Origin of the sequence: Bacillus sp. SM2101, assembly GCF_018588585.1 — a bacterium.
Lineage (GTDB): Bacteria > Bacillota > Bacilli > Bacillales > SM2101 > Nanhaiella > Nanhaiella sioensis.
Map to the genome: position 1 here is coordinate 1 of NZ_JAEUFG010000019.1, position 57,671 is coordinate 57,671.

At 35.4% G+C, this 57,671-nt stretch carries 52 protein-coding genes, 2 pseudogenes and 1 riboswitch (1 of these 55 running past the window's edge); of the genes and pseudogenes, 19 read left to right on the forward strand and 35 right to left on the reverse strand.

Features of this window, described 5'->3' with window-relative positions:
• Positions 1 to 106: 106 nt before the first annotated feature.
• The 3 genes from JM172_RS16840 to JM172_RS16850 form a co-directional block, all read right to left on the reverse strand.
• Positions 107 to 2,653: a bifunctional 2',3'-cyclic-nucleotide 2'-phosphodiesterase/3'-nucleotidase gene (locus tag JM172_RS16840; protein WP_214483544.1), complete on the reverse strand. Its 2,547-nt coding sequence runs from the start codon at positions 2,651 to 2,653 to the stop codon at positions 107 to 109.
• Between the two features lie 346 nt (positions 2,654 to 2,999).
• The gene (locus JM172_RS16845) at positions 3,000 to 3,284 is read right to left on the reverse strand and encodes a hypothetical protein (protein ID WP_214483545.1); all 285 of its coding nucleotides are present in this window, start codon (positions 3,282 to 3,284) and stop codon (positions 3,000 to 3,002) included.
• 55 nt (positions 3,285 to 3,339) lie between these two features.
• On the reverse strand, positions 3,340 to 3,666 hold the full coding sequence (locus JM172_RS16850; RefSeq protein WP_214483546.1) for a hypothetical protein: 327 nt from the start codon (positions 3,664 to 3,666) through the stop codon (positions 3,340 to 3,342).
• A gap of 220 nt (positions 3,667 to 3,886) precedes the next feature.
• Between JM172_RS16850 and JM172_RS16855 the strand changes: the two genes are divergently transcribed.
• Complete coding sequence (locus tag JM172_RS16855; protein WP_214483547.1) at positions 3,887 to 4,045, forward strand: hypothetical protein; 159 nt, start codon at positions 3,887 to 3,889, stop codon at positions 4,043 to 4,045.
• A 123-nt stretch (positions 4,046 to 4,168) separates the two neighbouring features.
• Here JM172_RS16855 and JM172_RS16860 read toward each other — a convergent pair whose 3' ends face one another.
• A complete protein-coding gene (locus JM172_RS16860; RefSeq protein WP_214483548.1) occupies positions 4,169 to 4,399 on the reverse strand; it encodes a hypothetical protein in 231 nt (76 codons plus the stop codon).
• 40 nt (positions 4,400 to 4,439) lie between these two features.
• Entirely contained in the window at positions 4,440 to 4,676 is a 237-nt protein-coding gene (locus tag JM172_RS16865; RefSeq protein WP_214483549.1) for a hypothetical protein, read from the reverse strand.
• A 223-nt stretch (positions 4,677 to 4,899) separates the two neighbouring features.
• Between JM172_RS16865 and JM172_RS16870 the strand changes: the two genes are divergently transcribed.
• Positions 4,900 to 7,554, forward strand: a complete 2,655-nt coding sequence (locus JM172_RS16870) for a calcium-translocating P-type ATPase, PMCA-type (RefSeq protein ID WP_214483550.1) — start codon at positions 4,900 to 4,902, stop codon at positions 7,552 to 7,554.
• Positions 7,555 to 7,628: 74 nt separating this feature from the next.
• On the opposite strand, the gene JM172_RS16875 is transcribed toward JM172_RS16870, so the two are convergent.
• The 5 genes from JM172_RS16875 to JM172_RS16895 all read right to left on the reverse strand — a co-directional run bounded on the left by JM172_RS16875 (position 7,629) and on the right by JM172_RS16895 (position 14,860).
• The gene (locus tag JM172_RS16875) at positions 7,629 to 8,060 is read right to left on the reverse strand and encodes a hypothetical protein (protein ID WP_214483551.1); all 432 of its coding nucleotides are present in this window, start codon (positions 8,058 to 8,060) and stop codon (positions 7,629 to 7,631) included.
• Positions 8,061 to 8,391: 331 nt separating this feature from the next.
• Entirely contained in the window at positions 8,392 to 9,081 is a 690-nt protein-coding gene (narI, locus tag JM172_RS16880) for a respiratory nitrate reductase subunit gamma (RefSeq protein WP_214483552.1), read from the reverse strand.
• Positions 9,082 to 9,125: 44 nt separating this feature from the next.
• On the reverse strand, positions 9,126 to 9,656 hold the full coding sequence (gene narJ / locus JM172_RS16885) for a nitrate reductase molybdenum cofactor assembly chaperone (RefSeq protein WP_214483553.1): 531 nt from the start codon (positions 9,654 to 9,656) through the stop codon (positions 9,126 to 9,128).
• Positions 9,643 to 11,187, reverse strand: coding sequence for a nitrate reductase subunit beta (narH, locus tag JM172_RS16890; protein WP_214483554.1), 1,545 nt, complete (start codon positions 11,185 to 11,187; stop codon positions 9,643 to 9,645). Before narH ends, narJ begins: the two co-directional genes overlap by 14 nt.
• Positions 11,177 to 14,860 carry a nitrate reductase subunit alpha gene (locus JM172_RS16895; protein WP_214483555.1) on the reverse strand — a complete coding sequence of 1,228 codons (3,684 nt, stop codon included), beginning with the start codon at positions 14,858 to 14,860 and terminating at the stop codon, positions 11,177 to 11,179. Before JM172_RS16895 ends, narH begins: the two co-directional genes overlap by 11 nt.
• Before the next feature lie 151 nt (positions 14,861 to 15,011).
• Between JM172_RS16895 and JM172_RS16900 the strand changes: the two genes are divergently transcribed.
• The 3 genes from JM172_RS16900 (at position 15,012) to JM172_RS16910 (ending at position 18,607) form a co-directional block, all read left to right on the forward strand.
• Positions 15,012 to 15,422: a hemerythrin domain-containing protein gene (locus JM172_RS16900; RefSeq protein ID WP_214483556.1), complete on the forward strand. Its 411-nt coding sequence runs from the start codon at positions 15,012 to 15,014 to the stop codon at positions 15,420 to 15,422.
• A 402-nt stretch (positions 15,423 to 15,824) separates the two neighbouring features.
• The gene (locus JM172_RS16905; protein WP_214483557.1) at positions 15,825 to 17,120 is read left to right on the forward strand and encodes an MFS transporter; all 1,296 of its coding nucleotides are present in this window, start codon (positions 15,825 to 15,827) and stop codon (positions 17,118 to 17,120) included.
• A gap of 38 nt (positions 17,121 to 17,158) precedes the next feature.
• Positions 17,159 to 18,607: an MFS transporter gene (locus JM172_RS16910; RefSeq protein WP_214483558.1), complete on the forward strand. Its 1,449-nt coding sequence runs from the start codon at positions 17,159 to 17,161 to the stop codon at positions 18,605 to 18,607.
• A 293-nt stretch (positions 18,608 to 18,900) separates the two neighbouring features.
• On the opposite strand, the gene JM172_RS16915 is transcribed toward JM172_RS16910, so the two are convergent.
• On the reverse strand, positions 18,901 to 19,137 hold the full coding sequence (locus JM172_RS16915) for a hypothetical protein (RefSeq protein WP_214483559.1): 237 nt from the start codon (positions 19,135 to 19,137) through the stop codon (positions 18,901 to 18,903).
• A 250-nt stretch (positions 19,138 to 19,387) separates the two neighbouring features.
• A complete protein-coding gene (gene msrA, locus JM172_RS16920) occupies positions 19,388 to 20,494 on the reverse strand; it encodes a peptide-methionine (S)-S-oxide reductase MsrA (RefSeq protein ID WP_483297262.1) in 1,107 nt (368 codons plus the stop codon).
• A gap of 424 nt (positions 20,495 to 20,918) precedes the next feature.
• On the opposite strand from msrA, the gene JM172_RS16925 reads away from it, so the two are divergent.
• A complete protein-coding gene (locus JM172_RS16925) occupies positions 20,919 to 21,374 on the forward strand; it encodes a GNAT family N-acetyltransferase (protein WP_320258796.1) in 456 nt (151 codons plus the stop codon).
• A 59-nt stretch (positions 21,375 to 21,433) separates the two neighbouring features.
• On the opposite strand, the gene JM172_RS16930 is transcribed toward JM172_RS16925, so the two are convergent.
• A complete protein-coding gene (locus JM172_RS16930; RefSeq protein WP_214483560.1) occupies positions 21,434 to 22,132 on the reverse strand; it encodes an ABC transporter ATP-binding protein in 699 nt (232 codons plus the stop codon).
• Between the two features lie 16 nt (positions 22,133 to 22,148).
• Entirely contained in the window at positions 22,149 to 23,588 is a 1,440-nt protein-coding gene (locus JM172_RS16935) for an ABC transporter permease (RefSeq protein WP_214483561.1), read from the reverse strand.
• A 372-nt stretch (positions 23,589 to 23,960) separates the two neighbouring features.
• Between JM172_RS16935 and JM172_RS16940 the strand changes: the two genes are divergently transcribed.
• On the forward strand, positions 23,961 to 24,665 hold the full coding sequence (locus JM172_RS16940; protein WP_214483562.1) for a response regulator transcription factor: 705 nt from the start codon (positions 23,961 to 23,963) through the stop codon (positions 24,663 to 24,665).
• Complete coding sequence (locus tag JM172_RS16945; protein ID WP_214483563.1) at positions 24,655 to 26,100, forward strand: sensor histidine kinase; 1,446 nt, start codon at positions 24,655 to 24,657, stop codon at positions 26,098 to 26,100. The genes JM172_RS16940 and JM172_RS16945 overlap by 11 nt, the downstream gene beginning before the upstream one ends.
• Positions 26,101 to 26,200: 100 nt before the next feature.
• On the opposite strand, the gene JM172_RS16950 is transcribed toward JM172_RS16945, so the two are convergent.
• Positions 26,201 to 26,674: a DinB family protein gene (locus JM172_RS16950; protein WP_214483564.1), complete on the reverse strand. Its 474-nt coding sequence runs from the start codon at positions 26,672 to 26,674 to the stop codon at positions 26,201 to 26,203.
• Between the two features lie 702 nt (positions 26,675 to 27,376).
• On the opposite strand from JM172_RS16950, the gene JM172_RS16955 reads away from it, so the two are divergent.
• The 3 genes from JM172_RS16955 (at position 27,377) to JM172_RS16965 (ending at position 30,438) form a co-directional block, all read left to right on the forward strand.
• Entirely contained in the window at positions 27,377 to 29,527 is a 2,151-nt protein-coding gene (locus JM172_RS16955) for an RCC1 domain-containing protein (protein ID WP_214483565.1), read from the forward strand.
• Positions 29,528 to 29,746: 219 nt separating this feature from the next.
• A complete protein-coding gene (locus tag JM172_RS16960) occupies positions 29,747 to 29,968 on the forward strand; it encodes a MazG nucleotide pyrophosphohydrolase domain-containing protein (RefSeq protein ID WP_352223728.1) in 222 nt (73 codons plus the stop codon).
• A 281-nt stretch (positions 29,969 to 30,249) separates the two neighbouring features.
• Positions 30,250 to 30,438 (forward strand): hypothetical protein, encoded by a 189-nt coding sequence (locus tag JM172_RS16965; RefSeq protein WP_214483566.1) that lies wholly within the window; start codon positions 30,250 to 30,252, stop codon positions 30,436 to 30,438.
• A gap of 350 nt (positions 30,439 to 30,788) precedes the next feature.
• On the opposite strand, the gene JM172_RS16970 is transcribed toward JM172_RS16965, so the two are convergent.
• The gene (locus JM172_RS16970) at positions 30,789 to 31,574 is read right to left on the reverse strand and encodes an ABC transporter permease (RefSeq protein WP_352223730.1); all 786 of its coding nucleotides are present in this window, start codon (positions 31,572 to 31,574) and stop codon (positions 30,789 to 30,791) included.
• A gap of 1 nt (position 31,575) precedes the next feature.
• The gene (locus JM172_RS16975) at positions 31,576 to 32,496 is read right to left on the reverse strand and encodes an ABC transporter ATP-binding protein (protein WP_214483568.1); all 921 of its coding nucleotides are present in this window, start codon (positions 32,494 to 32,496) and stop codon (positions 31,576 to 31,578) included.
• Positions 32,497 to 32,628: 132 nt separating this feature from the next.
• Between JM172_RS16975 and JM172_RS16980 the strand changes: the two genes are divergently transcribed.
• Complete coding sequence (locus tag JM172_RS16980) at positions 32,629 to 33,834, forward strand: DUF418 domain-containing protein (RefSeq protein WP_214483569.1); 1,206 nt, start codon at positions 32,629 to 32,631, stop codon at positions 33,832 to 33,834.
• 222 nt (positions 33,835 to 34,056) lie between these two features.
• On the opposite strand, the pseudogene JM172_RS16985 reads toward JM172_RS16980, so the two are convergent.
• Together JM172_RS16985 and JM172_RS16990 are read right to left on the reverse strand one after the other, a co-directional pair.
• Positions 34,057 to 34,290: pseudogene (locus JM172_RS16985) on the reverse strand (ASCH domain-containing protein); the annotation flags it as partial.
• 157 nt (positions 34,291 to 34,447) lie between these two features.
• Positions 34,448 to 34,669: pseudogene (locus JM172_RS16990) on the reverse strand (ASCH domain-containing protein); the annotation flags it as partial.
• A 344-nt stretch (positions 34,670 to 35,013) separates the two neighbouring features.
• On the opposite strand from JM172_RS16990, the gene JM172_RS16995 reads away from it, so the two are divergent.
• The 4 genes from JM172_RS16995 to JM172_RS17010 all read left to right on the forward strand — a co-directional run bounded on the left by JM172_RS16995 (position 35,014) and on the right by JM172_RS17010 (position 39,952).
• Positions 35,014 to 36,270, forward strand: coding sequence for a hypothetical protein (locus tag JM172_RS16995; protein WP_214483572.1), 1,257 nt, complete (start codon positions 35,014 to 35,016; stop codon positions 36,268 to 36,270).
• Positions 36,271 to 36,571: 301 nt separating this feature from the next.
• Positions 36,572 to 37,828 carry a hypothetical protein gene (locus tag JM172_RS17000; protein WP_214483573.1) on the forward strand — a complete coding sequence of 419 codons (1,257 nt, stop codon included), beginning with the start codon at positions 36,572 to 36,574 and terminating at the stop codon, positions 37,826 to 37,828.
• A 28-nt stretch (positions 37,829 to 37,856) separates the two neighbouring features.
• Positions 37,857 to 38,561, forward strand: a complete 705-nt coding sequence (locus tag JM172_RS17005; protein ID WP_214483574.1) for a response regulator transcription factor — start codon at positions 37,857 to 37,859, stop codon at positions 38,559 to 38,561.
• Positions 38,558 to 39,952, forward strand: coding sequence for a sensor histidine kinase (locus JM172_RS17010; protein ID WP_214483575.1), 1,395 nt, complete (start codon positions 38,558 to 38,560; stop codon positions 39,950 to 39,952). The genes JM172_RS17005 and JM172_RS17010 overlap by 4 nt, the downstream gene beginning before the upstream one ends.
• A 76-nt stretch (positions 39,953 to 40,028) precedes the next feature.
• Here JM172_RS17010 and napH read toward each other — a convergent pair whose 3' ends face one another.
• The 7 genes from napH to JM172_RS17045 all read right to left on the reverse strand — a co-directional run bounded on the left by napH (position 40,029) and on the right by JM172_RS17045 (position 45,978).
• On the reverse strand, positions 40,029 to 40,883 hold the full coding sequence (gene napH / locus JM172_RS17015) for a quinol dehydrogenase ferredoxin subunit NapH (RefSeq protein ID WP_250886730.1): 855 nt from the start codon (positions 40,881 to 40,883) through the stop codon (positions 40,029 to 40,031).
• A 180-nt stretch (positions 40,884 to 41,063) separates the two neighbouring features.
• On the reverse strand, positions 41,064 to 41,279 hold the full coding sequence (locus tag JM172_RS17020; RefSeq protein WP_214483577.1) for a twin-arginine translocase TatA/TatE family subunit: 216 nt from the start codon (positions 41,277 to 41,279) through the stop codon (positions 41,064 to 41,066).
• Between the two features lie 22 nt (positions 41,280 to 41,301).
• Positions 41,302 to 41,856 carry a 4Fe-4S dicluster domain-containing protein gene (locus JM172_RS17025; protein WP_214483578.1) on the reverse strand — a complete coding sequence of 185 codons (555 nt, stop codon included), beginning with the start codon at positions 41,854 to 41,856 and terminating at the stop codon, positions 41,302 to 41,304.
• Complete coding sequence (locus JM172_RS17030) at positions 41,853 to 42,113, reverse strand: chaperone NapD (protein ID WP_214483579.1); 261 nt, start codon at positions 42,111 to 42,113, stop codon at positions 41,853 to 41,855. The genes JM172_RS17025 and JM172_RS17030 overlap by 4 nt, the downstream gene beginning before the upstream one ends.
• A gap of 250 nt (positions 42,114 to 42,363) precedes the next feature.
• Complete coding sequence (locus JM172_RS17035) at positions 42,364 to 42,777, reverse strand: nitrate reductase cytochrome c-type subunit (protein WP_214483580.1); 414 nt, start codon at positions 42,775 to 42,777, stop codon at positions 42,364 to 42,366.
• Between the two features lie 11 nt (positions 42,778 to 42,788).
• Positions 42,789 to 45,344, reverse strand: coding sequence for a nitrate reductase catalytic subunit NapA (napA, locus tag JM172_RS17040; RefSeq protein WP_214483581.1), 2,556 nt, complete (start codon positions 45,342 to 45,344; stop codon positions 42,789 to 42,791).
• A gap of 46 nt (positions 45,345 to 45,390) precedes the next feature.
• The gene (locus JM172_RS17045; protein WP_214483582.1) at positions 45,391 to 45,978 is read right to left on the reverse strand and encodes a 4Fe-4S dicluster domain-containing protein; all 588 of its coding nucleotides are present in this window, start codon (positions 45,976 to 45,978) and stop codon (positions 45,391 to 45,393) included.
• A 385-nt stretch (positions 45,979 to 46,363) separates the two neighbouring features.
• Here JM172_RS17045 and JM172_RS17050 point away from each other — a divergent pair, with 385 nt between their 5' ends.
• Both JM172_RS17050 and JM172_RS17055 read left to right on the forward strand, forming a co-directional pair.
• Complete coding sequence (locus JM172_RS17050) at positions 46,364 to 46,603, forward strand: YueH family protein (protein WP_214483583.1); 240 nt, start codon at positions 46,364 to 46,366, stop codon at positions 46,601 to 46,603.
• A gap of 251 nt (positions 46,604 to 46,854) precedes the next feature.
• Positions 46,855 to 46,938: riboswitch (ZMP/ZTP riboswitch) on the forward strand.
• Between the two features lie 178 nt (positions 46,939 to 47,116).
• Complete coding sequence (locus JM172_RS17055) at positions 47,117 to 47,956, forward strand: bifunctional 5,10-methylenetetrahydrofolate dehydrogenase/5,10-methenyltetrahydrofolate cyclohydrolase (protein WP_214483584.1); 840 nt, start codon at positions 47,117 to 47,119, stop codon at positions 47,954 to 47,956.
• A gap of 225 nt (positions 47,957 to 48,181) precedes the next feature.
• On the opposite strand, the gene adhP is transcribed toward JM172_RS17055, so the two are convergent.
• Positions 48,182 to 49,192, reverse strand: coding sequence for an alcohol dehydrogenase AdhP (gene adhP / locus JM172_RS17060; RefSeq protein WP_214483611.1), 1,011 nt, complete (start codon positions 49,190 to 49,192; stop codon positions 48,182 to 48,184).
• Between the two features lie 309 nt (positions 49,193 to 49,501).
• On the reverse strand, positions 49,502 to 50,917 hold the full coding sequence (locus JM172_RS17065) for a SpoVR family protein (RefSeq protein ID WP_214483612.1): 1,416 nt from the start codon (positions 50,915 to 50,917) through the stop codon (positions 49,502 to 49,504).
• Positions 50,918 to 51,309: 392 nt separating this feature from the next.
• On the opposite strand from JM172_RS17065, the gene JM172_RS17070 reads away from it, so the two are divergent.
• Entirely contained in the window at positions 51,310 to 51,549 is a 240-nt protein-coding gene (locus tag JM172_RS17070; RefSeq protein ID WP_214483585.1) for a YhdB family protein, read from the forward strand.
• Positions 51,550 to 51,610: 61 nt separating this feature from the next.
• Here JM172_RS17070 and JM172_RS17075 read toward each other — a convergent pair whose 3' ends face one another.
• The 7 genes from JM172_RS17075 to gntK all read right to left on the reverse strand — a co-directional run.
• Positions 51,611 to 52,849: an MFS transporter gene (locus JM172_RS17075; protein WP_214483586.1), complete on the reverse strand. Its 1,239-nt coding sequence runs from the start codon at positions 52,847 to 52,849 to the stop codon at positions 51,611 to 51,613.
• A 69-nt stretch (positions 52,850 to 52,918) separates the two neighbouring features.
• On the reverse strand, positions 52,919 to 53,449 hold the full coding sequence (locus JM172_RS17080; protein ID WP_214483587.1) for an NADPH-dependent FMN reductase: 531 nt from the start codon (positions 53,447 to 53,449) through the stop codon (positions 52,919 to 52,921).
• 369 nt (positions 53,450 to 53,818) lie between these two features.
• Positions 53,819 to 54,454, reverse strand: coding sequence for a response regulator (locus JM172_RS17085; protein WP_250886731.1), 636 nt, complete (start codon positions 54,452 to 54,454; stop codon positions 53,819 to 53,821).
• 87 nt (positions 54,455 to 54,541) lie between these two features.
• Positions 54,542 to 55,660, reverse strand: a complete 1,119-nt coding sequence (locus JM172_RS17090) for a GAF domain-containing sensor histidine kinase (RefSeq protein ID WP_250886732.1) — start codon at positions 55,658 to 55,660, stop codon at positions 54,542 to 54,544.
• 163 nt (positions 55,661 to 55,823) lie between these two features.
• A complete protein-coding gene (locus JM172_RS17095; protein WP_214483588.1) occupies positions 55,824 to 56,201 on the reverse strand; it encodes a PH domain-containing protein in 378 nt (125 codons plus the stop codon).
• 49 nt (positions 56,202 to 56,250) lie between these two features.
• Complete coding sequence (locus JM172_RS17100; protein ID WP_214483589.1) at positions 56,251 to 57,153, reverse strand: aldo/keto reductase; 903 nt, start codon at positions 57,151 to 57,153, stop codon at positions 56,251 to 56,253.
• 42 nt (positions 57,154 to 57,195) lie between these two features.
• Positions 57,196 to 57,671: the 3' end of a gluconokinase gene (gntK, locus tag JM172_RS17105; protein WP_214483590.1), read on the reverse strand. The gene runs 1,069 nt beyond the window's last position; only the last 476 of its 1,545 coding nucleotides appear in the window; its start codon lies off the right edge, out of view; its stop codon occupies positions 57,196 to 57,198.

Below are 57,671 nucleotides of genomic sequence, written 5' to 3' on the forward strand. Positions count from 1 at the left end.
TTATTGGACATAAAAAAGCCCCCTTAAGGTAATCAGATTTTATTTTTTAATCTGTCTACCTTAAGGGGAGCATATCAGAAAAGGTCATCCTTTTTTCTATCATTTGTTATTGTTGTAATAACATATAAATAACTTTTGCTGCTTGTGCACGTGATGCAGTATTGTTTGGACCAAAAGAACCATCTAGGTAACCCGTCATCATGCCTAGCTCATTTGCTGAGGCAACATAATCTTTTGCCCAATCCCCAATGCTGCTTGCATCACTATATGATAATTCTGTAGATGGCATGTGTGTTGTATCCATCTTCACATTATAAGCACGTATTAACATAGCTGCAGCTTGTTCACGAGTAATTGATGAACTTGGGTCAAATATTGTTGCTGTTTTACCTGTTACAATGCCTGCTTCAAACGCTGCAGTAATTTCTGCTGCTTGTTCAGCTGAAACATCTGTAAATGGTGATTCATTTGTAGCAGTTAAACCAAGAGAGCGTACAATTAATGATGCAAATTGAGCACGAGTGACATTTGCATTCGGGTCAAATATTGTAGCAGATTTTCCCTTGATAATTTCCATAGCTGTCAATTCATCAATGTACTGTTTCGCCCAATGATTTTCAGGTACATCAGTAAATTGTTTGCTTTCAGTATCACTGTCGTTATTGTCGTTGTTACCTTCTTGATCTCCAACTAAATCAATTGAGAATTTCGCAAAACCACTTTCAAGCGTTTCAATATGAGCGATTTTTTCTCCCTCTATATATTTTGTAGCTTCAGGAGAAGTTTCAAATGTTACATTTACTTCAGAATTAATTGGTGCAAATGACCAATTCATATCAGCTGAAGGGTTAATTGTTTGTTTATCTAAAATGTAATTGATTATCGCTTGGCGGTTTTCATCCGGTGATTCAATGATAACTTTGTCAGCACTAATCCCAGGGAAATTACCACCACCAGTAGCTCGATAGTTATTTGTTACAACAATAAATTTCTGTTCACTTGAAACTTCTTTGCCTTCAAATTGTAAATTTACGATACGGCTTGCATCTGGATTAACGATATTTCCTTTATCATCATACTTTGCAGGTTGTGTTACATCGACTTGATAAGAAACACCATCAATTACGTCAAAGTTATAAGTCGGGAATGCAACATTAATTAACTCTTGCTCTTCAGTAGAAGATGCATCAATTTGATTAAATTGTCCAGCTGACATTTCTAGCCATTCTTTCACATCCGCACCATTAATAAGAAGGGCTTGTAGCGTATTAGGATATAAATACATATCTGCTACATTTTTAATCGCAATTTCTCCTGCTGGAACATCAGTGTAATAAGTCGCTCCTCCACGTCCACCAGCTTTGAAAGGTGCACCTGCTGAAAGAATTGGTAAACCCTCATATTCAGTACCTTGAACATAGTTTTCGACATACCATTTTTGTGCATTCGTTACGATTTGAATTGAAGGATCATCTTGAACGAGTGCAAAGTAGCTATTAATTGGTGCTGTTGTCGTTCCTACTGGGCTGTTAACCCAATCAATAGTTCCTTCGTGTTCCTCGTGCACTGCGTCAACAATTGATTGATCTGCATCAACTAATGGCGTATTTGATTCTTTATCATAGATAGCTTGGACAGAAGATTGTGAATCTACAACAGTCCAACTACCATCTTTCTTTTCAAGTGTGAAATCGATCAATCCCAAATGATTTCCCCAGTAACCAGGCATAACAGATGCTACACCGTTAATTTTACCAGTTTCAGCATCAACACCCTCTATGTCAGCATATGTTTCACTCGGGAAGACGGAATGAGAATGTCCAAATAGAATTGCATCAATACCTTCTACTTTACTTAATTCAAATGTTGCGTTTTCTTGCATTCCTTCATCGGTTGCTTTCCCTATGCCTGAGTGAGGGATGGCAACAATGATATCAGCACCCTTTTCTTTCATTTCTGGGACAAACTTTTCAGCAGTTTCTATGATATCCTTTGCGATGACTTTTCCTTCAAGATTTTTCTTATCCCAGTTCATAATTTGAGGAGGTGTAAATCCAATGACACCTACTTTAAGCGTATGTGTTTCGCCATCTTCATCGACTACTTCACGGTCTAAAATAAGGTATGGTGTGAAATAATTCTCATCATTTGTTGCATCACCATCTTGATCGTCAATGTATACGTTCGCATTTACATACGGAAAATTTGAACCTTTTAAGCTTGTCTCTAAAAAGTCTAAACCGTAATTAAATTCATGATTTCCAATATTACCAACATCATAATCTAATAAGTTCATCGCTTTATATACAGGATGTGTTTCACCATCTTCAAGCACATCGACTTTTGCGACATAATCACCTAAAGGATTTCCTTGAATGAGATCCCCATTATCGAATAATAAACTGTTTTTCGCTTCCTCACGTGCTTGCTTAATCAGTGTTGCTGTTTTTGCAAGCCCAAAGTCTTGAACCTCTGCATCTTTATAATAATCGTAGTTTACTAGATTTACGTGTATATCTGTTGTTTCCATTACTCTTAGCTTAACGATATCTTCATTTTCAGCTGCATGAGTTACAGCTGGTGCCATTTGTGGCAAAGTCATACTAAGTGCTAAAGCGGTACTAAGTGCCAGTTTTTTCTTAGATTTTTTCATCTAACGTACCTTCCCTTCTCATAATACAAATTAAATGCATATGTATTATAACAAAAAAAATAAAAAACTTGATAATAATTTTTCTTTTTACGAAAAATTAACAAGTTAGACGCAATTCACCATATGTAAAGGAGTATTAAATAACGTACTTAAATCACTCCTCATATATTTTTACTAAAAGCTGTTTTCGTATTCATTGTTGCTTTTCGTAATAAGAGCTAAAAGCTGCGGCATCTTTTCACCTTTAAGGACTAATAATCATCTAAAATACACATCAGATGCTCTAATTTAAGTAAAAAAAGCAACATAGAAAAAGAAAGACCCTTATAACAAAATCAGTACAAAATTAATATTTAATAATGGAATTTCCATTTTCCGACCTTATGCTAATTCGCTTTGGAAAAGTATGAGTTGGTTGCTCATAAGATTTTGTTATCGGTAAATGTGTTTCATAACTTTCAGCAGTATAGGGTGTAAGAGTATTGTTAGAGCTGGTTGGTATCATTAATTGATTTTCAGTCTCGCTTACACATAGCTCAACTTCTGTACTATCCATAGGTTGAGCTTGTTCGACAACTCGTATTTTCCCATCATTATTAAGCTTTAATGAGGAAAGATTTCTTTTATTCATGTAAACTCTCTTTTTCATCATTTTATCACCTCTATTCCTGCTTCTACATGTAAACCTACTCTTCTTTAAATGACTGTACTAAATTTTCAAGCTCTTCACGATTATGTGTAATCATGCCTTCTAAGCGGTCTACTAAACCCTGGATATCTTTATTATTAGTCGTTCCGTTAGATGAAACATGCTGGAATAATAGCACAATTGCATATGCCACAGCTGAATTATCAACATATACAAATGAATTTCCACTCTTTATAATTTTTGAGTTTCCATTTTCATTTCTAAGGTCTGCTGTTAAAAGACTTTCAATTTGCTTCGAAAATTCACTCATATATTTTGCTACAGTTTTATCAATAAGCTGCTCAACTTCTCTTTGGTTTATCACCCTTAAATCCCCCCTTTGTTTATATGTATACGAAAAGGTTTGGCTTCTTGTATAGACAGCCTCCTATTTTGCCACGAAAATATTCATGTTTTTACATATTCAATAGAATTTCATTATTTATTTTTTTCACACACTTGTTAGCAATAACCATTAAATATATTAACTATGGCTTGAATCGTAACTTTATTGATTTTAACTAAATTGATACAGCTAGCTGGAAATGTTAGTTAATGGAGATTGGTTTAAGAAGAAAAGTATCACGATCTCGCTGAATTCGAGTTTATGTCGAATACGAAAAATATCAATTGCTGTGCAGGAAGTCTTAACTGTTAATGAATCAGGTGGTGACGATCCTCTACCTGATTCATTAACTTTCTAATAGAAATGAGGTCTTTCAACTATTTCAATTCAGTTTGATGAGATGAGACTTTAGCATTTAAGCTAGTTTAAATGACCAAAGTAATATAATTACAACTATCAAACTGATCCATACATTTTCAGCTTAATCCTTGTCATCTTTTTTACCTTTTTTGCAAAACTCGATACTAGAAGCTCCGTTTTTAATCTCAATTTCATCTTTATCTAGCTGTGCTTGTGCCTGAGCTTGTAATTGCGCCTGAGCCTGAAGTTGTGCTTGTAATTGCGCTTGAAACTGTGCTTGTGCTTCTAATTGAGCTTGGAGTTGTGCCTGTAACTCAATAATCTTATTAAACACATCATCTCTACTTCCCATGCCTTCTCCCCTCCTTTATTTCTATATAAAGAACTATCAATTAAGCGTCTCCTTTGTCGCACCACCAGTCAGGTAATTCAATAGATGCAGTTCCATTTTTAACCCAAATTTTGTCTTTATCGACTTGCGCTTGTGCCTGCGCCTGAGCTTGAGCTTGGAGCTGCGCTTGAAGTTGTGCTTGAATCTCTGCTTGTAATTGTAATTGTGCCTGGAATTGCGCTTGGAGCTGAGCTAAAATCGCAAGCAACTTGTCGTAATCTTTATCTGTATATTCCATTTCTTTCCCTCCTTCTATAGCGGATTTACTTACACTACCAAGGTATGTCTATATTGAAATATAGCAACGGCATCTGTTCTATATAAAATAAAATGGTCAAAATCATTATTTTTAATAGATATTATAGTTTTTAATTTTTACATTTTATTGAATTTTGTTATTTTTAGCATGAATAGTTTATGCTATCGGAGAATATGTACTTATGTATTTTCTATTCGAGAGGATGGTTTGCGTGTGGTATGCAAAAGAAGTGAATGACATCGCTACTGAGTTAGACACAAATCTCGATTCAGGGCTATCTAGTATTGAAGCTAAACAACGACTAGAACGTAATGGGCCAAATGAATTTAAAGAGCAACAAGAATCAACTTTGTTGCAGTTGTTATGGGGACAAATTAATAGTGCTTTAATCTATATTCTACTAGCTGCAGCTATCGTTTCATTTATCGTCGGGGAGATTAGTGATGCAATCGTCATTTTTATTGTCATTGGTATCAATGCAGTAATTGGAATTATTCAAGAATCTAAGGCAGAAAAAGCATTGGAAGAATTAAAAAAAATGTCAACACCTAAAGCGATTGTGAAACGTGACGGCATCATTCAAGAAATCCCTTCCAAAAACATTGTTATAGGAGACATCGTCGTCATAGATACAGGACGTTACATTCCTGCAGATGTTAGGTTTTTCGAAACTGTAAACTTAAAGGTTGAAGAGTCTGCTCTAACAGGAGAGTCCCTTCCAGTTGAAAAAAACTCAGCGTGTTTAAGTACTAATAATATTCCTCTTTCAATTCAACAAAATATGGGATTTATGTCTACTCTTTCTACTTACGGAAGGGGATTAGGTATCGTAATAGGTACTGGCATGGATACAGAGATAGGCAAAATTGCTAGCTTATTAAGAGAGCAAAAAAAGTCGTTAACCCCCTTGCAGAAAAAATTAGATGAGCTTGGAAAACTACTAGGTTTTGCAGCAATTATCATTTCTATGCTCGTTTTTCTTATAGGTTTTTTTCAAGAAAGAAATGTAACAGAGATCTTTCTAATAGCTGTAAGCTTAGCCGTAGCAGCTATACCAGAAGGCTTACCTGCAATTGTAACGATTGTTCTAGCTCTTGGCGTTCAAAGACTAATTAAAAAGAATGCGATTGTAAGAAAACTTCCTGCAGTAGAAACATTAGGATCTGTTAGTGTCATATGTTCAGATAAAACTGGCACATTAACTCAAAATAAAATGACGGTTACTAAAACTTTTATTAATGGGAAATACATAGACTGGTCGGACTTGAATGTTCAATCAAAGTCCTCAAATATGTTAATAAAAGTCATGCTATTATGTAACGATGCATCATTATATGAGAAAGAACAAATAGGTGACCCTACTGAAGTAGCACTCCTTGCAGCAGGAATAAATTTCAAGTATTCAAAAGCTGATTTTGATCATCGTTTTAAACGATTATACGAAATACCATTTGACTCTGACCGAAAATTGATGACAACAGTGCATCATGTTAATGAAGATGTTCTTATGTTGACAAAAGGGGCTCTTGAGAGCATCCTTCCGAAATCAACTAACATCTTAATTGATGATCAGATTTGTACTATGTCAAATGATAACCGAGACGATATTCTTGAACAAGCTAAAGAAATGGCGAACGCTTCTCTACGCGTATTAGCCTTTGCTTATAAAATGATAACGAATGAGAAGAAATATGATGAAATTCAAGAAGATCAATTTATATTTATTGGACTCGTAGGTATGATTGATCCTCCGCGTTTAGATGTCAAAGAATCAATTGAGCTTTGTAAAAAAGCAGGCGTAAAGCTAGTGATGATAACTGGAGATAACCATAAGACTGCGTTAGCTATATCAAAACAATTAGGAATAGCTGAACATGAATACGAAACAATGACAGGTCAAGAGCTCGATAAGTTAACAGCGTTGCAATTAAAATCGCGCATATTAGACACTAAAGTGTTTGCTCGTGTTTCGCCTGAACATAAAGTGCGTATCGTTGATGCACTTAGATCTAATGGTAATATTGTAGCAATGACTGGAGATGGAGTTAACGATGCACCTTCACTCAAAAAAGCTGATGTAGGTGTAGCGATGGGGATAACGGGTACAGATGTAGCAAAAGGAGCATCGGATATTATTTTAACTGACGATCGCTTTTCAACAATTGTATCAGCAGTTAAAGAAGGTAGGAATATATATTTAAATATTAAAAAGTCGATCCTTTATTTGTTGTCGTGTAATTTAGGGGAAATTGTGGCGCTCGTTTTTGGTATTCTAATGGGTTGGCCAGCCCCTTTAACTGCCATCCATATTCTATGGGTAAACTTAATTACCGACACTCTTCCAGCAATTGCTCTTGGCTTTGAAAAAGGGAATGCTGATGTTATGAATCACAAACCTAGAGATCCGAAACAACGAATCATAACAAATAAGGAAATTAGATACACATTACTTAATGGATTGGTTATAGGTATTGCTACATTAATTGCCTTTTCAATAGGATTAAACGGTGAAGTAAGTTTTCTTACAGAGCAATCACAATCATCAGCTGAATCAATTATTCGCGCACAAACGATGGCATTTCTGACATTAAGCTTTGCTCAGCTTTTCCATTCTTTTAATTTAAAACATGAGAAAGAAACGATCTTTCAAAAAGGATTTTTCTTAAATAAATATTTAATAGGAGCTTTTATCATCGGGTTCGGAATACAAGTTCTATTAGTCAATATACCTTTTTTCCATCCATTCATTAACCTTACTTACCTATCACTAGAGCAATGGTCTATCGTTATTGTCATTTCTATCATACCAATTATTGTTAACGAAATTAGCAAGTTATTAAAAAACAAGTATCTTTAAACTCCCTTGGGCAATAATGAAAAAGCTCCCTGATGTTGATATCAGGGAGCTTTTTCATTATTTTATTCTAATATTTACGTATTAATAAGCTTCCTTAACCATTCATCAAATTCTTCTCTCGTTTTCTTTTCACCATCTACATACATGTCGACCTTTTCCTCTTTATAGAAAAAGTAAATTTTATAATGCTTATCACTATGTTTCCCTTGAAAGAGCATTACATTATAATCATCGCTCTCAAATGTCCATGCTGGACCTTCAAATTTGTTCGTAAACAAATCATATAAGCCCTCGTCATTTGGAGCTTTAAATTTTGCCATTTGCATCTTCATTTTTTCTTCTAAATTTTCCATATCCTTACTCGGCTGTTCTTCAGCTTTCTTGGTACCTTTTGATTCAGCTATAATGACTTCATCAGTCATTTTGGCAAAAGTCCCTTCATGAAATAAAAAGCCACCACCTAGTAAAGACATTACAAACATACTAACAACGACCATATTTATCATGCTGGCTACCCTCCTAATTGTATACATTAGTTTAAATTCCCGTTGTTATTATTCACAATTACCATCATAGTATTCACTTAGACAAATATAAGATTAGCTGACTAGTAGATAGCTTTTTAACCTTCTTGAAGAATTGGCTTATTTCCTCGTGCCGTTAGCATGAGTGGAGCTAGAAGCTCAAACGCGCTGCTGTCTTCTCCGACATGCTCTAATGAAGGCACTATTCGCCTTCGGGTGTGTCGATGAGACTTAATAATATGAATCATGAAGGTCGATGCTTTGCCTGAGCATACACATGAAAATGCCTTAAATAATGCCGCAACAGCACCGTTTATCCCTTCTTAGTCATACTACGATATACAATATATTTGCGATTTAAATATGTAAGAGGAACACTCCACACGTGTACAAGCCTCGTAAATGGCCAAATCGCAAAAAGTGCTACTGCACTGATGATATGTATTTTAAACCCGAACGGTGCGCCTATCATCAGCTCAGGAGTTGGTCGAAACATTAAAATCCCTCTTATCCACGGTCCTATATATTCTCGATAATCGAATTCTCCTCCTGTTGCCGTATAACCAACTGTATTTGTAAAACCTGTAAGAACAACCGCCCCTAAGACAACTAACACGACCAAATCGCTTTTTGAACTGTTAATTAAAATTCTACGTACTGTGATCCTTCTCAAAAATAATAAAAACCCACCAACTACCGTAGCTACACCAGCTGCACCGCCAAACCACACTGCCCCGAAATGATACATTTCCTCTGAAATTCCAACATAATCATAAAATCCCTTTGGAACGAGCAACCCTGCAACATGGCCAAAGAAAACGATAATAATTCCCCAGTGAAAAAGTAAACTTCCCCATTTTAATTTCTTCTTTTCCAAAAACTCACTAGATTTCGCTGACCACCCAAACTGATCGGTGTTGTACCGATAAATATGGCCCAACACAAATATGGCTATTACAATATAAGGGTATATTAACCACCAAAATTGATCCCAAAATGACATTTCCATCCCTCCATGGCCTTAGTGAGAGTTCCTTTATATTCAAGCTACCCTGCCTGTTTTTGTTCTATTAATGAATCAATAGCTAGTATACAACCGTTTAATACATGTTCATAAGGACTTGCTAGACTTGTTAATTCCTTTTGTAAACGATCTATCGACTTCCGATGAATATTAAACATTTTCATAGCACTCTCTTCAGAAGCTTCCGATGCGAATTCTAAAATTAAAGGAAAAAAGTCGGGTAATTCATCATTTTTGATATAAAAGTCCTCTTTCGCAAATTCAAACCTAAGTTTAACGAATGCTTGACCTCTTTCACGGTTATCACCAAACACGTCATACGTTAAATACAGTGTTGTTTTGTCATTAAAATCAAAAGTGTTGACATATGTTTCACACAACTCAGTCAAACAATGGTTGGCAGTATATTGAACAAAATCACTATAGGCTTGCTGTACTTTGTTATCGCCGATGCTATGAATTGCTTTAATAATCTCTTCATCACCCACCCATTCTTTTGAAGGGTAATGTAAAAAAATTGACGCAAGTTTAAATATAGTCTTACTGTCTTCCATCTTGAGCATGCTGTATATCACTCCAATATTTTTCTCCATACAAATATAAATCCTCGTTATTCTCGCTTACACTACAATCATTGCACCCTTCCATATAGTCATAACCAGTTGACCCTTGACCAAAATACATATCTCCAACCTTTTCTTTATGAGATGAGGGTATAACGTATCGATCGGAATATTTCGCTATAGCAGCCAGCTCATACATGTCGCGAGCTGACTGTTCGGTTAAGCCAGCTGACTCTAAAATATTTGAGTCAAATGATTTTTGGATATTTACACTTCTCATATAACTTCTCATCGCCACTAATTTTTTTAATACACCCTCTATAACCTTTGTATCTCCAGCACTTAATAGATTAGCCAAATATTCGATTGGAATGCGAAATTGTTTAATTGTCGGAAACACAATTCTTGGATCAATTGAGTCAACTTGACCACCGAGTGCATCCATCATCGGACTTAGTGGCGGAACGTACCAAACCATCGGTAACGTACGATATTCAGGATGAAGTGGGAGTGCAATCTTTTGCTCAATAGCTAACTTATACACAGGTGATCTTTGAGCAGCTTCAATCCAATCTTCTGGAATTCCCTCATTTATGGCATTGCGTATCACTTCCGGATCATGTGGGTCTAAGAAAATATCCAACTGAGATTCATATAACTTTTTCTCATCACTTACGGATGCAGCTTCTTTCACACGTTCTGCATCATAAAAGACTAGGCCTATATATCGAAGTCTTCCAACACACGTTTCAGAGCAAATTGTTGGTAACCCACTTTCTATTCTCGGAAAGCAAAATGTACATTTTTCTGCCTTCTTCGTTTTCCAATTAAAATATACTTTCTTATAAGGACAACCTGTCATACAAAATCGCCAGCTCCGACACGAATCTTGATCAACTAAGACAATGCCATCTTCATCTCTTTTATAAATTGATCCAGAAGGACATGATGATACACAAGGTGGGTTAAGACAATGTTCGCAAATGCGTGGTAAATACATCATGAACGATTGTTCATATTCAAACTTAATCTTGTCCTCGATCCCTTGTATATTAGGATCATTTTCACCTGTAATATGAACACCTGCTAAATCATCTTCCCAGTTTGGTCCCCACTGTATATCCATATAGTCACCTGTTAGCTGTGATTTCGGTCGTGCCACAGGCTGATGCTCACGCTCTGGACTATTAATCAATGTTTCATAATCGTAAGTCCAAGGTTCATAATAGTCATCAATTTGTGTCAAATCCTTGTTGTAAAAAATGTTGAGAAGCTTACTCGCTCGGCCACCAGCCTTCAGCTCCAATTTTCCGTTCCTTACTTCCCACCCCCCTTTATGGGTTTCCTGATTTTCCCACTCCTTAGGATAACCAATGCCAGGTTTTGTTTCGACATTGTTCCACCACATATATTCAGCACCAGGCCGATTTGTCCATGTATTATTACAAGTAACACTACATGTATGACATCCAATACACTTATCTAAATTCATAACCATTCCAAATTGTGCTTTAACTTTCAAGCCAGTTCACCTCACCCTTCTCTAGCCTGCGGATCATGACCATTTCATCTCGCTGATTACCTGTTGGGCCGTAATAATTAAAGCCATAGCTTAGCTGAGCATACCCACCAATCATTTGTGTAGGTTTAATATGAATTCTCGTTGGACTGTTAAATGTTCCTCCTCGCAACTTCGTAGTTGGTGAACCTGGCACATTAATCGTTCTGTCCTGGACGTGATACATATAAGCTACCCCTCTAGGCAAACGGTGACTCGTAACTGCTCGGGCAACTACGACACCATTTCTGTTATACATCTCTAGCCAATCGTTGTCGTTAATCCCTGCATGATTGGCATCTTCATGATTAAGCCAGACGTGTGGACCACCTCTAAATAACGTAAGCATCGGTAACGTATCACCATAAGTACTGTGATATGACCATTTGAAATGCGGTGTTAAATAACGCAACTCAATTTCATTACCGTGATTCGGCCTGTGATCTTGATCTAAAAATGTTAATTTACGAAGAGGTGCTTTAAATGTAGGTAGTTCTTCACCAAATTCTATTATGGTTTCATGGTCTAAATAGAAATGTTGTCTACCCGTTAATGTTCTCCATGGTATGAGACGTTCTACATTTGTCGTAAAAGGTGAATAACGTCTATTTCCAGTCTCTGTGCCGCTAAATACTGGTGATGAAATGACTTTTTGAGGCTGAGCAGTAATTTCATCAAAGGAAATGTGCTCTTCTGCTCGTTCGATTGCCAAATCTTTTAACTGCTGCCCAGTTTTCTTCTCCATGACATCCCATGCTTTCATTGCAAGAGAGCCGTTCGTTGTACTGGACAACGTTAGAATCGTTTCAGCTACATTTCGATCCGTATACAGACTTGGACAATCTTTGTAATCCTTTGTTTGTCTTGCTACACCATTTATTGCTTTTAACTTTTCATACTCTTCCTTTGCATCCCAACCAATACCTTTAGCACCAATGCTGTTCTTAATTACACCACCTAATGCAATATATTTCTCATATACCTTTGTGTACTCCCGTTCTACAACATGAATACGAGGTAAATTTACGCCAGGCTCTGGTTCTACATCATCATGCTTCCAATCAGGTATTTGCCCAAATAATTGTGAAATTTCATCTTTCGTATCATGTAATAAAGGTGTTGCAACAATATCTTTCGTTGGCTCTGGAAAAATCTCTTTTGCTAATTCAGAAAATTTTTCCGCCAAATTTTTGAATGTATCCCAATCAGATTTACTTTCCCAAGGGGGTGCTATTGCTGGATTAAATGGGTGTACGAATGGATGCATGTCTGTGCTACTAATATCATATTTCTCATACCAAGTAGCAGCAGGCAGGACAATATCCGAATACAACCCCGTTCCAGTCATGCGAAAATCTATATTAACTAACAAATCGAGTTTCCCTTCAGCTGAAACTTCTTGGCTATCGACTTCAGCAGTATGTAATTCATCATTTTCAACACTTAAAGAGCCATGATGTGTTCCTAAGAGGTGTTTCAAAAAATACTCATGACCTTTAGCAGAACTGCCTAATAAATTAGCGCGCCATACAATTAATGACCTAGGAAAGTTAGCAGGATTACTCGGATTTTCAATAGCAAACTTAAGTTTGCCGTTCTTTAAATTTTCTACAACATACTTCACAGCTTCATCATTTGTCTTTGCGTTTGCTTTTTTATAAAGATGTATAGTATTTTCCTGAAATTGTGGATAAGAGGGTAGCCACCCTAATCTAGCCGCTAACGCATTATAATCTGCTAAATGTTCATATCTTGGTTTATCAATCGTTGGAGAGATATGGTCAGCAACTGACTGATCCTCATACCTCCACTGCTCCGTTGCAAAGTAAAAAAATGATGTGCCGTTTTGTAAGCGTGGTGGTCCACCCCAATCACGTGCAGTTGCAACGGTTTGCCAGCCTTCTAATGGCCTCACCTTCTCTTGCCCTACATAATGAGCCCATCCCCCACCATTCACGCCTTGAGATCCAGTGAGCAATACAAGATTTAGCACCGCTCGATAAATGACATCTGAATGATACCAATGGTTAATTCCAGAACCCATAATAATCATGGATCGACCATTTGAATCAATTGCATTTTGCGCAAACTCTCTTGCAATTTGTGCAACAACCTCTTTGTTAATTCCCGTTTTATCTTCCTGCCAAGCTGGGGTATATGGCTTTGGATCATCATAATTTGTTGGATAATCTCCTGGTAAATTACGACTTACGCCTGTTTTTGCTAGTAATAGATCAAATACAGTTGTCACATATTGAACTTGGCCATCTCCATCACTAACTATTCTTACAGGTATAGTCCGTTCAAGCGTGGCTTTCTCATTTTCATCAAAATAAGGAATTGATATCGAAAGCAGTTCATCTTCTTTATTAAGAAGCGTTAATAATGGTGAAATGGACTGTCCATCTTCTGATGGCTGTTGTAAGTTAAGATTCCAGTTACCTTTATCCTCCCAACGATGTCCTATTGTTCCATTAGGTATAAGAAGTTGGTTAGTTTCACTATCTATAACGACCGGCTTCCATTCAGCATGAGTTACATTCTTTCCAATATCACTAGCCCTTAAGAAACGAGTAGCTACATAGGATTCTCCTTTTTTTTCAAGCTTGATTAAGAAAGGGAGATCAGTATACATTTTTGCGTAGTTATCGAAATAAGGCGTATTTTTGTCGACGTAGAATTCCTTAAGTATGACATGAGTCATTGCCATTGCTAAGGCAGCATCCATGCCTGGGTTAACAGCCAACCAATGGTCTGCAAATTTAACGTATTCAGCATAATCAGGACTAATTGAGACGACTTTCGTTCCTCTATATCTCGCTTCTACCATAAAATGTGAGTCAGGGGTTCTAGTTTGTGGTACATTAGAGCCCCAAATTAGTAAATAACTAGAATTGTACCAATCTGAACTTTCCGGTACGTCTGTTTGTTCACCCCATACTTGTGGTGATGCTGGAGGAAGGTCAGCATACCAATCATAAAAACTAAGGTTGGCACCACCTATTAATGATAAAAATCGTGCACCGCCTGCGTGACTAACCATTGACATAGCTGGAATCGGGGAAAAGCCAAAAATTCTATCTGGTCCATACTTGTTAATTGTATATAATAACTGTGCAGCGATAAGTGTATTTACTTCGTCCCATGAGGTACGAACGAACCCACCCTTTCCTCTTGTAGATTTATATCGCCTTTCCTTGTCAGGATCTTCGATAATACTCGCCCAAGCATCAATAGCATTGGAATTCTCCTTCATTGCCTGCCGCCATAATTTAATAAGACTGCTCCTTACATATGGGTACCTCACTCTTAAAGGACTATATATATACCATGAAAAACTAGCCCCTCTAGGACAGCCTCTTGGTTCATATTCAGGCATATCAGGGCCTGTTGAAGGATAATCAGTTTGTTGAGTTTCCCACGTGATAATCCCGTCTTTTACATGTATTTTCCAGCTACAAGAGCCAGTACAATTCACACCATGTGTGGACCGAACTACTTTGTCATGCTGCCACCTTCTACGATAGTATTTCTCCGTTTCCCTATCATATGGTGATAGTTCACTGTGGTCTGTAAGCTCAGTTGTTTTCCCGAAATATGTAAGTTTCTTTAGAAGTGGGAGCTTCTTTTTACTCATTTTCCGCATCCTTCCTTATTTAGAAATCATCGCTATGAGATTCTTTTGCCCAAATCATTTAGTAAATATTCTTAAATGATTAGATGTTTAAAAGTTAATAAGGTGTTTATACTGTTAACCATTAACAACACGAATAATGAGGTGAATGAAGATGTCAGGACCATCATTAAGAAAATTGGACGCCCATCAATCAATTCATGAAGGAGCAGTCACTGAGGGGAAAGAGTTACTTGATATGCTAGTGAAGTTATATAAAGACGACCAACACCAATACGCACAAACTGTTGCAAAAGTGCTAGTTGAACATTGGGAAACTAGAACGATCGCTCACGCAGATTCTGAAGAGGAAGGATTTTATGTTGATCTTCTTAATAAGAATCCAAATTTAAAAGAATCATTAACTATGTTAAAGCGAGACCATGACTTGTTACGAATATTAGTAACGGACGTAAAAGACATGCTAAAAAACGAAGGGTTAACTGAAGAAGTGATTGACCATTTTAAAGCTATATTAATTGTTTTGGATATACATAATCATGATGAGGAGATACTTTTGTCTTAATTACCTAGACTCCTTCGATAAATGTTACTGCTTTCATTACTAATAATGGCAATAAGGTGAAATCTATCGACCACCATAATTAAAAATTAACCAAAATACCATAAAACCTAGATTTAGTGCAAAAATCAACAAATGCGAAAACTGCCATTACAAAAGAGCAATCTTTAAGATTATCTAAAGGTTGCTCTTTTATTATGAATTTATTGGAACGTACGGGTCTTATTTCCGTTTTTTCAGAAGAAAAGGACATAAATTCAAGTTGCGGACGTTGTTGTTGCTTAGAGTGAAAAACAGTAAATGTACTCTTATTGACATGCTTTTCCTTATTTAGAATATACACGTATACAAATATTAACCAAAAGGAATGATAACATAGATTAATATTTAGGACGGAGGATTTGCATGGCTAGAATTACGAATTGGGAACCAGAAAATGAAGATTTTTGGGAGCGCGAAGGTCGAAGACATGCTCGAAGAAATTTATGGATATCCATCCCTGCCCTACTACTAGCATTTGTTGTTTGGCAAATATGGTCAGTCGTTGCTGTCAGATTAAATGATGTAGGCTTTTCTTTTACCCAATCTGAATTATTTACGTTGGCAGCCCTTCCTGGATTAACAGGAGCAACGTTTCGTATATTTTTTACTTTTATGCCTGGAATTGTTGGTGGAAAAAATTGGACAGTCATTAGCACAGCGCTTTTGCTTTTACCAACTGTAGGAATTGGCATTGCAGTCAACAATCCAGAAACGTCCTTTACAATGATGGCAACTTTAGCAGCATTATGTGGTATCGGTGGTGGGAATTTTTCTTCATCCATGGCAAATATTAATCCATTTTATCCTAAAAAAGAGCGAGGGGCGGCTTTGGGATTAAATGCTGGTATTGGTAACCTAGGTGTTAGTGTCGTGCAATTTCTCACTCCAATCGTCATAACAGCAAGCATTATTGGGACTTTTACTGGGACATCGCAAACATTAGACAATGGTGAAACCATTTGGATTCAAAATGCAGCGTTCGTCTGGGTAGTTCCGATTATTATCATAACACTAGCTGCGGTAGTCGGCATGGACAACTTACCGGGAACAAAACAATCATTTAAGGAACAAGCTATTATATTCAAAAGAAAGCACACTTGGATTATGACTTGGTTGTATACGATGTGCTTTGGATCATTTATTGGATATGCCGCTGCTTTTCCATTGTTAATTCAAAATGAATTTGCCGAACAAAATGCAGTCGGGTTAGCATTTTTAGGGCCATTAATCGGAGCAGCAGTCCGTCCAGTAGGAGGGTGGATATCAGACAAAATAGGCAGTGGTGCACTTATTACATTTTGGGACATTATTATTATGATTATTGCTACGATAGGTGTAATATACTTCTTACAAATTCATCATTTTACCGGATTTTTAATCATGTTTCTTATACTATTCTTTACTACGGGAATAGCAAATGGCTCTACTTTCCGTATGGTTCCTTTTATTTTCCCAGCAAAAGAGTCCTCACCAGTGTTAGGTTTTATTGCAGCAATCGCAGCTTACGGTGCATTTTTAATCCCAAAAATATTTGGCTGGTCAATTGACACAACGGGCTCTGCCAATTTTGCTTTATATATATTTCTTGTATATTACGCGATCAGCTTAATAATTTGCTGGTATTATTATTCTCGAAAAAATGCTGAAATTAAATGTTAATCAACTTCTATTTGTAATTATTTGGGGGAGAATTCCACATGAAACCTAGTGAATTAATGAAGTTTCAAAACAAACAAATTCGAGTATTACATTTTACGTGGATAGCTTTTTTCATTTCTTTTTTTACGTGGTTTAATATGGCACCTCTAGCCACAACGATGGTCCAATCTGTAGGATGGTTGACAGATGATCACCTCGCGGCATTAGCTATTATAAACGTTGCTCTAACTGTCCCAGCAAGAATAGTTGTTGGGATGTTACTTGACAAATATGGACCTAGAATCGTTTTTTCTGCCTTACTCATTATCATGGCTTTTCCTACCTTTGTTTTTGCATTCGGAAATTCATGGATGCAGCTTTTCGTATCTCGACTAGTTTTAAGTGGTATTGGTGCAAGCTTTGTCATTGGAATTCGAATCATTTCCGAATGGTTCCCTCCAAAAAAAGTTGGCTTTGCAGAAGGCTTTTACGCTGGATTTGGCAATTTTGGTTCGGCTGCAGCTGCTGTTCTGTTGCCTTGGATAGCTATACAAATTATCGGCGGTGACAACGGCTGGAGATATGCAATTGCTTATACAGGCGTTATTTGCCTCATCTATGGTATCATTTATTTCTTTATCGTAACTGACACACCTGAAGGCAAAAAATTTCTTCGATCAGAAAAAATAGCAGCAATGCAAGTAAGCTCTTGGGGTGATTTAATTCAATTAATTATTTGGACAATTCCATTAGTCGGTGTTTTGGGATTACTCGCATGGCGATTAAAAAATTTAAACTTCATTCCGCAAAATACCTTATATGTTATTTATGTTATTCTGCTCATTGTACTCACTTATCAAATCATTCAAATATTAAGAGTAAATATACCTTTGCTAAAATCAAAGGAAACAACATCAGGAGGCTATCGCTTTAAAAATGTCGCTGCTCTTAACACAACTTATTTTGCAAACTTCGGTGCTGAATTAGCAATCGTCTCGATGTTACCAACTTTTTTCTTAACAACATTCTCTTTAACCCCGACAACAGCGGGATTAATAGCCTCATCTTTTGCATTTGTTAATTTATTTGCACGGCCGTTAGGTGGATGGATATCTGATCATGTTAGAAGTAGAAAGCTAATCATGCTCGCTTATATGTTTGGAATATCCATAGGGTTACTTGGGATGGCATTTATCAACTCAAGTTGGCCTATTGTTCTGGCTGTTACCATCACTGTTTTAACCTCTATGTTTATCCAAGGAGCAGAAGGAGCTACTTTTGCCGTAATCCCTTTTATTAAACGTAAAATGACTGGCCAAATTTCCGGCATGGCAGGTGCTTATGGAAATGTAGGAGCCGTTGTCTACTTAACATTACTCACTTTCGTTACTCCTAGACAATTTTTTATTATTCTGTCTGTAGGTGCATTACTAAGTTTTATATATTGCATGTTTGCTTTAGAAGAGCCAAAAGATTCCCATGGTGATGAATATACAGCTGAAACATAGAATCAATAGGGGTTTTTTCTATTGAAGTGAAACCCCTGAGACCCTCGCCTAACTCACTAGGTTATTCATCATACTAACCAGATTCTTATCCACTAGCCTAGATTTACTAGCCAATTCACTTATTACTGTTTAAAATTGTTGATTTTCTGTTCAAACTTACTGGTTTACTATCCAAAATCACTATTTTACTATCCAAACTCGCTGCTTTTCTATCCAAAATCGCTGGTTTACTATCCAAACTTACTGCTTTTCTATCCAAAATCGCTGGTTAACTATCCAAACTTACTGGTTTACTATCCAAACCTCATTTTACTATCCAAACTTACTGGTTTATTATCCAAATTCGCTGCTTTTCTATCCAAACTTACTGGTTTTCTATCCAAACTCGCTATTTTACTATCCAAACTCTCTGCTTTTCTATCCAAACTCTCTGCTTTTCTATCCAAACTCTCTGCTTTTCTATCCAAACTTACTGGTTTTCTATCCAAACTCGCTATTTTACTATCCAAACTCACTGGTTTTCTATCCAAACCTCTGTTTACTATCCAAATTCGTTGATTTACTATCCAAACTCTCTTGTTTACTATCCAAAATCGTTGATTTACTATCCAAAATCTCTGATTTTCTATCCAAACCTCGGTTTACTATCCAAAATCTCTGCTTTTCTATCCAAAATCGCTTTTTTACTATCCAAATTCGCTGCTTTTCTATCCAAACTCACTGGTTTACTAACCAAACCTCTGTTTACTATCCAAACCCCTCATCTTACTCTCTATATCTTTACTTAAATATACTCATATATTCACCGTACCCTTCTTCTTGCAAATCATCTGCTGATATAAATCGTAGGGCAGCTGAATTTATACAATATCTTAAGCCTGTTGGTTTCGGTCCATCAGTAAACACATGACCAAGGTGGGAATCTGCATTTTTGCTCCTTACTTCTGTACGTGTAATAAACAAGCTGCGATCTTCATGTTCAACAATATTATTTGGTTCAAGAGGTTGTGTAAAGCTCGGCCATCCAGTTCCTGAATCATATTTGTCTAATGAACTAAACAATGGTTCTCCAGAAATAATATCAACATAAATACCTTCCTCTTTATGATCCCAGAATTCATTATCATATGCCTTTTCTGTACCATCCTCTTGGGTTACTTTATATTGTATAGGCGTTAAGCTCTCCTTTAACTCTTCTTGAGAAGGCTTGATAAATGCTTTAGGAATGTCAAATTCTCTGTCATCACCCCAAGTCTCATCTAAATATTGATCTCTTCCCGAGTTATGTCGATAAAATTTATACTTTAAGCTATTCTTTTTGTAGTAATCTTGATGATACTCCTCTGCTTTATAAAATGTTGCAGCTGGTAGAATCTCTGTTACAATTGGATCGTTATATCGTCCAGATTCATTCAAGCTGCTTTTTGACTGTTCTGCTAGCTCTTTTTGTTCTTCATTTTGATAAAAGATTGCTGTTCGATACTGTTCTCCACGATCAACAAACTGCCCACCTGAATCTGTTGGGTTGACCTGTCTCCAAAATACCTCTAATAAAGTTTCATAGGTTACTTTCTCAGGGTCGTAAATAATCTCAACTGCCTCAATGTGACCTGTTGTTCCAGCAGACACTTCTTTGTATGTTGGATTTTCTTGCTGACCGCCAGTATATCCTGAAACGGCATCTATCACACCATCAAGCTTTTCAAACGGTGGCTCCATACACCAAAAGCAACCACCTGCAAACGTCGCTTTCGCATACATTGATTCATTATAACTTTGTTTTACAGTAGCTTCCTGCTGATTAGATCCAAATAAAAAATACATGCCTACAATGATAACTAGGCTCACCGATAGGATCATCGTTATTTTCCATTTGTTTTTTTGCACTTTTATACCCCTCTCTATAAATGTAGTTCATCATTGTTCATAGCGTATAGAAAGAACCTTATAAAAGGATAACGAAAAGATTAACAAAGTATTACATATGTAGATACTAAGGAGTGCTTTTTTCTTATGACTCTTTTCGAAAACATTGAGTAACTGATGTGTATGATGTGATTGTTATCGTCTTTAGAGTTTAAAGCTCTTATTACAAAAAGCAACAATGAACTCGAAATCAGCCTTTCTTATTTAGACAAATGAAGAGGATCAGATATCAATAAAGTATTAATTACTTTAAAAATTCCACATTTAAGAAATGGGGTAACAAAAATTGCATAATTTTTTTAAAATTCTAGTTATTATATTAATTAGATAAAGAATATAATATATACATCTAAACTACTAATTTAAAAAGGGAGTGAAATGTGAGATGGATATGATGAACCAAACGATTATCCGACCAATGCATGTAGAGGACAACGAACAAATAAAAGCTTTAATGCTTGAGTATATTTGTGATTTTTATCATAAGGAGCAGCCACCAGCAAGTAAGATCGACAACCTAATAAATATGCTCACTCAACAAAAAGAAGGAATCCAATTTGTCGCGGAGCACCATGGAGAATTAATTGGTTTTGCGACATTATACTTTTCATACAGTACATTAAGTGCACAAAAGGTTGTCGTACTAAATGATTTATATGTAAGAAATAACTATCGAGGAACTGGGGTTGCAGAGAAGCTTTTTCAAAAGTGTGTAGATTACAAGGATACAAATAACTTTGCTTTTATGTCTTGGGAGACAGCACCTGATAATACCCGTGCTCAAAACTTCTATAAAAAAATGGGTGGAGTTAAGGGCGAGTGGCTAACTTATTCAATTTAAGAGAAATTACATAGAAAAAAAGTTGCTCCTCTAAAAATTAGTGGGGAGCAACTTGCTACTTACTTAATTGAAGAAGTTTGGTTGTTATATATGACTCTAAAGTTACCTTTTGAAATTCTCACTGTAACATCTGAAACATTTGCAATATTGTTATCATGTGTAACAACGATGACGCATTTTTCCTCTTCATGTGCTAAATCTTGAAATAGTTTAACGATATCTTTAGCAGTCTTTTCATCCAAATTTCCAGTCGGCTCATCAGCGACTATTAAATCTGATTTACAACTCAGTGCCCGTGCAATAGAAACACGCTGTTGCTGTCCCCCACTTAACGTAAGCACCTTTTGTCCAGCTTGTTTTTCAGTAATACCTACCTTTTTAAGCATACTCAGTGCAAAATCTCTTTTATTTGCTTCATCTGATCCAGTAATCTCCATTGCGGTTATAACATTTTGAATAGCTGTCATATAAGGTAGTAAATTATATGACTGAAAGACGATCGACACATATTTGTTTCTAAAGTTAGATAAACCAATTTTTTTTATATCTTTTCCTTCATATAATATTTTCCCATTTTTTGGCATATCCAGTGCACTCGCCATAGCTAAAAAGGTTGTTTTACCTGAGCCAGAAGGTCCAACTATCGAATAAAAATTCCCCTTTTCAAAACTTACATTAACATTATTTAAGATTGTCTGTTTTTCATTTTCATGCTCATACCAATAATTTACGTCTATAAATTCCAATAAGGCACCCATTTTATTTCCTCCTCAGTTAATCTTGCCTTGATAAAATTGTTTTTGGCTGAAGGCTTAATATTGACATAGATGGAATTAACGTTGATAATATTGCAATTAATAAGCCAATCATCCCTAGCATACTTAAATCTCCGGCTGTCACATCAATTTGTAACTCATTAACTGGCTCAACATCTATTTGTTGTTGTACTTGCCTTGGCATTCTCTGTCCGAAAGAAGCAGGGTTTGAGGCTGTTTCTTCAGATTGTTGTATTTCTTGTGATAACAGCTGGTCACCTATTTGTCCTGCAACGACATTACCACTTACAGCAGATATACCGAGTGCTATAACTGCTACAACTAAAATTTCTACTAAGAATTGTCCAATTAGCTTCCATTTCTTTTCACCTATCGCTAATAAAACACCCATTTCATACTTTCGTTCACGAATTGACATCATGACAATTAACCCTAAAATAATTGCACCAGCAATCGTTACTAAATAAACGACATTGGTTGAAAATGATGCAACATTTTCGATAGGACCAATCATCTGTTCATATAATTGATCGTTAGCATCTAGCTTAAAAACATCAAAATCGATAGTACTTTCAAGAGATGCTTCATCAATAAAGCTTTGAATATTTGCAGGGTCGTCCATAAAATATACTGCGTAATCTATAGCGTCTTCATAGTCTTCACTCTTCAAGCTAGAAGCAGTAGTATAAGGTGTGTATACTCTGTTATATGGGTTCAAAAAATCGAAACTTGCTGCTTGATCATCTACTAGTTCTGTTGTTTCATAGATTCCGACAATCTCGAGCATTACCGAGCTAGCTTCATCTGTTCTTTGAATCGTTAACGTGTCACCAATAGCTAAATCATTTGCTATAGCTAAATTTTGTTCTATTACTGCAACGTCCTCACCTATGTCCTCTTCCGTCAAATGGCGACCTTCAACAATCGATGCTTCATCATTTAAAAATGTCTCGACCGAATCTGTAAATAATACCCCTTGAACACTTATATCTGCCTGGACTCCACGCATATTTCCAGAGTTATTAAAGCCCCCTTGTCCTGTATTTGTTTCCTCTTCATCAATCGGTTCACTAACAATCGGTTCAAAATCCTCAGCCAACCCAGATGCAGAAGAATAATAGTTATATCCTTTTATGTTATCTAATGATAACAATGCTGTAGCAGACTCTACTGGAACTGGGACAGATTGCATACGCCCTTGTTGTCTACCTTCACTTTGTTGTTGTCCTCCTTCTGCCATAAGCTTTTCTCTATCGACTTGTAAGGTGACCTCTCCACCTAATTGTTGTCTTGCTAATTCGCTAGATTTTTGGGCTGCAGTTTGAATGGATAGACCAGCCAGTACTAAAACACAAATCACTGAAAAAACAAATACTAGTAACATACTTTTTCCTTTACGAGCAGTTACACTCAAGAAAGCACGTTTTAAGAAATTCATTCTTACTCCTCCTAATCATTTGCAATTATTTATATCTAATTAATATGTCTTGTGTTTTTTTTAGGGATGTTTTCGTATTACTTTTACAACGCACAAAACTAGCGTTCATAGTAAAATGAGGATAATCCCATACCTTTTCTAGTTATTCTAGTTTGTAAAAGTAACAAAAAAAGCATTTATTAATAATTGATAATCTCCTCCAATCTTTGGACTTTTTTATGTGAATGTATAAATCTTAACGCCTATATATGTCCAAACTATGAATGAACTATTTCGTAACCTTTAACGAAAACGAAATATTTTACATAGAGGTTGAAAATAGTCATTATTCAATTTAACTTTAAATAAAGTAATTTTTAGTGGAGGTGTAAGATGAAGATTCTAGTCATCGAGGATAATGAAAGTGTTTGCTCTATGCTAGAAATGTTTTTTTCAAAAGAAGGCTTGTCTGGAAAATTTGTAAATGATGGACTAGAAGGCTATCACCAGTTCAAAAAAGAAAATTGGGACTTGCTGATTATCGATTGGATGCTTCCACATATGGACGGTGTAAGTATTTGTCGCAAAATAAGAGAAGAGCAAAGTACCGTTCCTATCATTATGTTAACAGCTAAAGATAGTGAGTCAGATCAAGTACTAGGTTTGGATATGGGAGCTGATGACTATGTAACGAAACCATTTAGTCCACTTACACTCATGGCACGCATAAAAGCAGTTACCCGCAGATATCATCAAGGACAACCTCAAAGTACTGAAACGGATGAGATTCAAACTGACTTTGTAAAAATAAATAAAAATACACGTGAAGTATTTTTAGATGATACATTAATTTCAAATTTAACACCAAAAGAATTTGATCTTTTGTACTTTTTTATTCAACATCCAAGACAAGTGTTTTCAAGAGAGCATTTATTAGAAAAAGTTTGGGGTTATCAATATTATGGTGATGAAAGAACTGTTGATGTACATATTAAAAGATTACGCAAAAAACTAGGTACCAACTCGCGCCCTTTTTTCCACACAGTATGGGGTGTAGGTTATAAATTTGATGAATTGGTTGAAAGTAATGAGAATTAAATATATATATCAACTTATTGGAAGTCACATTAGTATTTTAGTTATTGCATTGTTAATTTTAAGTTTGTTATTTACTCACTTTGTCGAAAACTTAATCTTCCAAAACAAAGTTGATGAATTACTGTCATTTGGTGATGAAATTTTAAGTGTTATAGACCAAAGCAGCATTGAGACTGAGAAACCTTTAAAGCAATATAACGAAGTATTAAGGGCAAGGAACATTCGATTAATAATGTTTGATAATAAAGGATCCATTCTATCACCCTTTGTTGATCGTTTTAAAAAAATACAGTTAGACGAAAAAGAATTACAGCAAATATCTAACGGCGAAACAGTAGTTATAAAGCATGATATACAACGCTTTGATCAAGAAGCATCATTGGTTGCTATTCCTTATGTTATTGATCAAAAAGTGCAAGGAGGCATCTTATTAATTGCACCTATTAGTAATACACAGGATATGATTAGTTCTTTAAATAGAGCTTTACTGTACACAGTTATTATCTCATTATCCATTTCTTTATTATTAAGCTGGTTATTATCAAAATTGCATGTTAGACGAATCCAACACATTCGTGAGGCTACTTCCATGATTGCAGATGGAAACTATAATGTTAATGTGCCAGATAGAACCCTAGATGAACTAGGAGAATTAGCAGCAGACTTTAACCAAATGGCTTCAAAGTTAAGAGAGTCAAATGACGAAATTAATCGACTAGAAAAGCGACGTAGACAATTTATTGCAGATGTATCACACGAATTGCGAACACCATTAACGACAATAAGTGGCATAATTGAAGGTTTAAAAAATAACATGATTCCAGAGCAAGAAAAAGATAAAGGCCTGAATTTAATTAGTACAGAGTCAAAGAGGCTTATTCGACTTGTAAATGAAAACTTGGATTATGAAAATATTCGTTCACTTCAAATTCCACTACATAAAGTCGACATACAGTTGTTAGATATATTCGAAATTATTAAAGAGCATTTAATTACTCAAGCAGAGCAAAAAAATAACCGAGTAATAATACATGTTGATGAGGACATTTATATCCATGCTGATTATGACAGGTTAATGCAAATTTTAATAAACATTACGAAAAACAGCATTCAGTTCACGTCTGATGGTACGATCTGGCTAAGAGGCAAGAAGGGATATAACGAGGTGATCATTGAAATCGAGGACACAGGGATCGGCATAGATTCTAAAGAAATTGAAATGATCTGGCACCGTTTTTATAAAGCGGATATTTCACGTAGAAATAATCCTTACGGAGAGTTTGGATTAGGTTTAGCTATCGTTAAACAACTTGTAAATTTACATGGTGGTGAAATTTCCGTTGACAGTAAAAAACAGCATGGTACTAAATTCGTCATTGCCTTTCCTATAAGTAAACCTGAGACTGTAAATCGCATAGATAAGTCTGTCGATTAAACGATATTAGATTTTGAATAAGCAAATCAGGTGGAGGGTTCCTCCACCTGATTTAAAAAATATACTCACATATAGCGAAAGGCAGATACTGCTACCTGATCTAGTCCCAAATATCAGGTCGATCAATTTGCAGCATTCTCATATATTGAAGTAACTGTCCAGTATGTACTGCGTCATGATATGTTTTTCTTTCTAGTGTGTCTCCTAATGACCTTTCAATATCTTTATGCGGCCATTTAATCATCTTTGAACTATATGTTGAAGAAGGTATTCCATTAACATACGATAGTAACTTATCATGATATATATTACTGCCAGCTATTTCACCTTCAATAGTAACGAATGGTTTTCCCCACAATTGTTTCCTTTCTTCTTCAGAAGGTAATCTATGCTCACGTAAGATGGTAAGCCATGAGAAATCATGCAAAAGTACATGCCTAATGGTTTCTCCAACTGTTAATGCTTCGACATCAGGTTTCCAACATAATAAATCATCTGAAAATCCTCTAGCAACTGTGAGGAATCTACGCCTACATTCTTTTAGATCAAGAAGGATTAAAGCTTTTGCATCCATAATAACATCTCCCTATGATTCTTTAATATAGGCTGTTTTCGCATTCATTGTTGTTTTTCGTCTTACGAAGTAAACACGTACACAACTAGATTTCAGGTCCTTTTCTTCTCTGACAACTTAAAAAATCTATCATACACATTATTTACTCAAATGTAAGTGAAAAAGCATCAAATTTTACGAAAAGAGCTTATATATACAACATCATTGTAAAGTGCATTTTATTCCATAGTCATCGAAATATCATTGTAATGATATGATCTTGTAGCTTTGTGTTTTATTTTGATTGTACTAAAACATACACGTATAAAAATTTGAGCTAGAAGCACCCTTTCTTCGTTAGATGAAATGCAATCAGAATTCTTCTAGAAGTGCTAAGTTCGTGACAGTAGCAACAAAGTTTTTGAGGTTAGCTATACTTTTTTATAAAGCTCTTTTTGCGTTAATTGTTATTTCTCGTACTTTAGTATTTATTTAGCATTCTTGGCACTTTTTCTTATCGGTTGAAAGAGCCTCTTACAAAAGACAATATTTCATTAGATTATGTGTTAAATAGAAGCACGATAATAATATTTGAAAACTCAAAATAATCATTTTATCAAATCATAGCTTAATATATAATTAACAATGAATTTACTATAATTTGTAAAGAGGACCTATATTTATTTGTCCGAATGCTTACATTTACATAAGGAGGAGCAAAAGATGCTTACAAAAAGAGTACTACTTAACTGTGTTATATTATTAGTCATCTTTTTGAGTACAGCATGTAATCGTCCCATTCAACAAGATCAAGCTACTAATCAAAATCAAGAGGAATCAATTTCTATTGACTCCACTCAAGGAGATCAAGTAAAGGAAGACAATAGTATTGTTGAAGAAACTTTCGATGAAGAACCAAAGGCTCAATTTACAACTACACCTTGCATTGCTGACATGTTTTTAAAGCAAGATAACAGCAACACATCGTTACTTCTTTCGGAGCCATTCATTGAAGGAGAATTATTAGCGGATATAAAAGCAATATCAACTAAAACAATTATCGATGAAGCAAGTTATGGATCACATTATGGAACATCTTATGCATTACATGAAAATGGCAACGTATATGCTTGGGGCTCTAGAAATGAGTATCCTAGAGATAGGAACACGGCCTTTCCTCAACTTATAAACGATATTCCACAAGCCACTTCAATATCAGGTGAATTTATTTTAACCGAATCAGGTGAAGTATGGTATTTAAATGAAGGTGGCAAACCATTTATGTTATCTTCATTAACAAATATTGTAGGTATTAATGAAGTAAGACCAGACACGCTTTTTGCTTTAACAGAGGATGGTACGATTATTCATGTCAGCTTTCAATATAATACAAACACTTTCTCAGCAACTCCTTTATCAAATATAACAAATGTTAGTAAACTCTTTAATTTTGACAATACTCTTTTTGCAATAAAAACGGATGGTACTTTATGGACTGAAGAATATAATAATAATTTATTTAGTAATGCGAAGGAGCCAATTGCTAATCAAGTAAATATTGCTGATACTGTAATTGACGTCGCTGAAGGATTTAACATCAATAGTACCTTTGTAAAATTGCAATCAGGAAAATGGCTAATCTACCAAAAAGAACATGAGTCACCACCTAAGTTAACACCATTTGAAAAACTGGACGATGTAAAAAAGATAGCTCATAATACTCATGCTAATTTTGCATTAAAGAACGATGGAACGGTTTGGGGGTGGGGGGATCAAAATGGACATATAATTCATTCTAATTCTTTTGAACTGGACACTCCAATACAGATTGAAGGCTTGACTGACATTATTGACATACAAGTAGGTACAGATCACGTATTAGCATTGAGTCGTAATGGAAATGTTTATACTTGGGGAAATAATATGACCGGACAGCTTGGAACTTCCCCGACTATCTTTCAACACCTTACTGCAATCGGAACTATGTCAGACATAGACCAAATTCTTCCCACTAGTAAGACAATATATATACTCCGTAAAGGACAGATTTGGACAGTAACCCATGATATCGAGCTAAAACAATTAGACATCTCTGAAGATGTACAAACGATGATAAGCAATATGAGACAACCAATTTTCTTAACTTCTAATGGAAAAATAATCTATGATTTAAGTGAAGAAGGTTGTGACACTTTGGAAACTGATTTCCCTATTAAAAACATATATACATATGGATCAGACATAGCAATTCAAAGTGAGGATGATAAATTATATCATTGGACCTTTAACAATAACCACTATAAAACAATTACCTTTGAAAAAGACCAACATACAGAAATCAAAAATATTTACAGCTTTAATAAAACGTTTATTTTAACAACCGACGGAACGGTTTATTACGAAGATCAAATATTAGATGACACAATTATTATGAAACCGATTGAGAATTTGCACAATATCGTTGACTTAAGCTATGATTATGCTCCAGATAGCGGATACAATAAAACTGTTCTAGCAGGTTCAGTACGTGCGTTAGATTCAGAGGGAAACTTATATGGAATAAATCTAGATGAAGACAATAACTTCACACATGAGAAAGTACTTGAGAATATTCATTTAATTACAGGAAATGTTACAATCGATAATTCCGCTGAGATGAAAGACCATAATATTGTGGGAACCCCGTTAATAACCCACATTAATAATTTAGATGATATACATTTAACCGAATCACTTTATGCATACGGAATAGAAGGACCAGGTCTTCATTATCATGTATTTGTTATGAAGGACGGCAGCATTAATCTCTTTGGTGCGAATCCCTTTTTGTACTTCAATTATACAAAACAAGTTAAACCAGTTATTTTGAATTAAATAGCAACAAACAAAAGATGTTAAATAAAATATGAAACAGCCTATTTACGACATAATGCCCATAATCCTCTATGAAATATGCATACATTCTCAAAGGCTGTTCTCATATAGGATGTTGTTTCTTTGACAAAAATCAACTAGGTTTCGGGTATCTTTTCTTCTATAAACGATGACTGTTGAGAAAGCGACGTTTTCATCTTCAGTTTTAAGATCTATAGCATTAAAGTTTACGAAAAGAGCTCTCTCAAGCTAGTTGAAGAAGTTGGAGAATTGTCTGAGGTTATTCTTAAAGTTCAAAGCTTACAACAATCAGGGACGATTGAAGAGGAATTATATGATGTTCTTTATTACTTAATAGCTATAGCAAATATTTATGACATTGATTTAACTGCAAGCTTTCATTTACAAGTGAAAATAAATATAACGAAGTATACCACTTAAATCTACCCTACTGCACCGTTGCACACTATTGGGGTAACGGTGTAGGTGTAGTGTCGTCATGCTAACTCTCTTTGAATGGCGTCAGTACCTACACATTTCAACATGTGCAAGAGTCTTGGTCACCCCTGTTAAACACTTCATAATTACACATGCGTTTTTAATAAAGAGCCTTTTAAGGTAATATCTAACATATTTAGCTACTAGAATAAAATCAATGGCCTAATGCATCCCTTTTCTTGACTAATATCATAAAAAGAAAACTAATTAAATAAGTAATACTCGTGACTCCAAATAAAGCAAAAATTCCAGGGGTACCCATTGTATATAAACTGATTGGAAGTGACCACAAAAATGCGATTAACATTAAATGTTTTTTAAGTTTTATAGAAGCTACAATTGCTAAACAAGCAGGAAGGAACAACATTACAAATGTAATTATCATCGGTTCAGTATCTTTTAGGTTTGAATAAGGATTATAATAGTTAAATATAATCCATAAAAATATGCTGGAGAAACCTCCTAGTATGCCTAACAATTTTGAAGTATTTCTAATTTTAATCACTCCTTAATTCTAAATGACCCTGCCCTTTAACTTAATAAGTATCATCTCAAAATTCCATAATTCCTAGTTGTTACACAACCTGTTCATTGTGTGGAATACGGTTACTATCATTTTTATGTAACTATGATGTTTGTAACAACTTTATTATTTTTCAAACGATATTACTTACACACTAGCTTCTCTATCATCGAAGAAGCATCCAAAGGTCAATTTTCCTTTGGATGCTTTACATATAACAACATATTGGACAGACAAGTACTATGCAGCTACATCTCTTTTGTTAAAGACAATCCAAGATAGCCCAACAAAGATAGCAAAATATACAATGAGGACACTGATTGAAAATCTCATTGTCGTCCCTTCTACTAATGGACGATTGTTAATATGTTGGGTAAGGTCTGTATTGGCAAATAATAGATACTTTGCCCATTCTTCATATCCAATACCTATTAAAAGCATGACAGCTGTAGAACCAGCAAACATTAAGAATATAGCCAATCCTATTGATAATGAGCTACTTCTAAACACAGTAGATATCATAAACGCAAATGTTGACATCATCAAAACGTCCACGAAATTTAAACCGTATAAGCTTAATACATGCGCGAGCATAGATTTTTCTACTGTACTATCAGGGGCAATATATGGATCTGTAAAGCTTTCAAATCCAAATAATAATCCACCTAACAAAAAGGCGGTAACAAATAATAGCATGAGCGTCGTTAAAGCAAAAAGCATCGTCGACAAATATTTTGAGAGCAGTATTTTCGTTCTACTAACAGGACGAATGAGGAGTAGCTTAATCGTACCTTGTGTAAATTCTGTAGCAACAATTCCACCAGCAATTATAACAGTAAACAATGTAATGATTACTGTTAAACCACTTGATTCTTCTATGAATGTCCACATAGTAATTGCTTCAGGGGCATTTACTTTTAAGGCTACTCCAAAAATGGTTACAAATGTAATTAATATGCCCAGCAGTATCCATGTAGATATACGACGATATATTTTCATATTCTCATTTCTAATAAGTGAGAGCATATTAGTCAATGACATTCCCTCCAGTCACTTCTAAAAATCTATCTTCAAGAGATTTTGATTTTTGTTCAATTTCATATATTTTCACTTGCTTATGTACAAGACTTGTAACAAGCTCAGGTATACTTTCTCTTTCAATTTCAACTTCTACTCTATCGTGTTGAATATGAGATGTAATAGTCGGAAATTCTGCGTCAATCGTTGCTTGTGCTTGATCGACAGAGTCGACTGAAAACGACACTCTCAGTTTTTCCCCCTCGTTCACAAATTCATTCACCTGCTGAACTCCGATCAACTTACCATGCTGTATGATCGCAATTCGATCACACATCAGCTCCATTTCGGATAGCAGATGACTTGAGACAATCACCGCTAATCCTTCTTCTCTCGCTAATTTACGTAAATAATCTCTTACCTCTCGAATCCCTGCAGGGTCAAGCCCATTTGTAGGTTCATCTAGTATTAGCAATGATGGTTTATGTAACAATGCTTGTGCTAATCCTAGGCGTTGGCGCATGCCGAGAGAATAGGTTTTCACTTTATTTTTTATTCTGTTTTCGAGTCCAACTAAACGAACAACCTCGTCAATTCGTTCCTTTGTTATACCCTTGATCATTCGTGAGTAATGAACTAAATTTTGATAACCTGATAAATACTTATACATTTCAGGATTTTCAACTATTCCACCTACATGACTAAGAGCTTCTTCAAAGTTCTTTTTTAGGTTTACTCCTTTAATATGAACCTCACCTGAGGTGATAGACATCAAGCCGACAAGCATCCGTATAGTCGTAGTTTTTCCAGCACCATTCGGACCAAGAAAACCAAATACTTCACCTTGATAAACCTCAAATGTCAAATCATCTATAATTCTCTTATTACCTATGTCCTTCGTAAGGTGTTTAATTTGCAATGAAACTTCCATCATATCCCCTCCTATTTGATATAGGTCTATTATTATACGTTTATAACTAGCTTTAGTTTCATTATTTGTAACATTTTCCTAATTAATACTATATAATTGTAATACATTATGTCTATATAAGGAGGAAATAACATGAATAGCGTATCCACTTTAGGAAAAGATAGGATCGTATCATTAGACATTATTAGAGGTTTTGCACTTTTTGGTATATTCTTAGTAAATATGCCTTCTTTTTCTGGCAGTGAATTTATGACATATACAGGAATCGATAAAACGATAAGGCTATTATTTGATTTATTCGTTCAAACAAAATTTTATACTATTTTTTCGTTTCTATTTGGGCTAGGATTTTATATTTTTATGACTCGTGCAGAAGCGAGGGGTGCAAACGTTAATTGGTTGTTTTCAAAAAGATTATTAGCACTTTTACTATTTGGAGTACTTCACATCCTCCTTTTTTGGCATGGAGATATACTACATACATATGCGATAGCAGGCTTTTTTCTACTACTATTCTATCGTAGAAAAGCAAAAACAATATTGATTTGGGCTTTCGTCCTTCTTCTTTCATTTCAGTTGCTCATGGGTGTCTCAGCGTTATTTGCCCAACTATCTGAATCATTCACAGATGTAGATTTAAATGAACAAATTGTTCAAGAGACAATGGCAGAGGGGATTGAAAAAAAGTATGCCTTTCAAACATTTTCTTATGTTCAATTAATGAACTGGAGAATATCCAACGAGGTCCCAATGCTATTAGTTAATCTTCCACTAATCTTACCAGACATATTAGGGACATTTTTACTCGGCTTGTTCGCTGGTAAAATCGATTTATTCCGAAGAGTATCAACATTGAAAAAACAACTTAAAAGAACTCAGCTCATCACCCTGCTGCTTAGTATTCCATCATTAGCTATGATCATTTATCTGTACAGCCAGCATGAATCAGTAAATTTTATGTTTAGTGCGCAGAACTACTTTTTTGTAAGTTTTAGCGGAATGCTTCTCTCTATTTTTTATATTGTGACAATTATACTGTTGCTAGAAAGTGAATTATGGCAAAAGTTATTACAGCCACTGCGTTATGCAGGTCAAATGGCGCTGACCAACTACCTTGGTCAAACAATAATTTGTTTTATTCTATTCTTTGGCTTTGGATTATACTCCAAAATCACTTTATGGCAAGGTCTTATCATAACCATTATTATCTTTCCGGTTCAAATCATTTTTAGCTACATTTGGCTTCGTCGATTTCAATTCGGACCGTTTGAATGGATATGGAGAACGATAACTTATGGAAAAGTTCAAAGATTAACTAAAATCCGTTCTTCGAACTAACTATATTTGAAAAGGCTTTTCTCATTGATTTTTGCTTTTCGTTCTTAGATATAAACACGTAAATACCTAACGTTAAGGTCATCTTTTCTATTATTGAGTTCTAAAAATGTTGTAGTACAAATAGCAACAAAGTTTACGAAGAGAACCTTATTTAAAAAAATAAATAACTTATAACAAATCTGAAATATACAATAACGCTTGGAATAAATTCCAAGCGTTAAATCAATTGTTTTTTACATCGATTAATTTAAAACGTTCACATACAACGATCATATCCTCTGAAAATTCAATCCCTAAATTACTTAACTCATTAGAGAAGAATTTCACGTGAGCATCTTTCCAATATTCGTAAGTTCTATCCCCTTCGCCTTCTGCAACAGCAAAATCCTCAGAAACCTCATTCATTGGCATAATTTTCACTTCTACTGTTTTAATAATTGCTACAGGTTCGTCTTTACTATGTGCTGTTTTCGCATGAATTGTTGTTGTTCGTAACAAAAGCTAAGCACGATTATAACTAACGTTCGTGGCATCTTTTCATCGCTAAAGAATATAAGACATCAACTACTCAAATATAAGTAAAAGAAGGAACAAAGTTTACGAAAAGAGCCTTACTATTTAATACAATACTATAATCTTCAACAGCAGGTAGTGGCTTGTTTTCAATTTCATAAAATATTAATCCAGAGCATGTCGCTGTTTTTATACCATCTATCACCAATTGAGCTAGATGGTCTGGATTAGCTCCAAATTGCCAAGCACTTACTGATTTTTGCTCATCATGACCTTGGGACTTGCAAAATTCATCCAAATATATTTGTGATGCTTTATTCATCTTCCTCTCTCCTTAGACAAAATAATTGTCAAACTACATAATATACTTCATATCATTCAAGCTTTCTATGTCGAGTCTAGGAAGCTTAATAAACATTCATAAACTCATATCTACGACTTCCAATAATCACATTAAACAATTTGTTACTATTTTGTTACCCTTCATTCGCTGTTTTTCGATATAATACCGATGGAATAGTTCTGTAATTGTTTCCTAATTGTTTTTCTCTATATTAGTAGTGATTATTTAGCATAAAAAACAACTACCCAAGCAAAAGCGGAAGTCTTTAAAAATAATACGTAGAACTTTTGGGAAACTATTTATATATTCAGGAGGATTCCTTCATGAGAAAGTTTTTTGTATTGTTCTTGTTTGGTGCTATTTTGCTAACTGGCTGTGATATTATTAAGCCAAATGTCGAATTAATGAAGCCACCTCAATTAGATAGTAAAAAGGCAAGTTTAAAAAGCTATGTTGATTCATTATTAAGTGAAGATGATACATTGATTAGTACGACAGAAAGTGGCGATTTTAATACGATCACACTCGTAGATTTAGATAAAGATGGCAATGATGAAGCTGTGATCATTTATCAAAAAGAACAAGATAAACAACACTTAATAAGCTTAATATTTAAGGAGACGGATGAGGGTTGGGAAGTTTTAGATAAAATCCAATTAAATGGTGTTTATTTAACTAATTTAGATTTTGCAGATATTACTAACGATGGATTTCCGGAGATAATTATAGGCTCTTCTGTTGAATACCCACGTTTCTCCCGAGAAAAGGAATATAACCTTTTCAAATTAAACAATGGAAAAATGATGAATATATATACAGACAAGCTAGCTAATATTGTCATTGATGATTTAGATCAAGATGGTATCGCAGACTTCGTTACGATCTATCACGATGAAGACATTTCATCAGTACTCACTTTGTATCATTATGAAGGTGAAAACTTTGTCTCTATTGACAGTATTTCACTTCCTTTTGAAGGATCGTACTATAATGTCGTCAGTGGTCTTGTTACGCCTACCCTAAAAGGAATTTTACTTGATGTTGGGCTTGGAAGCCGCTCTGCTTCTACAAATATCATTACTGTTGAAAACCAATCGTTACGTAACAATTTACAAAGAAGTTATACAGAGCCTGATCCCTTGTGGAAAGATTATCACGTCGAGAGTGGGGATATAAATAATGACGGCATAATAGAAATAGGAACACTTCGAATACCATTCGGATATGAGAATAACTCATATGCAACGATTCCTTATATTACTAGGTTCTATCAGTGGGATGGAAAAACAGGCTTAATATTCATTAATGAAAGGTTTTATAGCTATAGTAATGGCTTCTACTTTGACATCCCAACAGACTGGGAACAAAATTATACATTGCATCTATCAGACGACGATAGTCAAATTACTTTTATTACTATCAATGAAAATGAACCTTTGTTCGATATTTTCATATCTCCAATATCCGATGCAGAAGAACTACCAAATAAAATAGAAATTGCAAGAACAAATACTAGAGTTTATTATACTAACTTTGATGATGAATCGCTTCTACAACACTTTAATTTACTATCCAGGTAATGGAGTGCTAAAGAAGTAAGAACTGACCTCAATTTAGGGATATTAATTCAATAGCTTCTTTAAACGTTTTCATTAATTTAGGCTCTTTTCATAAACTTTGTTGCTATTGTTAAATAGAACCGCAAGAAGTGATTTTTATTCGGTTGTCCTTGTTTTATAGGGAAAGCTGCCACGAGTTCTCGTTATGTACGTGACCATTACTTAGGAAGTAAAACAACAAACTATGCGACAAAAAGCTCTTAACTTAAAATAACAAAGTTTATTTAGAATATATTAACAATTATTTAAGGAGGATTCCTTAATGAAAAAGTTTTATTATGCTTCGTTCTTATTTAGTGTTTTTCTTCTAGCTGGCTGTAATATTATTCAATCAAACGTCGAACTAATGAAACCACCTCAACTAGATAAGAAAAGGGCTAGTTTAAAAAGCACGATCGATGCGCTATTACCTATCGATGCAACATTAATTACTCCATTGCAGACGCAAAGTAATAATACAATCACCTTAATAGACCTTGACGACGATAAATATGACGAAGGTGTAGTTTTTTATACAGAGAAAGAACAGTCTGAAACATTAATTGGCTTAATACTTAAACAGAATAACAACGATTGGGCAGTAGTTGATCAAATTGAACTTAACGGTCAATATATTGAAGAATTAACATTTTTCGACTTAACAAATAATGGACACCCTGAAGTAATTATCAGTTCTACAAGTGAAAATGGCTACAGTGAAAAACAAATGTCCATATTTCAATATAACGAGGGTATGCTAAAAGAAATTCTTAATACACCTCTATACACATATGTTATTGATGATCTAGACCAAGATAACCAATTAGATTTTATAGTAGTAAAATATGAACTAGAATCTACCAATCCTTATGTAGTCCCAATATTGTCCCTATATAACTTTCAGGATAACCAACCTATAGTGCTTGATGAATTAAGGTTAAACTCCACACTTGGATTTTACAATGTCATTAATGGCTTTGTGACTGAATCAAAAAAAGGCGTGTTACTTGATTATTCGCTTGGTCCTAATAGTTACAGTACTGAGATCATTACAGTAGAAAACAACACTCTTCAACAAGCATTTAATGATCAATTTAGATTCTACAAATTTAATATGATAAATAGTGAGGACACTAATCATGACGGCATATTGGAAATAGCCGAGGAGCGAGTTCCAGCTTTTTACGAGGACATACATTATCGGATGATTCCTTATATCACCACATATTATGAATGGGATGGCCTTACCTCCCTATCCCTCGTTAATGAAAGGTATTATAACTATGAAAATGGGTTTTATTTTGAAATACCTTCAGAATGGGATAGTGACTTTACATTATTACAAGGTGATATAAGCTCTCGCATCACCTTTATTAAAGCAAGCAATGGAGAAAAGTTATTTGATATCACTATTTCTCCTATATCTGAGGCACAACAAGCCAAAGAAGAATTCATGCTCGCTCGAACAAAAACGAGAGTTTTTTATACGTCATTTTTTGATAAAACACTCCAGAAGCATTTTAAGCTAATTCACTTTTAACTTCAGAAAGAGATTGGAGGGTGGACACATGTATACAATATTAGTAATAGAAGATGAAGAAAGTATTCGGAGCTTTATAACAATTAATTTAAAACGAGAAGGATATCACGTCCTTGAAGCAGATAACGGTGAAGAAGGCCTTTCAATCGCTCGTGAACATCCAGAAATTTCTATTATTTTATTAGATATTATGTTACCTGGGATGGACGGGTTTGAGGTTTGTAAACATATTAGAGCGCAGAATGAAAGTGTTGGTATCATTATGCTAACAGCAAAAGTTCAAGAAGTTGACCGTGTACAAGGTTTAATTACTGGAGCTGATGATTATGTCAATAAACCATTCAGTCCGAAAGAACTATTAGCTCGAATTAAATCGTTAATTAGAAGGGTTAACATGTTAACTAAGAAAATTTCGCAACCTAACAATGTTAATAATGATTTATTTATGGAACTTTTCCCTCAGAAAAAGCAAGTTAAAAAAGGAGATCAACTTATAGACTTAACACCGACCGAATTTGCTTTATTAAAGCTACTTATCGAGAACAAAGAACAGCCTTTTAATCGCAATGATTTACTTGATGAAGTATGGGGGCTTGATTATCCAGGTGATACAAAAATAGTTGATGTAAATATTCGTAGACTGCGACAAAAAATCGAAAAAGACCCTTCTCACCCTACTCTTATATCCACAGTTTGGGGTTACGGATACCAGTGGAGCGATAAAGAAATATGATTACTGGAATTAAGAGACGCATTGTTATACATTATACGCTTGTTATTTTATTAACAGTAGCGCTATTTGAAGGTATTTTTATCGGTATCATTCACTTTTATTATTATGATGGGATAGAAAAATCATTAATTAACCATGCAGAAATTTCAGCTTCCTTAGCTAATCGACAAATGAATATTACAAAACAGAATTTGGATCAGAACTTGTCCATTATTCGAGATAACCTTATACATGAAGGAGCAGATTTACAAGTCATAAACGAAGAAGGAAGAGTTTTAACTACATCGAGTGGCTTTGGAATTGAATCGCTTATTAAAACAAAAGATGTACAAGAGGCATTAAGGGGCAAAACAATTTCTTGGTATATGAATAACGATGTAGCAAATGAAAGACTGCTCGCTGTTTCTACTCCCCTCATAGATGAGGGTGAACCTTATGCTGTGATTCGCTATATTACTTCCTTAGAAGAAGTAGATCGGACAGTTCAAAATATCTATTGGATATCAATTAGTATAGGTGCTGTCGTTATGATTGCAACCTTTCTTATTAGTTATACTTTAGCCAACTCCATTGCTAAGCCAATCTATGAATTAACAGGCGCAACAAAAAAAATTGCGAAAGGTAATTTTGAAAGTAGAATAGAAGAATCTTACATTGATGAAATTGGTACACTAGCAAAGACCTTTAATTATATGGCTGAAGAATTAACGAAAAATGATAAAATGAAAAACGAATTTATATCTTCAGTATCCCACGAAATTCGCACACCCCTTACAAGTATTAAAGGGTGGAGTGAAACAATGCTCTCTGGGGACTTAGCAAATAAAGAAGAGACAACTCTTGGACTATCAATAATTCAAAAGGAAACAGATCGATTAATAGGCTTAGTAGAAGACTTGTTAGATTTCTCTGCATATAACAGAGATTCGATTAGATTAAATTTATCAACTACAGACCTTTCAAGACTAATTAATGATGTAACTTCTCAAATGAAAGCAAAGGCATCAAACAAACATATTTCAATAATCTTCGATACCTCAGATACCCAAGTATTAAGTGAGATCGATCCGAATCGTATGAAGCAAGTGCTCATTAATTTACTGGATAATGCGATTAAATATTCTCCACAAAACAGTAGCATTACTATTACATGTACTGAAACGAATGATAATGTAATCGTTACTGTAATGGACGAAGGCAACGGTATTGAGGAAGAAGAAATATCTAACATTACGAAAATGTTTTATCAAACAAATGCCCACAAAGAAGGAACAGGCCTTGGACTTGCAATATCTCAAAAAATAATTGATCTTCATCACGGCACTCTTAACATTCAAAGTAAAATTAATGAGGGAACTACCATTTCTGTTACCATCCCGAAAAAGAAGTGAAAAAACTGATGGAGAATTGTTGCAATGATAAGAAAAATACTATGTTGTTGGAAGGTATCCATCAACATAGTATTTTTTATGCTTTTATCCGCTCATCGTTCCAATACTCGTTTTTGAGATTATCGCTTTTTCGCATCGCTATTATTAAGGCGTTTGTTGGACAGTGATCAACACACATGCCACAAAGGCTACAATCACCTGCTGATACATATTGCTCTTCACGATTAATTGCAGGTTCTAAGATATCTGGATCAGCGAAGCAAACTTGTCGACAACGATCACAGCCCGTACATAAATCATGGTCAAATTTCACACGAAACATTCCAACTCTACCAATGGCTTGATAGAAGCCACCAAGAGGACAAATATATCGACACCAGCCTCTTTTAGAAATGAATAGGTCAAATAACATGATAAAGAGCAATAGCCAAAAACCAACTCCACCAGTGAATAACATGTTTCGCATCGTAAATCCGATTGGTGAGAAAACCTCAAATACTGGTACACTAATTACGAATGATAATAGTAGAACAAGTCCAGCAAAGTATACCTTTAAATGCCTATCCATGTGTTTATCAGGCAACTGGATAATTCCCCTAATTTTATCAATGAAATCTAACATCGTATTGACTGGACATACCCAACTACAAAATACTCTCCCACGGATCAGTACATAAAACAGCAAAATAATTAACGCACTACCGATAAAAGTTAAATGAAAGGTTTTTGAAGCAAGCATAACTTGTAGTGTAGCAAAAGGATCTGATAGAACAATTCCAAATAAACTAGAGGATGATAATGAACCGAAAAAGAAGTTATCACCCTCAACTTCTACGAAAAACAATGGAGAAAGAAACAACAATAAAATTGAAAACTGCACGAACCTTCGTACAACTGTCCATTTACGATATGTTTTTCTTTTCGATCTCATCCATCTCATCCTCACATGAGGTTCCTTGTTATCATTATATATATTTAAGGTTTTATACGGTTGACATTACTTTAAAGATGAGAAGACATCTGAACTCTAGTTGAAATTAAATTATTGTTTACTTAGAAAACACACATTTTTTTAGAAAATTAACAGACCTTCCTTAAGTACTTGAAAGCGTTATTGTTTTACTGACTCTGTGCTTTCCTCAATAACCTGCTTTGCTTCTATCACTTCTTTGCCTGTATCATCAACTAATTCTTTTGTTGCTTTTTTAAATTCTTTTAATGTTGACCCTACTGCTCTCCCCAATTCTGGAAGCTTGTTAGGTCCAAATATGACAAGAGCAAGGATGAGAATAAGGATAAGACCTGGTACACCAATATTCGATAACATACGTGATCCCTCCAAAGTAAGCTTATATAGTATTTACAAATATCCCTTTGTACTGTTGAATACAGCTAGAAACACACAGTCCGCATCCATTACAAAGCTTATCATCAACTGTAGGTTTCCCATTTATTATCTTTAATGCCCCATCAATAGGACATGACCTCACACAGTAATCACACATCACTTCACGAAAAGCCAAACAATTTTGTTGTTTGATTTCAGCTTTGCCTATGGCAGGGTTTTGCATCAAGCCATCTTTACTTAACGCGCTTGTAGGGCAATGATCAATACACTTTTCACAAAAAGTACATGCAATATCATTAGGATCAAGATAGGGAGTGTTGGTAAGCTTTGCTCCGTGTTTCATTGAAAAAAGAGATATCGTATTTTCTGGACATACATCTTTACAGATACCACAACGAGTACACGAAGTTAAAAAGGCTAATTCACTTTCTGCACCTGGAGGTCGAATAAAATCTCTCTCTTGTTCTATTTGTGGTGCGATAAAATTCCCTATAAAGCCGATTGTAGAACTGATGTTAAGTGAAAAGAAACTGCGCCTAGTCATTTTCTCTTTCATTGTAAAACATCTACCTCAGAGATTTGTTGCCCCTCAAAATTTGTATACACAAGACATACCGTAAGTACACCCTCAATTCCCTCAAATAACTTCGATGTTTCGTAGCTATCATTAATCGTATCTGCCTCTAGAGTAATGATTACCTTTGATTCAGCTTCAATATGATGTACCTCTACTCCAGAAATTTTTTCAAGTTCGGTTGCAGCTTCCCTTGCTTTTCCTATAATCGTCTCAATAAGGATGCCAGAAATCACCATAAAATCTCCCCCTTTACACATACATCTTCTGAAAAATAAATAAAACTGACCTCACATTAGATAAAATCTATATGCTGATTAATTTTTACTCTTGTACAGCATATTGAAATTGTGAGGCCTGTTGTACTACTTATGACATATTTTTCATGATATATTTTGTCTGTATTGTTGTTTTTTCGTAGACAGCAAAGTTTTTCTTTAGAAACTTACAACCACCTTTACCTCGTTGTATTGATATAATATTTTTCATTTATGGTTGGTTAAAAGCAGGTTTTGTATCGTTTTGTGTAGCATGGCACTGAATACAGTTATCTCTATAGATTGGATTGCCTATTTTGTCATCTACATAATGGTCGGCAGGCGGTGTAGGCGCACCTGTTGCTTCATTTCCATGACATGCAGTACAGCTTTCATATCGTAACTCAGGGTTCCATCTGTCAATATGGTCATCTGGTTGCATTGGTGGTGCTCCTTGTAATACCATCGATGCAGCATCTTCTCTGTCATCAGATGATAATTGTGGTAATGTGACCGTCTCAACAGCAGGCTCTTCAGTTACTTCTGGTTCTGTTTGCTGCACCGGATCTGCAGTATCATTAGAACAACCAATAAGACTAAAGACTAATACAGTAATTACAAATAATAACAAATTTCTTTTTTTCATGTGCTCACCCCCTAAGCCTTTTCAATCTTAACTGCACATTTTTTATAGTCGGGTTGTTTAGAAATCGGACAATATGTGTCTAGTGTTGCTAAATTAATTAATGTTTCTTCCGCAAAGAATGGTACGTAGATAAGACCTTTAGGTGGATTTCCACGCCCTTTTGTCGTAGCTTTCACTTTCACTTCACCACGACGTGTAATAACCTTGACCATATCACCTGTTTTTATGCCCAATGCTTCTGCATCCTCAGGGTGAATTTCACAAAATGCCTCAGGTACTGCTCGGTGTAATTCTGGAACACGTCTTGTCATCGAACCGCTATGCCAATGCTCCAACACGCGACCAGTGCATAACCAAAACGGATACTCTTTATCTGGAATCTCAGATGCATCCTCAAATGGACGGAAGAAAATCGTAGGTCTATGATCAGTAGATTTATAAAAATCAATGTCTTTATATCTTCCTGGTTGACCGAATTCCTCAATATTGTATTGGTCAAAACCGTCCTCTTGTTTTCCATACGAATAACGCCAATTTGTTTCGAGCCATTCGCCATTCACTTCACGAACAGGCCAGCATATACCGTGTTGCTTAAAGTACTCTTCATATGGTGCTAACTGTTTTGCTTTAGTCTTTAATTGCTTGCCGAGCTCCTGTACTTCAGGATTTTCATGCGTATGTGGATTAGAGAACATTCGGTACTCTTCCCAAAGTATTTTGTTTACTTCATGCTGGTCCTCAAGTAAATCATTTTTGTCATAATCCCAAATATTGCCGAATATAACATCAAAGGCATCTTTATCACCTATTTTTTTACCTTCAAGCACACGTTTTGCTACTTGAACAATTGCCCATAAATCCCATTTTGCCTCACCTGGCGGTTCAGTACATTTTTCAAAAACATTACTACGTCTTTCAGCATTACCAAATTGTCCTTCTCTCTCCACCCACATGGATGCTGGAAAAACAACATCTGCCATCTCAGTTGAACGAGTCGGATAAACTTCAGATACGACGATAAATCCATCCTTCACACCTTTTCCGTCAGGGTCATTCCCTCTGAAGCGGTTGAGCTTAGGCATCGTTTGTCCCCAGTTGTTTGACATACTCCACATAAACTTAACATTTCCGTTACCCAATTCTCGGAACATTTTGACCGTATGATATCCTGGTGTTTCAATCGGATCTAAGTATCCTTTTGGAAGATTCCAAATCAATTCACTAAATTGTCTATGTTCCGGTTTTTTCACCTCTAAGTCAGCTGGTAGACGATGTGCAAATACACCAACCTCCCGAGCTGTCCCACACGCACTTGGTTGGCCCGTTAATGAAAATGGGCCGTTACCAGGTTTACTTATTTTACCAGTCATAAGGTGAAGGTTGTATACTAAATTGTTAATCCAAGTCCCTCTTGTATGCTGGTTCATTCCCATCGTCCAAAGTGACATGATTTTTTTATTCGGATCAGCGAACTCTTTTGCTAATTCTTCAATCTGTTCAGCTGGAACACCAGATAATTCTGCGGCCTTTTCAAGCGTGTATTCACTCACCATTTGTTTATATTCTTCAAATGTTATATTCCAGTCTTTCCCTGCAACCTTTCCAACCTCTGTAGCTTCATAATTGTCATCGAATGTATGACCAAGGTTTTCGGTACCTGCTTTGAACTGACAATGTTCTTCAACAAACTTCTTGTCATACGCATCATTGACTATGAGATAGTTGGCGATAGCATTCGCAATAGCTAAATCCGTTTGCGGTCTAAAGACAAGTACGGATTCCGCAGTTTCAGAAGTACGGGATGGTCTCGTTGTTAAGTCATAATGTTTGACATTCGTACCACTTAATTTTCTTGCAGTTAGACGTGAATATAGAACTGGGTGCATCTCTGCCATATTTGCTCCCCATGTGACAAAAACATCAGCTTCATCTAAATCACGATAAGATCCCATTGGTTCATCTGATTGGAATGTCTTCATAAATCCAGCAACTGCACTTGCCATACAAAGACGTGCATTTGGATCAATATTATTATTTAACAATCCTATTTTCCATAACTTCACTGATGCATACCCTTCAGTGATCGTCTGTTGACCTGATCCCCAAAAGGCAATAGATTTAGGGTCTTTAGCGTGATTGTCTTTTAATTTATTTGCAACTAAATCTAAAGCTTCTTCCCAAGATGCCTCTCGAAAACCTTCCATCGTCCCTTTTTTACTTTTGTCTTCTCTAATTAATGGCTTCGTTAAGCGATCTTTGCCAAAAAGAATCTTTCCTACGTAATACCCTTTAATACAATTTAAGCCACGACTCGAACGGTTGTCAGGATCACCTTTTGTGGCAACAACTTTACCATCTTTTACACCAACGAGTACTCCACAACCAGTCCCACAGAAGCGACATACCGTTGATTTCCATTCATCAGGTTCAACGTTAGCCATTTCCTGTACGACAGGATCATTTTGTGGTTCTACTGGTGTTGTCGCTTCATCCTTTTTACAGCCTGCAACTGCTAATGTTGCGGAAACTGCAGTTGCTTTTAATAAAGATCTGCGTGTTAACTCCATTAAATAACTCCTCCCCCATTACAAATTCTGTTTCTTTTTATAAAAGCTAAAACAATCCTCTTACTTCTCGTGGCTTCACACGAATTGCAACAGGATTGTCAACAACACATCTTTGTTCACAAATCCCACATCCTACACATTTATCGACATCAATGATTGGGGCGAACACTGCATGAATATCGTCACCGGGTTTTAGGTAAATATCTAATTTAATCGCTTCATCAATAAGCGGACATTCGCGATAACATACTTCACAACGCACCCCCTCATAAGCGATACAATGTTCAGGATCAATGATTGCTGTTCCCATTTGAACGTCTTCAACTTGGTTAATTCCAGATAAGGCAGTTGTAGGACAAACCTCAACACAAGGGAAATCTTCACATAATCTACAAGGATTTTCTCTAGCTTCAATAAATGGTGTACCTAAGCCGAAACCATGCGCCTCAGTACCCATCTTAATGCTGTCATACGGACATGCTTGATTACACTTTCCACAACGTACACATAGTGCTAAAAATTCATCTTCTTCAGCTGCTCCAGGAGGACGAAGAACAGTTTTGTTTCCACCTTTCATAAGTGAAAGTAATTCGTAAGCAGCTAGACCACCTATTAATGTTTTTAGCAGATTCATACCTTTCAGAATGATCCCCCCTCCTTGAGCAAAGATCTTAAAAACATTACTATCATAATAAAAGTACCATTTTAAATAATTGAAAAATGTGATAAATCTCACATTAATTAACATCACTACAAGATACTTTTTGACAATTTCAAAATAAAACTTCACATTTATTTCACAAAACTGCCACACCTATTCACATAATTGAAAACGCATTTATTTATTTCGTTTTTTATGAAATTCAATAATACAGACTTTACAAATCATAGAAATTCATCAAAAATAAATGTATAGAAGAGCTGCTTCCGTTGTGCATAATGATAGCAACAACAGATTTGTACATAGCGCAGGCTACAATTTACTAAAACATACATTATAGATAATAAGGATGATAAAGATGAAAATTCGCAAAGCTATAATCAATAACCAACAAGAAAAAATATACTTATACGAAAATAAAAAAGAAGAGTATACTATTATCGCTATTCCCATTATTGAGTGGTCTTTCAAAGTTGATTATGAACAGGACGCTGAAACGCTTAAAAGCATACTTTATTCTTCACTCAAATCCCATACAAATGCAGACACTTCTCAAGACTTGACCAACAAAATCTCACAGTGGGTTCGTGAAATGTGACATTAATTTGATTTACACATAAAAAAACTGAACATTAGGATATGATTTTGTAGATATTGTTCGTGATTTATTATACAATGAACATGGTCTATCATATCTTGCATTGACTGTTGCTTCTTGTACAAAGAAAATACAGAATATTAACGAGCGTACATGGAGCCTATTCATTTAATTAATTACTTGAAAGCTGCATGATATCCTCAGCATACTGTTTTTACATTAGCAACAAAGTTTACGAAAAAAGAGCCGTTATTCTTTACAGTTACTGACGACAATTGTGGAATGAACCACGAGGGAGCTGTAAAAGAAATTGCCGTGTCGTCTGGGCAGAGGCATCTGGATCAGCGTATGTGCCAAATTTAGTCTAGGAGTTTTTATTGATATGAATGTAGGAACCATACATTAAAACAAATTAGGCTTTTCTTAATAAACAGGAATACATGAAAATATTAGACTATTAAGCACTATTACGTTTTCTCCAGCCTCTTTGTATATAATATAGGAGGGATAAAGTTGGAAGAAAAATTGATTTTAGATGGAACTAAGGTTGCCAGTTCTGTAAAAGACAGCTTAACAATGCGTGTATCTGCCTTAAAAGAGCGAGGCGTTAATCCTTGTTTAGCTACAATTTTAGTTGGAGATGATCCTTCTTCTGCCACTTATGTAAAAATGAAAGGGAATGCGTGCGACCGGTTAGGCATTTTCTCAAAACGCATTCATCTACCAAAAGAAACTCAAACTGAAGAACTATTACAAATCATTCAGGAGCTTAATAATGATCCTTCTACACATGGCATCTTATTGCAGCACCCAGTGCCAAGCCAAATAGATGAACGGGCTGCCTTTGAAGCAATTGATATTGAAAAAGATGTAGATGGTGTTACTAGTCTCGGTTTTGGACAAACATCGTTTGGCTTTGGAAAATATCCTTCTTGTACACCTGCAGCTATTTTAGAAATTATTGATTTTTATTCCTTGCCAATTGAAGGTAAACATGCCGTTGTTGTTGGACGAAGCCCTATATTAGGAAAACCAGTGTCAATGATGCTGCTCAACAGGAATGCGACTGTAACGACATGTCATTCAAAAACACAAAATTTAGCAGATATTATTAAACAAGCAGATATTGTGGTTGCTGCAGTTGGCAAACCTAATTTTATTAAAGGCGAATGGCTTAAAGAAGGTGCTGTCGTGCTTGATGCGGGTTACAACAAAGGAAATGTTGGTGATGCAGATTATGATAGCTGTTTACAATATGCTAGTGCAATCACACCAGTTCCAGGAGGCGTTGGACCTGTAACTATTTCAATGTTATTAAAACATACCGTTGATGCAGCTGAAGCAACCTTATAAATATAGTAAAGCTCAAAAGCAATTTTTGCTTTTGAGCTTTCTTCTACTTTATAGGCTATTTTCGCATTAATTGTTGCTTTTCGTACTAAGAACCAAACACGTACTCAACTAGAGTTCGTGGCATCTTTTCTTTTGTACAACAATGACTAACCATGTTGAACCACTTTTTTTGGTACTAATTGGATAACAATAGCAGCAAATAAAAAGTTTACTAAAAGAGCCTTTTTATATTTCCATAACAACTCGTCCGTTAATTTTGCCCGCTTCAAGATCAGTAAATATTTCGTTAATATCTTCTAACTTAGCTTTCGTGACCGTTGTTTTCACTTTTCCATCTGCAGCAAATTGTAAAGCCTCTTGTAAGTCCTTTCTAGTCCCAACAATCGATCCTACTACACTAACAGCATTTAAAACTGTATCAAATATTGGTATTTCAATCATTTCAGGAGGTAGTCCAACTGCAACACATTTTCCACCGCGTTTTACTGCACGATAAGCTTCATCAAATGCTTTTTTTGAAACTGCTGTACAAATCGATGCTTGAACGCCACCGAACTCCCTTTGGATGTATTCTGCAGAATCTTCATCAAGTGGGTTAACCGTATCATCTGCTCCAAGCTCTTTAGCAAGATCTAATTTTTCACTAAATGTATCTACAGCCACTACTTTGAATCCCATTGCTTTAGCATATTGTACGGCTACATGTCCTAATCCACCTATACCATAGATAGCAACCCAATCACCTGGCTTAGCTTCACCAACTTTTAACGCCTTATATGTTGTCACACCGGCACAAAAAATTGGTGCAGCTTCTACGTAGCCTAAATTTTCTGGTACCTTAACTACATAATCAGCAGCTGCTAAACAATATTCTGCATATCCACCATCGATAGAATACCCTGCATTATGCTGGTTAAGACATAAGGTTTCTCTTCCTGTTAAGCAATATTCACATTGACCACAAGCTGAATATAACCAAGGTACACCTACTCTATCTCCAACGTTGAGGTGTGTAACACCTTCGCCAACCTCTACAACCTCTCCCACTCCTTCATGACCAGGGATCAATGGTAGCTTAGGCTTTACTTTCCAATCACCATGAGCTGCGTGTAAATCAGTATGGCACACACCACAAGCTTTTATTTTCACTAATATTTGTCCGTTTGAAGCCTTCGGTTTTTCAACACATTCTACCGATAACTCCTTCTTAAATTCTTTTACTACTGCTGCTTTCATCGTTTCATGATTATGGTTACAGTTACAATTTCCCATTTCACATCGCCTCCATATCAAAATCCCAATAATTTGACAATACTATTCGAAAGTTTGTGATATTATTCACAAATAAAGTGAAAAAAAATAACTCCTTACGCTATATCTTACTATATGTTATCCATTGAAAAACTTACTATTTATGACACTTATGTGAACCGTTACATACTTTATACGTAAGGGTCCGACCCTCTGCTTTGACCCCTGAATAGGGAATATAGATTCAAGTATAGATGATCCGACCCATCATGCTCTTAATTATGCTTAACCTTATTACATATACTTTCGGTGAACATTTTTTCCTTCATACGTAAATAAAATGTTTTTATTTTCGATGACTGTCTCTATATGAACTGCTCTGCCCCATAGCTGATAAATAAAAGGAAGCACTTTCTCTAAATATTTTAAATCAAGTTCGATTCCTTCATACCAGTGCTTTAAGTAAAGCTCTCCATTTTTTAAATAGTCCCCATCATTAACGGTAATGTACGGAAATCCTCCGTTTACTCGCATATTAATAAGTTGGTCACGTACATTCTCCCAGTCTTTATCAACGATTTTATAATCCTTCCCTTGCTTCTGAAACAAATACATATCCTCGCGGAAAACGAGATCCTTCGTTAAATAATTACGTAAGAAAGATATATCTGATTCTATTTCTCTTACTTCAAACATTTTTTCACGCCCTGAATGTGGTTGGGCACCGTGCTCAATCATTTCTTCTGTAGGATTATTGTAACGCTCCTCAATGTCTTCAAATATTTTTAACCCAAGATAATATGGGTTAATGCTCGTTCTTGAAGGTTGAACTACACCAGCGTTTAATTTGGCAAATTCAATTGATTCATCACTCGATAAATCTAACTCCCTTAATATGCGCTGATGCCAGAACGATGCCCAGCCTTCGTTCATGATTTTGGTCTCTAATTGTGGCCAAAAGTATAGCATTTCCTCTCGCATCATCGTTAAAATATCTCGTTGCCATTCTTCTAGCTCTCGGCTGTATTCTTCTATAAAAAGCATAATATCTTTTTCAGGGCTAGGAGGAAATTTTTTCTTCTTTTTGTTATTAAGCGGCTTATTTTTGTCCTTTTCATCCAAAGTCCATAAATCATCATAAGGTGTTCGTTGCTTCTGAATATTATCCTCTAGATTATCGTTATCATAATGCCATGCTAGCTTAGGACGCATGAGTGATGGATCGATATGTTCTTGTATAGAAAGAACCGCATCAAGAAATTTTTCTATTTCTTTCCTTCCATGAATTAATTCGTAATATTTAACCCTATCAGCTGTGGCAGCCATACTCTCAACCATATCTCTTTTTGTATTGCTAAAACGGACATTATTTTTGAAAAAGTCGCAATGCGCTAATACGTGGGCAACGATCAATTTATTTTGTATAAGTGAATTTGTATCAAGTAAAAAAGCATAACACGGATCTGAATTGATAACTAACTCATATATTTTACTTAATCCTAAGTCATAATGAATTTTCATTTTATAAAATTGCTTTCCGAAGCTCCAATGCGAAAAACGAGTTGGCATCCCATATGCTCCAAAAGTATATATAATATCTGCAGGACAAATTTCATACCGCATCGGATAAAAATCTAAGCCGAAACCCTTTGCAATTTCTGTAATTTCATCAATGGCATATTCCAATTCTTTACGTGCACCTTCATTCATTTGCCACTCACTCCCCCTGTCTCTTCTTACCAACAATGTATGAGTGTTATGACGAAATGATGAAAGCTCACCATTTAAAAATAAAAATTACTTAAATAACGAATCGAAATCGGTTAGATAGAACGTATTCAAAAAATAACGAACCTCATTAATACTGTATGGAGGAAATTAACTTTTCCGAAAAGGTAAACTATCGCACCATCTTCTGTGATACCCTTTTTTCCACTCTTTTATAATATTTATTTTTGCCTCTACATATATAAATGTTGTCCGATAAATGATGGTAATTGAGTTTCACCCTTCTTTTTAAATTATCGTCCAACATTTACAGCGAAAATTTTTTCATTAAGTAAAACATACTAATGTTAACTCCGAATAGGAGGGTGATCTCAATGAACATCGTGGATTACGATAGGGCGTTATACTATACACATCGCTCGCAGTGGGATAACTTGTTAATACTGATGGTACGAACAAAGGACCAATTTTTATCAAAAAAAATTGAACACTTCCTACATGCTTATAATTTTTCAAAAGATTATACAGCTGTTGAGAATAATCTGTACTCCCTTCTTAGATATGTTGATCATGCGATCACATCTAGTCAAGAGGACATTGAAGATTATTGGTAATAAATTTAATTATATTAACAAAAGGGTTGAGCCTTATTTTGAGCTCCACCCTTTCTATTTATTACATATATTCTGATGATTTATTTAATCGACTTCGACTATCGAAAAGAATAACATACGTGATGATAACAGTCATAGCTGCAACAAGTAATACTACAGATAATATTCCAAATGGTATGATTGCAGATGTATCTGAAATGATTCTAGTAAAAACAATAAGCAAGACAATTCTTATACCTAAACCTATTACACGAAACAAACTGTCTACACGACCAATTTTGTCATTTGGAATTAACTCCATAAGTAAAGAGTTCCTTGCTACTCGAGTACCGGCGTTCCCAAAGGCAGTAAATAGTTTCACTATATAAAACACCCATAAGTATGGAAAAATAGCTAACATGGTAATTGCTATCGAATATATACATACAGTAATTACGATAGATCGTTCATTACCTATTTTCTTTGCGAATAAAGGTATGATAATTCCAGCAACAATTGCACCAACTCCATATATCATTCCCGATGTTCCATATGCTGAAGCGTCTGCTTCTAAGACATTTGCTATATATATTGGATTCAAATAATTTGATACCATCACACCGATGAAGGGCATAAATGATGCAAGAAAGAACAAGAACAACATAGGAGATTTCTTCATATAATGATATCCTTCTGCAAGCTTATACAATAGAGAGTCATTACTTTGACCAGACTCTTGAGCTCTTTTGTATGGTATTAAATAAAACATTAGAGCTGCACCACCATAAGTCATTGCATCAAGTAATAAAATTAGCGACAAATCCACTCTACTAATAAGTATTGTAGCAATCCCTCCAGCAATTACCGTTGACAACTGCCCTTGAATTTCCATGACACCATTTAATGATTTATATTGCTCTTTAGTAAAGATTTCTTGATTAAAGGCAAACATTGTAGGATAAAACAATGAATAATAAAGCCCACCCATTGCAAATAATACAATTAACATCCATAGTTCATAATCATTGCCATTCACAATTCCATATATCGCAAATAAACTGATTATGATTGAACCAATCACTTCACCGACAATTAAAATTGCTCTTCTTGAGAGCTTATCAATCATATATCCGATATATGGGGCTAGTATAAATTGGGCAATGGTCATACAAATTGTTGCAAAACCCAATATGACTGCTCCACCTTTTTCTGTTACTAATAACCAAGGAATGGCAATCATTGTCACTCCGGTTCCAATAGAAGAAAATATATTAGCTGATAAGATTTTATATAAACGTTGATCTTGAAAAAGTGTGCTCATTCAGTCCCTCCTTTCGGTTTAGTCGTATGGAGAGAACAGATGTTAGTTCTCGTTTTTAAACAAAAATTTTTAAAATGAATTCACTTGCCCATAAGCTTTTACATATAACTGTAGTTCAGTCATTAATCCATCAACTAATTGGCTACCTTCATCAGTAAGCGCATCATTTTCTAGATCAAAGTAAACTGGGTCTAATACAAGCTGTTTAGGAATTACATTTGCGTATACCCCGCGGGCAGTCGTTCTCATATTAGTTAATGCATTCATACCACCTTTTCCGCCTCCGGCAACCGCTAATAAAGCAACTGGTTTATGACGGAAGTATTCTCCACCTAAAAAGTCTAGCGCATTTTTTAAGGCCCCACTCATCGCACTGTGGTATTCAGGTGAGCTTAACACGATTCCATCTGCATTTTTTATAGTGTTTTTAAGTTGTTGTACTGCATCAATTGTGTCCTGTTCACTCTCACCGTTATATAGTGGCAAAGTGCCATCGCTTAGATCAACTAACTGTGCTTTATATTCCTTTGAAATAAATCTTGCTGCAACCCCTGTTCTACCAGATTTTCTTGGACTTCCATTAATAACTACAATATTCATAAAATTATTCTCCTTCATTTGTTATTTTTAGACATTTTTATGATGTTGTTTTTTATTAGGCTGTTTTCGCTTAGATTGTTATTTTTTGTACTAAAAAATACAACGTATACAACTAGAATTCGTAACCTTTACTTATATAATAACGACGGCTGTTGAGTAAAACGACATCTCTATCTTCTAGTGTAGAAGCTAAGCAACAAAGTTATAAAAAGAGCCTGTTGTTATATATAGTATAACTAGCACTTCAGAAGATTAAATCAGTGTTTTTATTGAACATTCTCTACTCATATTGACTGACGAAATACAAATCATTCTACGACTATAGTCTTATAAAATTATGACAAGACGAAGCTTGTCTACTAGGTGGTATCAAATACCACGCTTTACTGCATACAGCGCCGCTTGTGTCCGATCGCTTAACTCAAGCTTTGCTAAAATGTTTGAAACATGTGTTTTGACCGTTTTTTCAGTGATGTACAAAGTTGCTGCTATTTCTTTATTACTTTTCCCATTAGCAATTTCAGAGAGAACTTCCTTCTCACGATTTGTTAATTGGTCAATCAAATTCTCTTCTTCTTGACCCCCACTTTGAACATGAGACATGACATGAGAAGTCACTTTTGGATGTAACTGACTCTCTCCACGATATACAGCTCTTATTGAATTAACTAACTCATCAGGTTCAACATCTTTCAATTGATAGCCATTTGCACCTGCTCGTAGAGCTGGAATTACATGATCTTGATCAGAGAAGCTTGTAAGCATTAATATTGCTATTTTCGGATGTTTATCTTTAATAGCTTTAGTCGCCTCAATCCCATCCATAATAGGCATAATTAAGTCCATAACGACAACATCTGGTTGATGTTCTTGTGTAAGATTAACCGCTTCTTGACCATTTGTTGCCTCAGCAACAACTTCGATGTCACTTTGTGTTTTAAGAAAAAATAATAATCCTCTCCGTACAACATGGTGATCGTCAGCTATAAGTACTTTAATTGACATTTCCTCTCCCCCTTATTATATTTTCAGTTATTGAATTAGACGTAGTCTTCCAAAATTAGATTCTCAACATAACGAGTCTTTAGATAGCTACAAAGGTACGGTCACTTCAACCTTGGTGCCTTTGCCAATCTCACTTTGAATGCCTAAGCTCCCATTCTGCATCTCAATACGTTCCTTCATACCTGCTAGTCCTAGCGAAGGCATTTCTAGTCTAGGGTTGTATTGAAAACCACAACCTTTATCTACAATCATTAGCTTTACCTGTTTTTTCGTTATTTCTAATTCAATTGTAGCGTTTTTTGTGCCTGCGTGTTTCTTAATATTATTTAAAGCTTCTTGGCCGATCCTCCATAAACATTCTTCAACATGATTCGGTAAATCTATAATCCCTTTTACATCAATACAAACCGTTAAACCTAGTACCTTACCATAATCACATAAAGCGCTACCAATACCATTCTCTAATCCTTGTGGACGCAATTGCCAAATTAAAGCACGCATTTCCTGCAATGCTTCATGCGATACTTCCTGCATATATGTAAGCATTTCTTGCACTTTCAGGTCATCTGTCATTTCCTTTGTTCCACGAGCAGTTAATTGTAAAGAAAAAAGAAGTTGATTAACTGAATCATGTAAATCTCGCGCTAGACGGTTCCGCTCATCAATAAGTGCAACTTGTTGCTCTTTTTCAACAAGCTTAATACGTTTAATTGCTGAGCCTATTTGATAAGCCACGGCTTCGAGTAAAGCTAGTTCTTCATCTGTAAAATGAGTTTTATATGGGGAAGCGATGTTAAGCAGCCCAAATTTTTCCTCACCTGCTCGTAAAGGTACTGTAGCATGATGCGTAATCCCTTCAGTGTCACCCCAGTCATATTCAATCGCATCTTCAATTCGTTTACAATTAATAATATTTGCTGCTCTTTGAAGTCGGCCATCATTATAACGATCTAAGCACCAGCACCCACCTTCACACATTGGCTTTTTCTTCTTCCACACTAAACCAGGTGGAAGATTATAATCTGCAACGAGCTGAAAATTTTCTTTCTCATCTATAAAGAATATCCATCCAGTATCGAGGCCCGTTACTTGAAGGAGCTCTTTTAAAACATCAGCCAACATGAGATACAAATCATTAGCTTGATTTAACGTTTCAGCAATTGTTTTAAGTGTATGTAATTCTTGAATTCGCTGTTCATCTGTCAATGTTCACTCACCTCATCCCCTTATAATGACTAGCTAAAGTTATTACTAATTATAGCAATGAACAACTGCTGGATCGATAGAAATTAGTCGTAAATACCCCTACTTCTTTAGTCGTAAAAAAGAAGCTCTATAAATTTGAGCCCCTCATTTACTTTTATGCTAGTTATTTCATAACATATGTGGCTAAAGCCTTTTGAATATCATAAATGTTTTTGTCTTTTTTAAATTGCTTTGAAATTGGTTGGCTTGAACCTGAGATCCATATTTTCAATTCTGAATCGATATCGAATGTACCAGCTGTTTCCACACTAAAATGAGTTACACTTTTGTATGGGATTGAATGAAATTCTGTTTTCTTCCCTGTTACTCCTTGCTTATCAATTAAAATGAGACGCTGATTTGTAAAAACAATAGAGTCTCTTATAAGCTTAAAAGCCTTTTCAACTTTTTCGTCTGTTGTAATAATCGATTTCAATTCTCTTTCTGTAGATTGTATATCGGCTTCGGAAGCATTTCCCATTATGCCGTCTAATAGTCCCATACCTCCACCCCTTTGAATGTTAATTATTTTGTCTATATTCTTTAACTGACTAATCTACTTCTTTTCCGACTGAGCTTTGCCAAACTTCGAACCACTGCTCTCTCGTCATGTGGATGTTTAGCGCATCTACTGCTTTACGTATTCTTGACACTTTTCCTGAACCGACGATTGGAATAATGTTCGCCGGATGATTTAACAGCCATGCATACATCACTTGATCAATTGAGTCTATATTTAGTTCACCTTTTATCTTATGAAGAGTTTCTCGTAATCGAACCTCTTTTTCATTTTCAGAATAAAATATTTCTCCCCCTGCTAGTGGAGACCACGCCATCGGAGGGATGTTTCTTTCTTGACATTGCTCAATACAACCATTTACAAATTGAGACAAGTTACTTACAGAAAGCTCAACTTGATTTGTAACGAGTGGAAAATTTAAATACGAGTTTAGTAAATGGAACTGAGATGGGCTAAAATTAGAGACACCAAAGTTAAGGACTTTCCCTTCCGCTTTTAATTGAGCAAAAGCTTCAGCAACTTCTGCAGGATTCATTAATGGATCGGGTCTATGTATTAATAGTAAATCAATATAATCTGTACGAAAATTACGCAGAGAATTTTCAACAGAATGAATAATATGCTTCTTGCTCGTATCATAGTATTTAATTTTATGATCAGGTCGATTTTTTGACACAAGTTTTATGCCACACTTTGTTATAATTTGTATATCCCTTCTAAGTGCTGGTTTTAATGCTAGAGCTTCTCCAAATAATGCTTCACATGTATAATCACCATAAATATCAGCGTGATCAAACGTTGTAATACCAAGTTCCTTACATTCTTCCATTAAGTGTAAAATCTCTTCTTTTTCCATATTCCATTCAGATAACCGCCATAGTCCGAGTACAATTCTCGATACTTGTAATGTTTCGCTAAGTTTTATTTTTTCCATTATGCTCAACTCCAGTTCAGTCATTTGACAACGAGAATCCCTCTACTTACCCAACGTATGCTTTCTTTGAAAACTTGCAAGAACATCGTACTCATTAGCAAGTATTTCAGGAATCCTAATAAAAACGGGGAGTAATTCTTCGTATGCTCTACTAGCCTGTAAATTCGGATGATAATGATTTGTCGTCCCGATCATTCCTTTAACAGCATTTAATGAATCAATCTCACCGCGCCCATACATACCTAAAACTACTGCTCCAAGACATGAGCTTTCATAGCTATCTGGTATACGAATTTCCACCTGAAAAACATCTGCTAATATTTGTACCCATAGGGAGGAACGTGTAAACCCTCCGGTCGCATGAATTCGTGTAGGCTTACCTATTTGTTCTTCTAAAGATAATAACACAGTGTATAAATTCATAGTTATTCCCTCTAATACTGAACGAATCATATGCTCCTTTTTATGATGGAGCCCTAAGCCAATAAAAGAACCTCGTGCATTTCCGTTCCAAAGAG

Bases quoted from the DNA above. Each gene is read 5' to 3' on its own strand.
- JM172_RS16840 (WP_214483544.1), bottom strand. From the start codon at position 2,653: ATGAAAAAATCTAAGAAAAAACTGGCACTTAGTACCGCTTTAGCACTT.
- JM172_RS16845 (WP_214483545.1), bottom strand. From the start codon at position 3,284: ATGAATAAAAGAAATCTTTCCTCATTAAAGCTTAATAATGATGGGAAA.
- JM172_RS16855 (WP_214483547.1), top strand. From the start codon at position 3,887: ATGTTAGTTAATGGAGATTGGTTTAAGAAGAAAAGTATCACGATCTCG.
- JM172_RS16860 (WP_214483548.1), bottom strand. From the start codon at position 4,399: ATGGGAAGTAGAGATGATGTGTTTAATAAGATTATTGAGTTACAGGCA.
- JM172_RS16865 (WP_214483549.1), bottom strand. From the start codon at position 4,676: ATGGAATATACAGATAAAGATTACGACAAGTTGCTTGCGATTTTAGCT.
- JM172_RS16870 (WP_214483550.1), top strand. From the start codon at position 4,900: ATGGTTTGCGTGTGGTATGCAAAAGAAGTGAATGACATCGCTACTGAG.
- JM172_RS16875 (WP_214483551.1), bottom strand. From the start codon at position 8,060: ATGATAAATATGGTCGTTGTTAGTATGTTTGTAATGTCTTTACTAGGT.
- narI (WP_214483552.1), bottom strand. From the start codon at position 9,081: ATGTCATTTTGGGATCAATTTTGGTGGTTAATATACCCTTATATTGTA.
- narJ (WP_214483553.1), bottom strand. From the start codon at position 9,656: ATGGAAGACAGTAAGACTATATTTAAACTTGCGTCAATTTTTTTACAT.
- JM172_RS16895 (WP_214483555.1), bottom strand. From the start codon at position 14,860: ATGAGTAAAAAGAAGCTCCCACTTCTAAAGAAACTTACATATTTCGGG.
- JM172_RS16900 (WP_214483556.1), top strand. From the start codon at position 15,012: ATGTCAGGACCATCATTAAGAAAATTGGACGCCCATCAATCAATTCAT.
- JM172_RS16905 (WP_214483557.1), top strand. From the start codon at position 15,825: ATGGCTAGAATTACGAATTGGGAACCAGAAAATGAAGATTTTTGGGAG.
- JM172_RS16910 (WP_214483558.1), top strand. From the start codon at position 17,159: ATGAAACCTAGTGAATTAATGAAGTTTCAAAACAAACAAATTCGAGTA.
- JM172_RS16925 (WP_320258796.1), top strand. From the start codon at position 20,919: ATGGATATGATGAACCAAACGATTATCCGACCAATGCATGTAGAGGAC.
- JM172_RS16930 (WP_214483560.1), bottom strand. From the start codon at position 22,132: ATGGGTGCCTTATTGGAATTTATAGACGTAAATTATTGGTATGAGCAT.
- JM172_RS16935 (WP_214483561.1), bottom strand. From the start codon at position 23,588: ATGAATTTCTTAAAACGTGCTTTCTTGAGTGTAACTGCTCGTAAAGGA.
- JM172_RS16940 (WP_214483562.1), top strand. From the start codon at position 23,961: ATGAAGATTCTAGTCATCGAGGATAATGAAAGTGTTTGCTCTATGCTA.
- JM172_RS16945 (WP_214483563.1), top strand. From the start codon at position 24,655: ATGAGAATTAAATATATATATCAACTTATTGGAAGTCACATTAGTATT.
- JM172_RS16950 (WP_214483564.1), bottom strand. From the start codon at position 26,674: ATGGATGCAAAAGCTTTAATCCTTCTTGATCTAAAAGAATGTAGGCGT.
- JM172_RS16955 (WP_214483565.1), top strand. From the start codon at position 27,377: ATGCTTACAAAAAGAGTACTACTTAACTGTGTTATATTATTAGTCATC.
- JM172_RS16970 (WP_352223730.1), bottom strand. From the start codon at position 31,574: ATGCTCTCACTTATTAGAAATGAGAATATGAAAATATATCGTCGTATA.
- JM172_RS16975 (WP_214483568.1), bottom strand. From the start codon at position 32,496: ATGGAAGTTTCATTGCAAATTAAACACCTTACGAAGGACATAGGTAAT.
- JM172_RS16980 (WP_214483569.1), top strand. From the start codon at position 32,629: ATGAATAGCGTATCCACTTTAGGAAAAGATAGGATCGTATCATTAGAC.
- JM172_RS16995 (WP_214483572.1), top strand. From the start codon at position 35,014: ATGAGAAAGTTTTTTGTATTGTTCTTGTTTGGTGCTATTTTGCTAACT.
- JM172_RS17000 (WP_214483573.1), top strand. From the start codon at position 36,572: ATGAAAAAGTTTTATTATGCTTCGTTCTTATTTAGTGTTTTTCTTCTA.
- JM172_RS17005 (WP_214483574.1), top strand. From the start codon at position 37,857: ATGTATACAATATTAGTAATAGAAGATGAAGAAAGTATTCGGAGCTTT.
- JM172_RS17010 (WP_214483575.1), top strand. From the start codon at position 38,558: ATGATTACTGGAATTAAGAGACGCATTGTTATACATTATACGCTTGTT.
- napH (WP_250886730.1), bottom strand. From the start codon at position 40,883: ATGAGATCGAAAAGAAAAACATATCGTAAATGGACAGTTGTACGAAGG.
- JM172_RS17020 (WP_214483577.1), bottom strand. From the start codon at position 41,279: ATGTTATCGAATATTGGTGTACCAGGTCTTATCCTTATTCTCATCCTT.
- JM172_RS17025 (WP_214483578.1), bottom strand. From the start codon at position 41,856: ATGAAAGAGAAAATGACTAGGCGCAGTTTCTTTTCACTTAACATCAGT.
- JM172_RS17030 (WP_214483579.1), bottom strand. From the start codon at position 42,113: ATGGTGATTTCTGGCATCCTTATTGAGACGATTATAGGAAAAGCAAGG.
- JM172_RS17035 (WP_214483580.1), bottom strand. From the start codon at position 42,777: ATGAAAAAAAGAAATTTGTTATTATTTGTAATTACTGTATTAGTCTTT.
- napA (WP_214483581.1), bottom strand. From the start codon at position 45,344: ATGGAGTTAACACGCAGATCTTTATTAAAAGCAACTGCAGTTTCCGCA.
- JM172_RS17045 (WP_214483582.1), bottom strand. From the start codon at position 45,978: ATGAATCTGCTAAAAACATTAATAGGTGGTCTAGCTGCTTACGAATTA.
- JM172_RS17050 (WP_214483583.1), top strand. From the start codon at position 46,364: ATGAAAATTCGCAAAGCTATAATCAATAACCAACAAGAAAAAATATAC.
- adhP (WP_214483611.1), bottom strand. From the start codon at position 49,192: ATGAAAGCAGCAGTAGTAAAAGAATTTAAGAAGGAGTTATCGGTAGAA.
- JM172_RS17065 (WP_214483612.1), bottom strand. From the start codon at position 50,917: ATGAATGAAGGTGCACGTAAAGAATTGGAATATGCCATTGATGAAATT.
- JM172_RS17070 (WP_214483585.1), top strand. From the start codon at position 51,310: ATGAACATCGTGGATTACGATAGGGCGTTATACTATACACATCGCTCG.
- JM172_RS17075 (WP_214483586.1), bottom strand. From the start codon at position 52,849: ATGAGCACACTTTTTCAAGATCAACGTTTATATAAAATCTTATCAGCT.
- JM172_RS17080 (WP_214483587.1), bottom strand. From the start codon at position 53,449: ATGAATATTGTAGTTATTAATGGAAGTCCAAGAAAATCTGGTAGAACA.
- JM172_RS17085 (WP_250886731.1), bottom strand. From the start codon at position 54,454: ATGTCAATTAAAGTACTTATAGCTGACGATCACCATGTTGTACGGAGA.
- JM172_RS17095 (WP_214483588.1), bottom strand. From the start codon at position 56,201: ATGGGACTATTAGACGGCATAATGGGAAATGCTTCCGAAGCCGATATA.
- JM172_RS17100 (WP_214483589.1), bottom strand. From the start codon at position 57,153: ATGGAAAAAATAAAACTTAGCGAAACATTACAAGTATCGAGAATTGTA.